At 60.1% G+C, this 56,852-nt stretch carries 55 protein-coding genes and 1 riboswitch (1 of these 56 only partly in view); of the genes, 15 read left to right on the forward strand and 40 right to left on the reverse strand.

Translation table 11 applies throughout. The features are described 5' to 3' along the window. The 7 genes from ACIPY9_RS17820 to mtnA all read right to left on the reverse strand — a co-directional run. A partial coding sequence (locus ACIPY9_RS17820; RefSeq protein WP_400704093.1) for a 30S ribosomal protein S1 occupies window positions 1-1,106 on the reverse strand: 1,106 nt, incomplete at its 3' end. Window positions 1,107-1,229: 123 nt separating this feature from the next. Then, window positions 1,230-1,919, reverse strand: coding sequence for a (d)CMP kinase (gene cmk / locus ACIPY9_RS17825; RefSeq protein ID WP_400704095.1), 690 nt, complete (start codon window positions 1,917-1,919; stop codon window positions 1,230-1,232). Further along, complete coding sequence (locus tag ACIPY9_RS17830) at window positions 1,916-4,123, reverse strand: bifunctional prephenate dehydrogenase/3-phosphoshikimate 1-carboxyvinyltransferase (protein ID WP_400704306.1); 2,208 nt, start codon at window positions 4,121-4,123, stop codon at window positions 1,916-1,918. Before ACIPY9_RS17830 ends, cmk begins: the two co-directional genes overlap by 4 nt. Before the next feature lie 96 nt (window positions 4,124-4,219). Then, window positions 4,220-5,314, reverse strand: coding sequence for a prephenate dehydratase (gene pheA / locus ACIPY9_RS17835; RefSeq protein ID WP_400704098.1), 1,095 nt, complete (start codon window positions 5,312-5,314; stop codon window positions 4,220-4,222). 1 nt (window position 5,315) lies between these two features. Further along, window positions 5,316-6,401 carry a 3-phosphoserine/phosphohydroxythreonine transaminase gene (gene serC, locus ACIPY9_RS17840; protein WP_400704101.1) on the reverse strand — a complete coding sequence of 362 codons (1,086 nt, stop codon included), beginning with the start codon at window positions 6,399-6,401 and terminating at the stop codon, window positions 5,316-5,318. A gap of 196 nt (window positions 6,402-6,597) precedes the next feature. Next, window positions 6,598-9,363 (reverse strand): DNA gyrase subunit A, encoded by a 2,766-nt coding sequence (gyrA, locus tag ACIPY9_RS17845; protein ID WP_400704104.1) that lies wholly within the window; start codon window positions 9,361-9,363, stop codon window positions 6,598-6,600. 302 nt (window positions 9,364-9,665) lie between these two features. Further along, window positions 9,666-10,742: an S-methyl-5-thioribose-1-phosphate isomerase gene (mtnA, locus tag ACIPY9_RS17850; RefSeq protein WP_400704107.1), complete on the reverse strand. Its 1,077-nt coding sequence runs from the start codon at window positions 10,740-10,742 to the stop codon at window positions 9,666-9,668. A gap of 122 nt (window positions 10,743-10,864) precedes the next feature. On the opposite strand from mtnA, the gene ACIPY9_RS17855 reads away from it, so the two are divergent. The 5 genes from ACIPY9_RS17855 to ACIPY9_RS17875 all read left to right on the forward strand — a co-directional run bounded on the left by ACIPY9_RS17855 (window position 10,865) and on the right by ACIPY9_RS17875 (window position 15,591). Beyond that, window positions 10,865-12,196, forward strand: coding sequence for a TRZ/ATZ family hydrolase (locus ACIPY9_RS17855; RefSeq protein ID WP_400704110.1), 1,332 nt, complete (start codon window positions 10,865-10,867; stop codon window positions 12,194-12,196). A gap of 80 nt (window positions 12,197-12,276) precedes the next feature. Continuing rightward, window positions 12,277-12,975 carry a bifunctional 2-polyprenyl-6-hydroxyphenol methylase/3-demethylubiquinol 3-O-methyltransferase UbiG gene (ubiG, locus tag ACIPY9_RS17860; protein WP_400704113.1) on the forward strand — a complete coding sequence of 233 codons (699 nt, stop codon included), beginning with the start codon at window positions 12,277-12,279 and terminating at the stop codon, window positions 12,973-12,975. A 3-nt stretch (window positions 12,976-12,978) separates the two neighbouring features. Then, entirely contained in the window at window positions 12,979-13,650 is a 672-nt protein-coding gene (gene mupP, locus ACIPY9_RS17865; protein WP_400704116.1) for an N-acetylmuramic acid 6-phosphate phosphatase MupP, read from the forward strand. 60 nt (window positions 13,651-13,710) lie between these two features. Then, window positions 13,711-14,451: a YciK family oxidoreductase gene (locus ACIPY9_RS17870; protein WP_400704119.1), complete on the forward strand. Its 741-nt coding sequence runs from the start codon at window positions 13,711-13,713 to the stop codon at window positions 14,449-14,451. Window positions 14,452-14,664: 213 nt separating this feature from the next. Then, entirely contained in the window at window positions 14,665-15,591 is a 927-nt protein-coding gene (locus ACIPY9_RS17875) for a GGDEF domain-containing protein (RefSeq protein ID WP_400704122.1), read from the forward strand. On the opposite strand, the gene ACIPY9_RS17880 is transcribed toward ACIPY9_RS17875, so the two are convergent. The 7 genes from ACIPY9_RS17880 to ACIPY9_RS17910 form a co-directional block, all read right to left on the reverse strand. Continuing rightward, window positions 15,588-16,373: a TenA family transcriptional regulator gene (locus ACIPY9_RS17880; RefSeq protein WP_400704125.1), complete on the reverse strand. Its 786-nt coding sequence runs from the start codon at window positions 16,371-16,373 to the stop codon at window positions 15,588-15,590. The two genes, ACIPY9_RS17875 and ACIPY9_RS17880, sit on opposite strands and share 4 nt — an antisense overlap. Window positions 16,374-16,458: 85 nt before the next feature. Beyond that, window positions 16,459-18,915, reverse strand: coding sequence for an EAL domain-containing protein (locus ACIPY9_RS17885; protein WP_400704128.1), 2,457 nt, complete (start codon window positions 18,913-18,915; stop codon window positions 16,459-16,461). Between the two features lie 144 nt (window positions 18,916-19,059). Continuing rightward, window positions 19,060-20,955, reverse strand: a complete 1,896-nt coding sequence (locus ACIPY9_RS17890; protein ID WP_400704131.1) for an ABC transporter ATP-binding protein — start codon at window positions 20,953-20,955, stop codon at window positions 19,060-19,062. Then, the gene (locus tag ACIPY9_RS17895; RefSeq protein WP_400704134.1) at window positions 20,885-21,517 is read right to left on the reverse strand and encodes a DsbA family protein; all 633 of its coding nucleotides are present in this window, start codon (window positions 21,515-21,517) and stop codon (window positions 20,885-20,887) included. The genes ACIPY9_RS17890 and ACIPY9_RS17895 overlap by 71 nt, the downstream gene beginning before the upstream one ends. 3 nt (window positions 21,518-21,520) lie before the next feature. Next, window positions 21,521-22,474 carry a rhodanese-related sulfurtransferase gene (locus tag ACIPY9_RS17900; protein WP_400704137.1) on the reverse strand — a complete coding sequence of 318 codons (954 nt, stop codon included), beginning with the start codon at window positions 22,472-22,474 and terminating at the stop codon, window positions 21,521-21,523. 185 nt (window positions 22,475-22,659) lie between these two features. Then, window positions 22,660-22,953 carry a BolA family protein gene (locus ACIPY9_RS17905; protein ID WP_400704140.1) on the reverse strand — a complete coding sequence of 98 codons (294 nt, stop codon included), beginning with the start codon at window positions 22,951-22,953 and terminating at the stop codon, window positions 22,660-22,662. Window positions 22,954-22,968: 15 nt separating this feature from the next. Further along, window positions 22,969-23,496, reverse strand: a complete 528-nt coding sequence (locus ACIPY9_RS17910; protein WP_400704143.1) for a DUF2059 domain-containing protein — start codon at window positions 23,494-23,496, stop codon at window positions 22,969-22,971. Between the two features lie 172 nt (window positions 23,497-23,668). Here ACIPY9_RS17910 and ACIPY9_RS17915 point away from each other — a divergent pair, with 172 nt between their 5' ends. Further along, on the forward strand, window positions 23,669-25,063 hold the full coding sequence (locus tag ACIPY9_RS17915) for a class II fumarate hydratase (protein WP_400704146.1): 1,395 nt from the start codon (window positions 23,669-23,671) through the stop codon (window positions 25,061-25,063). Further along, window positions 25,056-25,670: an NAD(P)H-dependent oxidoreductase gene (locus ACIPY9_RS17920; protein WP_400704149.1), complete on the forward strand. Its 615-nt coding sequence runs from the start codon at window positions 25,056-25,058 to the stop codon at window positions 25,668-25,670. The genes ACIPY9_RS17915 and ACIPY9_RS17920 overlap by 8 nt, the downstream gene beginning before the upstream one ends. Window positions 25,671-25,738: 68 nt before the next feature. Here ACIPY9_RS17920 and ACIPY9_RS17925 read toward each other — a convergent pair whose 3' ends face one another. Both ACIPY9_RS17925 and ACIPY9_RS17930 read right to left on the reverse strand, forming a co-directional pair. Next, a complete protein-coding gene (locus ACIPY9_RS17925; protein ID WP_400704152.1) occupies window positions 25,739-26,698 on the reverse strand; it encodes a DMT family transporter in 960 nt (319 codons plus the stop codon). 97 nt (window positions 26,699-26,795) lie between these two features. Further along, entirely contained in the window at window positions 26,796-27,389 is a 594-nt protein-coding gene (locus ACIPY9_RS17930; RefSeq protein WP_400704155.1) for a tRNA-uridine aminocarboxypropyltransferase, read from the reverse strand. Window positions 27,390-27,645: 256 nt separating this feature from the next. Between ACIPY9_RS17930 and ACIPY9_RS17935 the strand changes: the two genes are divergently transcribed. Further along, window positions 27,646-27,903, forward strand: a complete 258-nt coding sequence (locus ACIPY9_RS17935) for a hypothetical protein (protein WP_400704158.1) — start codon at window positions 27,646-27,648, stop codon at window positions 27,901-27,903. A 131-nt stretch (window positions 27,904-28,034) separates the two neighbouring features. On the opposite strand, the gene ACIPY9_RS17940 is transcribed toward ACIPY9_RS17935, so the two are convergent. Then, window positions 28,035-28,157, reverse strand: a complete 123-nt coding sequence (locus tag ACIPY9_RS17940) for a PA1414 family protein (protein ID WP_400704161.1) — start codon at window positions 28,155-28,157, stop codon at window positions 28,035-28,037. A gap of 185 nt (window positions 28,158-28,342) precedes the next feature. Next, window positions 28,343-29,707 carry a DNA recombination protein RmuC gene (gene rmuC, locus ACIPY9_RS17945; protein ID WP_400704309.1) on the reverse strand — a complete coding sequence of 455 codons (1,365 nt, stop codon included), beginning with the start codon at window positions 29,705-29,707 and terminating at the stop codon, window positions 28,343-28,345. 1,027 nt (window positions 29,708-30,734) lie between these two features. Between rmuC and ACIPY9_RS17950 the strand changes: the two genes are divergently transcribed. From ACIPY9_RS17950 to ACIPY9_RS17960, 3 genes are all read left to right on the forward strand, one after another. Beyond that, a complete protein-coding gene (locus ACIPY9_RS17950; protein ID WP_400704164.1) occupies window positions 30,735-30,959 on the forward strand; it encodes a hypothetical protein in 225 nt (74 codons plus the stop codon). 255 nt (window positions 30,960-31,214) lie between these two features. Continuing rightward, on the forward strand, window positions 31,215-31,700 hold the full coding sequence (locus ACIPY9_RS17955) for a hypothetical protein (RefSeq protein ID WP_400704166.1): 486 nt from the start codon (window positions 31,215-31,217) through the stop codon (window positions 31,698-31,700). Between the two features lie 145 nt (window positions 31,701-31,845). Then, window positions 31,846-33,129: an OmpP1/FadL family transporter gene (locus tag ACIPY9_RS17960; RefSeq protein ID WP_400704169.1), complete on the forward strand. Its 1,284-nt coding sequence runs from the start codon at window positions 31,846-31,848 to the stop codon at window positions 33,127-33,129. A gap of 84 nt (window positions 33,130-33,213) precedes the next feature. Here the strand turns inward: ACIPY9_RS17960 and ACIPY9_RS17965 are convergent, their stop codons facing one another. From ACIPY9_RS17965 to ACIPY9_RS18055, 19 genes are all read right to left on the reverse strand, one after another. After that, a complete protein-coding gene (locus ACIPY9_RS17965) occupies window positions 33,214-33,765 on the reverse strand; it encodes a glutathione peroxidase (RefSeq protein ID WP_400704172.1) in 552 nt (183 codons plus the stop codon). Between the two features lie 56 nt (window positions 33,766-33,821). Continuing rightward, a complete protein-coding gene (locus ACIPY9_RS17970) occupies window positions 33,822-33,944 on the reverse strand; it encodes a hypothetical protein (RefSeq protein WP_400704175.1) in 123 nt (40 codons plus the stop codon). Next, complete coding sequence (locus ACIPY9_RS17975; RefSeq protein ID WP_400704178.1) at window positions 33,941-35,149, reverse strand: MFS transporter; 1,209 nt, start codon at window positions 35,147-35,149, stop codon at window positions 33,941-33,943. Before ACIPY9_RS17975 ends, ACIPY9_RS17970 begins: the two co-directional genes overlap by 4 nt. Before the next feature lie 211 nt (window positions 35,150-35,360). After that, window positions 35,361-36,095 carry an adenosylcobinamide-GDP ribazoletransferase gene (locus ACIPY9_RS17980; RefSeq protein WP_400704181.1) on the reverse strand — a complete coding sequence of 245 codons (735 nt, stop codon included), beginning with the start codon at window positions 36,093-36,095 and terminating at the stop codon, window positions 35,361-35,363. A 1-nt stretch (window position 36,096) separates the two neighbouring features. Beyond that, window positions 36,097-36,669, reverse strand: a complete 573-nt coding sequence (gene cobC, locus ACIPY9_RS17985) for an alpha-ribazole phosphatase family protein (RefSeq protein ID WP_400704184.1) — start codon at window positions 36,667-36,669, stop codon at window positions 36,097-36,099. Beyond that, window positions 36,666-37,718 (reverse strand): nicotinate-nucleotide--dimethylbenzimidazole phosphoribosyltransferase, encoded by a 1,053-nt coding sequence (gene cobT, locus ACIPY9_RS17990; protein WP_400704187.1) that lies wholly within the window; start codon window positions 37,716-37,718, stop codon window positions 36,666-36,668. Before cobT ends, cobC begins: the two co-directional genes overlap by 4 nt. After that, the gene (gene cobU, locus ACIPY9_RS17995) at window positions 37,715-38,236 is read right to left on the reverse strand and encodes a bifunctional adenosylcobinamide kinase/adenosylcobinamide-phosphate guanylyltransferase (protein WP_400704190.1); all 522 of its coding nucleotides are present in this window, start codon (window positions 38,234-38,236) and stop codon (window positions 37,715-37,717) included. Before cobU ends, cobT begins: the two co-directional genes overlap by 4 nt. Next, on the reverse strand, window positions 38,237-39,697 hold the full coding sequence (locus tag ACIPY9_RS18000; protein WP_400704193.1) for a cobyric acid synthase: 1,461 nt from the start codon (window positions 39,695-39,697) through the stop codon (window positions 38,237-38,239). Continuing rightward, window positions 39,694-40,695 carry a threonine-phosphate decarboxylase CobD gene (cobD, locus tag ACIPY9_RS18005; protein WP_400704196.1) on the reverse strand — a complete coding sequence of 334 codons (1,002 nt, stop codon included), beginning with the start codon at window positions 40,693-40,695 and terminating at the stop codon, window positions 39,694-39,696. Before cobD ends, ACIPY9_RS18000 begins: the two co-directional genes overlap by 4 nt. Continuing rightward, window positions 40,688-41,596: an adenosylcobinamide-phosphate synthase CbiB gene (gene cbiB, locus ACIPY9_RS18010; protein WP_400704199.1), complete on the reverse strand. Its 909-nt coding sequence runs from the start codon at window positions 41,594-41,596 to the stop codon at window positions 40,688-40,690. The genes cobD and cbiB overlap by 8 nt, the downstream gene beginning before the upstream one ends. Next, on the reverse strand, window positions 41,593-42,243 hold the full coding sequence (gene bluB, locus ACIPY9_RS18015) for a 5,6-dimethylbenzimidazole synthase (protein ID WP_400704202.1): 651 nt from the start codon (window positions 42,241-42,243) through the stop codon (window positions 41,593-41,595). The genes cbiB and bluB overlap by 4 nt, the downstream gene beginning before the upstream one ends. Further along, window positions 42,240-43,535, reverse strand: coding sequence for a cobyrinate a,c-diamide synthase (locus ACIPY9_RS18020; RefSeq protein ID WP_400704205.1), 1,296 nt, complete (start codon window positions 43,533-43,535; stop codon window positions 42,240-42,242). Before ACIPY9_RS18020 ends, bluB begins: the two co-directional genes overlap by 4 nt. 10 nt (window positions 43,536-43,545) lie before the next feature. After that, window positions 43,546-44,157: a cob(I)yrinic acid a,c-diamide adenosyltransferase gene (gene cobO / locus ACIPY9_RS18025; protein ID WP_400704208.1), complete on the reverse strand. Its 612-nt coding sequence runs from the start codon at window positions 44,155-44,157 to the stop codon at window positions 43,546-43,548. A gap of 91 nt (window positions 44,158-44,248) precedes the next feature. Next, window positions 44,249-44,614, reverse strand: a riboswitch (cobalamin riboswitch). Between the two features lie 172 nt (window positions 44,615-44,786). Continuing rightward, window positions 44,787-45,332 (reverse strand): C40 family peptidase, encoded by a 546-nt coding sequence (locus tag ACIPY9_RS18030; protein WP_400704211.1) that lies wholly within the window; start codon window positions 45,330-45,332, stop codon window positions 44,787-44,789. 84 nt (window positions 45,333-45,416) lie between these two features. Further along, the gene (locus ACIPY9_RS18035; protein ID WP_400704214.1) at window positions 45,417-46,103 is read right to left on the reverse strand and encodes a C40 family peptidase; all 687 of its coding nucleotides are present in this window, start codon (window positions 46,101-46,103) and stop codon (window positions 45,417-45,419) included. Window positions 46,104-46,178: 75 nt separating this feature from the next. After that, window positions 46,179-46,922 (reverse strand): NAD-dependent deacylase, encoded by a 744-nt coding sequence (locus ACIPY9_RS18040; RefSeq protein ID WP_400704312.1) that lies wholly within the window; start codon window positions 46,920-46,922, stop codon window positions 46,179-46,181. Between the two features lie 14 nt (window positions 46,923-46,936). Further along, on the reverse strand, window positions 46,937-47,641 hold the full coding sequence (gene hda / locus ACIPY9_RS18045; RefSeq protein ID WP_400704217.1) for a DnaA regulatory inactivator Hda: 705 nt from the start codon (window positions 47,639-47,641) through the stop codon (window positions 46,937-46,939). 205 nt (window positions 47,642-47,846) lie between these two features. Beyond that, window positions 47,847-48,920 carry an AI-2E family transporter gene (locus ACIPY9_RS18050; protein WP_400704220.1) on the reverse strand — a complete coding sequence of 358 codons (1,074 nt, stop codon included), beginning with the start codon at window positions 48,918-48,920 and terminating at the stop codon, window positions 47,847-47,849. Window positions 48,921-48,957: 37 nt separating this feature from the next. Further along, a complete protein-coding gene (locus ACIPY9_RS18055) occupies window positions 48,958-50,037 on the reverse strand; it encodes a DUF2066 domain-containing protein (protein WP_400704223.1) in 1,080 nt (359 codons plus the stop codon). Window positions 50,038-50,366: 329 nt separating this feature from the next. Here ACIPY9_RS18055 and purM point away from each other — a divergent pair, with 329 nt between their 5' ends. The 4 genes from purM (at window position 50,367) to ACIPY9_RS18075 (ending at window position 53,233) form a co-directional block, all read left to right on the forward strand. Further along, window positions 50,367-51,425: a phosphoribosylformylglycinamidine cyclo-ligase gene (gene purM / locus ACIPY9_RS18060; RefSeq protein WP_400704226.1), complete on the forward strand. Its 1,059-nt coding sequence runs from the start codon at window positions 50,367-50,369 to the stop codon at window positions 51,423-51,425. After that, window positions 51,425-52,075: a phosphoribosylglycinamide formyltransferase gene (purN, locus tag ACIPY9_RS18065; RefSeq protein ID WP_400704229.1), complete on the forward strand. Its 651-nt coding sequence runs from the start codon at window positions 51,425-51,427 to the stop codon at window positions 52,073-52,075. Before purM ends, purN begins: the two co-directional genes overlap by 1 nt. Before the next feature lie 8 nt (window positions 52,076-52,083). Then, a complete protein-coding gene (locus tag ACIPY9_RS18070) occupies window positions 52,084-52,797 on the forward strand; it encodes a DUF3108 domain-containing protein (protein WP_400704232.1) in 714 nt (237 codons plus the stop codon). Window positions 52,798-53,053: 256 nt separating this feature from the next. Next, window positions 53,054-53,233, forward strand: a complete 180-nt coding sequence (locus ACIPY9_RS18075; protein WP_400704235.1) for a hypothetical protein — start codon at window positions 53,054-53,056, stop codon at window positions 53,231-53,233. A gap of 58 nt (window positions 53,234-53,291) precedes the next feature. On the opposite strand, the gene ACIPY9_RS18080 is transcribed toward ACIPY9_RS18075, so the two are convergent. The 3 genes from ACIPY9_RS18080 to relA form a co-directional block, all read right to left on the reverse strand. Next, window positions 53,292-53,831: a DUF2058 domain-containing protein gene (locus ACIPY9_RS18080; RefSeq protein ID WP_400704238.1), complete on the reverse strand. Its 540-nt coding sequence runs from the start codon at window positions 53,829-53,831 to the stop codon at window positions 53,292-53,294. Window positions 53,832-53,861: 30 nt separating this feature from the next. Next, on the reverse strand, window positions 53,862-54,695 hold the full coding sequence (gene mazG, locus ACIPY9_RS18085; protein WP_400704241.1) for a nucleoside triphosphate pyrophosphohydrolase: 834 nt from the start codon (window positions 54,693-54,695) through the stop codon (window positions 53,862-53,864). A gap of 96 nt (window positions 54,696-54,791) precedes the next feature. Then, window positions 54,792-56,852, reverse strand: the 3' portion of a protein-coding gene (relA, locus tag ACIPY9_RS18090; protein WP_400704244.1) for a GTP diphosphokinase. The gene runs 180 nt beyond the window's last position; 2,061 of the gene's 2,241 nt are visible here — the last part of the coding sequence; its start codon lies beyond the right edge, outside the window — the gene reads right to left on this strand; it ends in the stop codon at window positions 54,792-54,794.

The following is a 56,852-nucleotide window of genomic DNA, read 5'->3' on the forward strand; positions in this document are numbered from 1 at the left end:
CCGGAGATTTTATCGCCCTTGTTGAACTGGCCAGAGAAATCTTCCCATGGGTTGGATTTGCACTGTTTGATGCCGAGGGAGATACGACGACGCTCTTCGTCGATGTCCAGAACCATGACTTCCACTTCATCGCCAACCTGAACGACTTTGGATGGGTGGATGTTCTTGTTGGTCCAGTCCATTTCGGAAACGTGTACCAGGCCTTCCACGCCTTCTTCCAGCTCTGCGAAGCAGCCGTAGTCGGTCAGGTTGGTTACACGCGCGGTTACGCGAGTGCTTTCCGGGTAGCGAGCCTTGATAGCAACCCATGGGTCTTCGCCCAGTTGCTTCAGGCCCAGGGAAACACGATTGCGCTCGCGATCGTACTTCAGGACTTTTACATCGATCTCATCGCCAACATTGACGATTTCCGATGGATGCTTGATGCGCTTCCAGGCCATGTCGGTGATGTGCAGCAGGCCATCGACGCCACCCAGATCGACGAATGCGCCGTAATCGGTGAGGTTCTTGACGATACCTTTGACTTGCTGGCCTTCCTGCAGGGACTCGAGCAGTGCTTCGCGCTCTGCACTGTTCTCGGCTTCCAGGACACTGCGACGGGAAACGACAACGTTGTTGCGCTTCTGGTCCAGCTTGATGACCTTGAACTCGAGCTCTTTGCCTTCCAGGTGAGTGGTGTCGCGCACTGGGCGGACATCAACCAGAGAACCAGGCAGGAACGCACGGATGCCGTTAACGTCGACAGTGAAGCCGCCTTTAACCTTACCGTTGATAACGCCCTTGACCACTTCTTCAGCTGCGAAAGCCGCTTCCAGAACAATCCAGCACTCGGCGCGCTTGGCTTTTTCGCGGGACAGCTTGGTTTCGCCAAAGCCGTCTTCTACCGCGTCCAGCGCGACGTGAACTTCGTCACCGACCTTGATGGTCAGCTCGCCAGCGTCGTTGTAGAACTGCTCGAGCGGGATGACGCCCTCGGACTTCAGGCCAGCGTGTACGGTTACCCAGTCGCCGTCGATGTCGACAACGATACCGGTAATGATTGCGCCCGGCTGAAGGTTCAGGGTTTTTAGGCTTTCTTCAAAAAGTTCTGCAAAGCTTTCGCTCATTTTAATTCCTGTTGATCAAGGGCGAAGAATACGCCCATCTGCCACGCCCCAGACAACGTGGGTTTCGTTCATATGAAAGGAAGCCTGCAGGACTCTATTCTGGTCGCCCGCACGGCTCCTTGATCATCCGGCGATATCGCGTAATGCGACTTCGCTCAGAATGCGTTCCAGCACCTGCTCGATGGATAATTCCGTGGAATCCAGCTGGATGGCGTCATGCGCCGGTCTCAGCGGGGCTACCGCTCGCTGGGTGTCACGCTCGTCGCGTGCACTTATCTCATCTAGCAGACTCGACAGACTAACATCATCGCCCTTGGCCTTCAACTGCAAGTAACGACGACGTGCACGCTCCTCGGCGCTGGCCGTGAGGAAGATCTTCAGGGGAGCATCCGGGAACACGACGGTTCCCATGTCCCGGCCATCGGCCACAAGGCCCGGCTCTTCCTGAAATGCACGCTGACGCTGCAGCAAGGCATCCCGCACGGCAGGCAGGGAAGCGACCTGGGAAGCACCGCTGCCGATCTGCTCGTTACGGATGGCGTGGGTAACGTCCTCGCCTTCAAGGATGATGCGCTGCCCCTGCCCGCCGGAAGCCGTCTCGAACTGCACGTCGAGGTGTGCCGCCAGCAGCTTGAGCGCTTCTTCGTTGGTCAGATCGACGCCGTGATTGCGCGCGGCGAAGGCCAGCAGGCGATAAAGGGCGCCCGAATCGAGCAGACACCACCCCAGATGCGTGGCCAGCAAGCCGGCAACAGTGCCCTTTCCCGAACCGCTTGGACCGTCGATGGTTATAACGGGTGCTTTGATTTTCACTTTTGATCCTCTTGCGCGACACGCATACCGACTTGAGCGCACAGCGCCAGAAAATTAGGAAACGATGTGGCGACGTTCGCACAATCGTGAATACGAACCGGTGCCGACGAACGCAGCGACGCAACGCTGAATGCCATGGCGATACGGTGATCGCCGCACGCATTGACGTCACCGCCGCCCATGGAACCGCCTTCAATGATAATGCCATCCGGGGTGGGCTCAACCTTGATACCCAACACCCGCAGACCATCGGCCATGGCCTGGATCCGGTCAGACTCCTTGACCCGCAACTCCTGCGCCCCGCGCAGGATCGTACGCCCCCGGGCACAGGCCGCGGCAATGAACAGCACCGGGAACTCGTCGATAGCCAACGGCACCAGGGATTCGGGAATGTCGATCCCCTGGAGTTCAGCCGAACGCACTCGAATGTCCGCCACCGGCTCACCACCGACCTCACGCCGGTTTTCCAGTGTGATATCCCCCCCCATCAGGCGCAGGATATCGATAACTCCCGTCCGCGTCGGATTGATGCCGACATGCTCAAGCAACAGCTCGGCACCCCGGGCGATCGAAGCCGCCACCATGAAAAACGCTGCCGAGGAAATATCGGCCGGTACCTCTATGCGAGTCGCCACCAGCCGGTGCCCGGACTCGACCGAAACCTTGTTGCCCTCGGTCGTCACCGGATAACCGAAACCACACAGCATACGCTCGGTGTGATCGCGCGTGAGTGCCGGCTCGCTGACCACGGTCCCGCCCTCGGCATACAGCCCCGCCAGCAGAAGGCAGGACTTGACCTGAGCACTGGCCATGGGTGTCGCGTACGTCAGGCCGGACAGCTTCCGCCCGCCACGAATGACCAGTGGCGGACGACCGTCGGCCGCCGTCTCGATGACCGCGCCCATCTTGCGCAGCGGCTCGGCCACACGACTCATCGGCCGCCTGGAGAGCGAAGCATCGCCCGTCAGGGTACTGTCGAAATCCTGCGCAGCCAGCAAACCCGACAACAGGCGCATGGAAGTTCCGGAATTACCCAGATAGATCGGACCGGGCGCAGCCTTCAGGCCTCGCATGCCCACACCATGGATCGTCACGCGCCCATGATGCGGCCCTTCGATCACGACCCCCATGTCACGAAACGCCTGCAAGGTCGCCAAGGCATCCTCGCCTTCCAGAAACCCTTCTATCTCGGTGGTCCCTTCAGCCAGAGACCCCAGCATGATCGAACGGTGGGAGATGGATTTGTCTCCCGGCACCCGAATGCTGCCACCGACGCTGCCACCGGGACTGGCGACAAACACCAGATCATCCGCAGTGGGAGCTTCCACATATGCACGGCGCGCCAGAATCTTGCCGAAATGCTCCCTGGCCATACGGGCACGGGTAAACACGCCCAGCAATTGACGTCCATCCCCCGTATCGACCGCGTCGCGCAAGGCGTCGAGGTCACTGCGGAACGCATCCAGCGTCCGCAATACCGCAGAGCGGTTAGCCAGAAAGATGTCGTGCCACATCACCGGATCACTGCCTGCGATCCGGGTGAAATCGCGGAAACCGCCCGCTGCGTACCTGAAGATTTCCAGGTTCTCGTTACGCTTGGCCAGGGAATCCACCAGACCGAAGGCCAGCAGATGAGGCAAATGACTGGTCGCGGCCAACACCTCATCATGACGTTCGACATCCATATGCTCGACATCCGCCCCCAGCACCGACCAGAGACGGTCGACCAGCGCCACGGCATCGGGATCGGTTTCGGCCAGCGGCGTCAGGATCACCTTGTGCCGCCGGAACAGCTCGGCATTAGAGGCCTCGACACCGCTCTGCTCGGAACCGGCAATCGGATGCCCCGGCACAAAACGGGCCGGCAGGCTACCGAACGCAAGACGAGCCGCCCTGACCACATTACCCTTGGCACTGCCAACATCGGTCAGGACCGCATTGCCCAGATCCAGGGGTGCCAGCAGCGCCAGAAGCCTTTCCATCGCCAGGATAGGAACAGCCAGCTGAATGACATCGGCGCCACAACACGCGGCTGCCAGGTCTTCCTCGCAACGATCGACCACTCCCAGCTCGACAGCCAGCTTTCGCGACTGAGGATCAAGATCGACCCCGACCACCTCGCGACACAGGCCACTCTCACGAACGCCCTTGGCAAAGGACCCGCCGATCAATCCCAGACCGACCACCACAAGCCGACCGATCATAGGCCGGGCTGATTGCACTGACATGACATCAACCACGCGCAAGAACCCTGGGTAACGCCGCCAGGGCAAAAAAATCGCTGCTCATCTGTCGCCCCTTCAAAGAACCGCTTTCGGGTAGGAACCCAGCACCTTCAGTGCAACGGCTTCTTGACTGATCTTCTCCAGCACCGCCTTGACCAGCGGGTCCTGGTGATGACCTACGAAATCGATGAAAAACACGTAGGTCCATTTGCCACTGCGCGAAGGACGGGTTTCGATACGAGTCAGGTCAATCCCGTTCTCGTGGAACGGCACCAGCAACTCATGCAGGGCCCCCGGCTTGTTGCTCATCGACACAATGATCGACGTCTTGTCGTCGCCGGTCGGCGGCACTTCCTGGTTACCGATGATCAGGAAGCGCGTGGAATTGTCAGGGCGGTCTTCGATCTTCTCGGCCAGACGCGTCAGGCCATACAGGCCTGCTGCCATATCCCCGGCAATGGCAGCGGAGTTCCACTCGCTCTTGACCCGCTTGGCCGCTTCGGCGTTGCTGGCAACGGCAACACGTTCGACATTCGGGTAATGGGCATCCAGCCACTTGCGGCACTGGGCCAGCGACTGCGCATGGGAATAGATGCGGGTGATGCTTTGGGTCTTGGTGTTTTCACCGACCAGCAAATGGTGGTGAATGCGCAACTCGACCTCACCGCAAATCACCATGTCGTGCTCGAGGAAACTGTCGAGGGTGTGGTTGACCGCACCTTCGGTGGAGTTTTCCACCGGAACGACGCCGAAATTCACGGCACCGGCCACCACTTCACGGAACACTTCATCGATAGCCGCCATGGGCAGGCTGATGACCGCGTGCCCGAAATGCTTCATGGCCGCCGCCTGGGTGAACGTCCCCTCCGGCCCCAGATAGGCGACCTTCAAAGGCTGCTCCAGCGCCAGGCAGGAAGACATGATTTCACGGAACAGCCGTGCCATCTCTTCGTTGCTCAACGGGCCGCGGTTGCGCTCCATGACGCGCTTGAGCACCTGGGCTTCACGCTCCGGGCGATAGAACACAGGCACTTCGCCTTCCGCCAGCGAGGACATTTTCACCCGCGCCACTTCCTGCGCGCAGCGTGCACGCTCACTGATCAGCTCCAGAACCTTTTCGTCCAGGCTGTCGATACGGACTCGCAGCGCCTTGAGTTCCTGCTCGGACATATCAGCCGTGCTCCTTCTCGAAATCTTTCATGTAGGCCACCAGTGCATTGACTGCATGGATGTCGACCGCATTGTAGATGGAAGCACGCATGCCTCCGACCGAACGGTGCCCCTTGAGGTTAAGCAGGCCGTTGGCATCGGCACCCGCCAGGAACGGCTTGTCCAGACGATCGTCGGCCAGACGGAACGGTATGTTCATCCAGGAGCGGTCAGATTTGTTGATCGGGTTGCTGTACAGCTCGCTGGAGTCGATGAAGTCATACAGCGTGCGCTTCTTGACTTCGTTGAGCTTGCCAATGGCCTCGACACCACCCTGCTCCTTGAGCCACTCGAACACCAGACCCGACAGGTACCAGGCCAGGGTCGGCGGCGTGTTGTACATCGAGCCGTTATCGGCGGCGACCTTGTAGTTGAGCATGGTCGGGCACAGCGAACGCGCACGACCGAGCAGGTCTTCGCGAATGATCACGACGACAATGCCGCTCGGGCCGATGTTCTTCTGGGCTCCGGCGTAGATCATGCCGAAACGCGAGATGTCCACCGGACGGGAAAGGATGTCAGAGGACATGTCCGCTACCAGCGGCACATCGCCAGTTTCCGGAATCCAGTTGAACTCGAGACCGCCGATGGTCTCGTTCGGAGCGTAATGGACATAAGCCGCATCTTTCGACAGCTTCCACTCGTTCTGCCCCGGAATGGCGAAGTAATCGTAAGGCTTGGCACTGGCGGCGACATTCACGGTGCCGTAGCGCGAAGCCTCTTCCATCGCCTTCTGCGACCAGATACCGGTGTCGATGTAGTCGGCCTTGCCGTTTTCCGGCAGCAGGTTCAGCGCGATCTGAGCGAACTGCTGGCTGGCACCGCCCTGCAGGAACAACACCTTGTAGTTCGAGGGGATGACCAGCAGGTCGCGCAGGTCCTGCTCGGCCTTGGTGGCGATGGACACGAACTCATCGCTGCGGTGGCTCATTTCCATCACGGACAGGCCCTTGCCATGCCAGTCCAGAAGTTCCGCCTGGGCACGCAGCAGAACAGCTTCAGGAAGCGCAGCAGGACCTGCGCAGAAGTTAAAGGCTCGCTTGCTCATATCCACTCTCATCAAATGCGTTGGGTCTTACGCGCTTCTTTATCGAAGCAGGCCGGCCATGACCCGAAGAATCACAGCCCCTGACCGCTTCTGCAGGAATGCGGGTTCGGTCACCTGACCGAATGTCGCAAGGGCTGGCTGCCTGAGATGCACATGCACACAGACGAGCCAGCCCTTACCGGATTTACGTTACCGCTCAGCCCTGAGATTCGTCTTCGTCCGAGACGGCGTCAACCTGCAGATCGTCAACGGCATCGTCCGCCTCGACAACAGACTCACCGTCAAACTCGTCGCCTTCGACTTCCGATGGCTCCTGGACACGCTCCAGCCCCACCAGCGTTTCGTCAGTGGCAAGCTTGATCAGCGTGACGCCCTGAGTGTTGCGATCCAGACGGGAGACTTCGTCGACCCGGGTGCGCACCAGCGTACCCTGATCGGAAATCAGCATGATTTCCTCGCCTTCCTGAACCTGGACAGCGCCAATCAGCTTGCCGTTGCGCCCCTTGGTGACCATGGCGATAACGCCCTGCCCGCCACGACCGCGACGCGGGAACTTGCTCAGCAGCGTACGCTTGCCGAAACCGCGCTCCGACGCCGTGAGGATCTGCGCACCCGATTCCGGAATCAGCATGGAAATCAGTCGGCCCTTGCCGATCTTCATCCCGCGCACACCGCGAGCACCGCGCCCCATCTGACGAACGTCGCTCTCGGCGAAACGGATGACCTTGCCCGCGTCGGAGAACAGCATGACTTCCTTCGCGCCATCGGTGATCGCAACGGCAATCAGGGTGTCGCCTTCCTTGAGCTTCAGGGCGATCAGACCGCTGGAGCGAGGACGGGAGAACTGTGCCAGAGGCGTCTTCTTGACCGTACCGAAGGCCGTCGCCATGAAGATGTAGGCACCTGTCGGTTCGGCAACCAGCTCCGGCGTATCGCCATCATCCTCGTCGACTTCCTCGGCCTCGACGACTTCACCTTCGATCACCGACTCTTCGGCATCTTCCAGCTCGTCATCGGCACCTGCGCTCTGCTGCAAGGCTTCAAGATCGATCGGCAGCATGGCGGTGATGTATTCACCCTCGTCCAGCGGCAGCAGGTTGACCAGCGGACGGCCACGGGCAGCACGGGATGCTTCCGGAATCTCGTAGGTCTTGAGCCAGTACACCTTGCCCTTGCTGGAGAACATCAGCAGCGTGGTGTGGCTGTTGGCTACCAGCAGGTGAGCGATGTAGTCCTCATCCTTGACGCCGGTGGCCGACTTGCCCTTGCCGCCACGACGCTGCGCCTGATAGACCGCCAATGGCTGGGTCTTGGCATAGCCGCCGTGAGAAATGGTGACCACACGCTCTTCTTCGGTGATCAGGTCACCCAGGGTCAGGTCCAGACGCGCATCGAGAATTTCGGTACGACGCACATCGCCGTATTCGGCACGGATCAGTTCCAGCTCTTCACGGATCACTTCCATCAGGCGCGTTTCGCTGCTGAGGATGCGGATCAGTTCACCGATCTGGTTGAGGATCTCCTGATACTCGGTGAGCAGTTTTTCATGCTCCAGCCCGGTCAGGCGATGCAGACGCAATTCGAGAATCGCCTGGGCCTGTTCGGGCGACAGGAAATACTTGCCATCACGCAGGCCATACTGCGGATCGAGGTTTTCCGGACGGCAGGAGTCAGCCCCTGCACGCTCGACCATCTCGACCACCGCACTGGATTCCCAAGGCGTGTTGATCAGCCCTTCCTTGGCCTCGGCCGGAGACGGCGAAGACTTGATCAGGGCAATGACCGGATCGATGTTCGACAGTGCAACCGCCTGACCTTCGAGAATGTGCCCGCGCTCACGCGCCTTGCGCAGCTCGAAGACAGTACGACGGGTAACCACTTCACGGCGGTGGCGAACGAACGCTTCCAGCAGGTCCTTGAGGTTGAGGATCCGCGGACGACCGTCGATCAGTGCAACGATGTTGATGCCGAAGACGCTCTGCAACTGGGTCTGGGCGTAGAGGTTGTTCAGAACGACCTCGGGAACCTCGCCACGACGCAGCTCGATGACCACGCGCATACCGTCCTTGTCGGACTCGTCGCGCAGCTCGGTGATGCCTTCGAGCTTCTTCTCTTTGACCAGTTCGGCGATCTTCTCGATCAGACGAGCCTTGTTCAGCTGGTACGGCAGCTCGGTAATGACGATCTGCTGGCGACCGCCCACCTTGTCGATGTCTTCAACGGTCGAACGGGCACGCATGTAGATACGGCCACGCCCTGTGCGATAGGCCTCGATGATGCCGGCACGGCCATTGATGACACCTGCGGTCGGGAAGTCCGGACCGGGGATGTATTGCATCAGTTCGTCGACAGACACTTCAGGGTTGTCGATCAGCGCCAGGCAGCCGTCGATGACTTCACCGAGGTTGTGTGGCGGAATGTTGGTCGCCATACCCACGGCAATACCGCTGGAACCGTTGACCAGCAGGTTGGGAATACGGGTCGGCATGACCGCCGGGATCTGCTCGGTACCGTCGTAGTTCGGTACCCAGTCCACGGTTTCCTTGTGCAGGTCGGCCAGCAGCTCGTGAGCCAGCTTGGTCATGCGGACTTCGGTGTATCGCATGGCCGCGGCGTTATCGCCATCGACCGAACCGAAGTTACCCTGACCGTCTACCAGCAGGTAGCGCAGCGAGAATGGCTGAGCCATCCGGACGATGGTGTTGTAGACGGCAGTATCGCCATGCGGGTGGTACTTACCGATGACATCACCCACCACACGAGCGGATTTCTTGTACGGCTTGTTCCAGTCGTTACCCAGTTCGCTCATTGCGTACAACACGCGCCGATGCACGGGCTTCAAGCCGTCGCGCGCATCAGGCAGTGCACGCCCGACGATGACGCTCATCGCGTAGTCGAGGTAGGACTGTTTCAGCTCGTCTTCGATATTGACCGGGAGGATTTCTTTGGCCAGTTCGCCCATGAGAAGCCTGATTCCTTTTTCTGGTGAAACTTCGTCTGCCCATGCGGGGCAGACAAAGCTCGCCGCTGCCGGCACTTGCCAGGCAACGACTTACGACAAATCAACGAGTTATGCCATGGATCTGCGCAATAAGGGCGACTACTGCTAGCGCCGTTGGAAACCGCCGGATGTTATCACAATCACTGTCACGCTCCTATCCTTTGAAAGCGTTGAAAACAGGGCCATTCACTCCATGCAGCCCGAGTCTCGCCTGCCTGCCCGCACGGCCGCCTCGAAGGACGGCCGGCAAGGCGGCAAAAACCTCAATGCAGGTGCTTGCGACTCATGAGCTGGAGCATCTTGGCCGTATCGGGGCGCTCGACGACGCCCTTTTCAGTCACGATGGCATCGATCAGGTCCGCCGGCGTCACATCGAACACCGGATTGAAGGCATCGACCTCCGCCCCCAGGCGATGCCCGCCCACTTCAAGCAGCTCGCGACCGTCACGCTCTTCGATGACGATGTCATCACCACTGGCCATGTCCATGTCGATGGTGGAGCTGGGTGCCACGACCATGAAGCGAACGCCATGATGCATGGCGGCGACGGCCAGTTGATAGGTGCCGATCTTGTTCGCCACATCACCATTGGCGGTAATGCGGTCGGCACCGACGATGACCCAGGTAATGCCTTTGGTGCGCATCAGATACGCAGCCGCCGAATCGGCATTGAGACTGACCGGAATGCCATCATTCACCAGTTCCCAGGCCGTCAGGCGCGAACCCTGCAGCCATGGGCGGGTTTCATCGGCATACACATGTTCGATCATGCCTTCCAGGTGCGCCGCCCGAATGACACCCAGCGCCGTACCGAAACCACCGGTAGCCAGGGCCCCGGTGTTGCAATGGGTCAGGACGGCCTGCAGGTTGCCCTGATGCTTGCGAATGAGGTCGGCCCCCAATTGCGCCATGGTCAGGTTGGCCTCGCGGTCGCTCAAATGAATGGCAACCGCTTCGGCCTCAAGAGCCACCAACGGATCCTCGCCCTCCTTGAGACGCTGCAGTCGGTCGCGCATCCGGTTCAATGCCCAGAACAGGTTCACAGCGGTAGGGCGTGAGTTCGCCAGCACAGAGAAGTCTTCTTCCAGTGCCGCACGCCAGTCGCCACCGGCAGCAAACCGGGCACGCGCGCCCAGCAGCACACCATAGGCCGCACTGATGCCGATGGCTGGCGCACCGCGCACGACCATCGAATGAATCGCTTCGGCCACCGCCGCAGCACTGGTGTAAGCGTGCCAGGTTTCCTCGAAGGGCAGCACACGCTGGTCCAGGAGATACAGAGTGTCATCCCGCCAATCGATGGCCTTTACTTTCTCTGCAGCCAATAGCCGATCGCGCATCGCCCAATCCATTTTCAAAAATCCAAGGCTTCATAATCAAAAGGAGTCGATTATAGCGAGCCGACCACAAAGACGCTCGGGTATACTTCGCCATCACCGCAATAAGCCCTGGAAGCCTTGACATGCCGAACGCCAAAGCCACGCTCGACCTTTTGCTCCTGCCTACCTGGCTGGTGCCGGTCGAGCCCGCCGGGGTGGTGCTCAAGGATCATGGCATTGGCATCCTGGACGGCTGCATCGTCTATATGGGGCCCAGGGCCGAAGCCCTGAAACAGGATGCCCGCCAGATTCAGGAGCTGCCCGGCATGCTGCTCAGCCCGGGGCTGATCAATGCCCACGGCCATGCCGCAATGACCCTGTTCCGCGGCCTGGCCGACGATCTGCCGCTGATGACCTGGTTGCAGGACCATATCTGGCCCGCCGAAGGCAAATGGGTCAGCGAAGACTTTGTGCGCGACGGCACGGACCTGGCCATCGCCGAACAGATCAAGGGTGGCATTACCTGTTTCTCGGACATGTACTTCTACCCCAAGATTGCCGCCGACCGCGCCCACAACAGTGGCATACGCGCTCAGATCACTGTACCGGTGCTGGATTTCCCGATCCCCGGCGCCCGCAATACCGACGAATCCCTGCACATCGGTGTCGAGCTGTTCAACGATCTGGCCCACCACCCGCGGATCAAGATCGCCTTCGGCCCGCACGCCCCCTATACCGTCAGCGACGAAAACCTGGAAAAGATCCGGGTCATCGCCGACGAACTCGACGCCATGGTCCAGATGCACGTGCATGAAACGGCATTCGAGGTGGAACAGGCCCTCGAGCAGCGTCAGGAGCGCCCGCTGGCACGCCTGAACCGGCTTGGCATGCTGGGGCCGCGCTTCCAGGCCGTTCATATGACGCAAATCAGCGATGACGACCTGGCTTTGCTGGTAGAAAGCAACTCCAGCGTGGTCCACTGCCCCGAGTCCAACCTGAAACTGGCCAGTGGCTTCTGTCCGGTGGAGCGCCTGTGGCAGGCGGGTGTGAACGTGGCCGTAGGCACCGACGGCGCAGCCAGCAACAATGACCTGGACCTGCTGGGCGAAACCCGCACGGCCGCTCTGCTGGCCAAGGCTGTCGCCGGTTCGGCAACGGCCCTGGACGCACACCGCGCGCTGCGCATGGCGACACTCAATGGCGCACGCGCCATGGGCATTCAGGCCGAGACAGGCTCACTGGAGATCGGCAAGGCAGCCGACATGGTCGCCTTCGATCTTTCCGGGCTGGAGCAGCAGCCGGTCTATGATCCAGTGTCGCAGCTTATATATGCCACCGGTCGCGACTGCGTGAAGCATGTGTGGGTCGCAGGCAGGCAGTTGCTCGACAACCGCCGCCTGACACGCATGGACGAGCAGGCGCTGCGCGAAACGGCCATTGCCTGGGGTCAGCGCATTTCCGGCAAGGCCGACTGACAGGCGACACGCATACATGACGGTCCGGCCGATGATCGCCTGACCGCTGAAAACGAATTTCAAGTTCAAGAGAGGCACCCATGAGCAACGTAGACCGCGCAGAAATCGCCAAATTCGAGGCACTGGCACATCGTTGGTGGGATCGTGAGAGCGAATTCAAACCGCTGCACGATATCAACCCGCTCCGGGTCAACTGGATCGACGAACGGGTCAATCTGGCCGGCAAGAAAGTGATCGACGTCGGCTGTGGCGGCGGCATTCTCAGCGAAGCCATGGCCCAGCGCGGCGCAACCGTGACCGGTATCGACATGGGCGAAGCCCCGCTGGCCGTGGCCCAGCTGCATCAGCTTGAGTCCGGCGTGAACGTCGAATACCGGCAGATCACGGCCGAAGACATGGCCGAAGAAATGCCCGGCCAGTTCGATGTGGTGACCTGCCTGGAGATGCTTGAACACGTACCGGATCCGTCTTCCGTGATCCGCGCCTGCTACCGCATGGTCAAGCCCGGCGGCCAGGTGTTCTTCTCCACCATCAACCGCAACCCCAAGGCCTATCTGTTCGCCATTGTCGGTGCCGAATACATCATGGGCCTGCTGCCACGCGGCACCCACGACTTCAAGAAATTCATCCGCCCTTCGGAACTGGGGGCCTGGAGCCGCGATGCCGGCCTGCAGGTCAAGGACATCATCGGCCTGACCTACAACCCGCTGACCAAGCACTACAAGCTGGCTTCGGACGTAGACGTCAACTACATGATCCAGACACTCCGGGAGGCATGAGCCATGCGCTTGAGAGCAGTTCTCTTCGACATGGACGGCACCTTGCTCGACACCGCACCCGACTTCATCGCCATTTCCCAGGCAATGCTGGCCGATCGCGGTTTTCCGGCGGTGGCGGACAAACTGATTCGCGACGAGATCTCGGGCGGAGCCAAGGCCATGGTCGCGGCCACCTTCGCCCTGTCACCGAACGACCCGGCCTTCGAGCCGCTGCGCCTGGAATTCCTGGAGCGCTACCAGCGTGACTGTGCGGTCCACAGCAAACTCTTCGACGGCATGGCGGAACTGCTGGCCGATATCGAGAAGTCCGGCCTGATCTGGGGCGTGGTCACCAACAAGCCCGTGCGGTTCGCTCAACCGATCATGGAACAGCTTGGCCTGGACAAGCGCTCGGCGCTGCTGATCTGCCCCGATCACGTGACTTACAGCAAGCCTCACCCCGAGCCTTTGATCCTGGCCTGCAACAAGCTTGATCTGGATCCGGCAAGTGTTCTGTTTGTGGGCGATGATCTTCGTGACATCGAGTCCGGCCGGGATGCCGGCACCCGGACCGCTGCCGTGCGTTATGGCTATATCCACCCCAACGACAACCCCGACCACTGGGGTGCCGATGTCGTGGTGGACCATCCTCTGGACCTGAGAAAGGTACTGGACAACGCACTGTGCAGTTGCTGACAGCCCGGGCCTTGAGCCCTGTCAGCGGTCTTGAGCCCCATTAACTCACTGAGGTTTTCCATGTTCGATTACTCCGCCCGCCCCGAACTGCTCAAGGACCGGGTGATCCTGGTCACCGGCGCAGGTCGCGGCATTGGCGCCGCAGCGGCAAAAACCTACGCCGCCCATGGCGCGACGGTCTTGCTGCTGGGAAAGACCGAAGCCAACCTGACACAGGTCTACGACGACATTGAAGCGGCAGGCCATCCTCAGCCAGTCGTGATCCCGTTCAATCTCGAAACGGCCTTGCCGCACCAGTACGACGAACTGGCAGCGATGATCGAAACCGAGTTCGGGCACCTCGACGGCCTGCTGCACAACGCCTCGATCATCGGCCCGCGCACCCCGCTGGAACAGTTGTCCGGCGAAAACTTCATGCGCGTCATGCACATCAACGTCAATGCGATGTTCATGCTGACCGGCACTCTGCTACCGCTGCTCAAGCTGTCCGCGGACGCCTCCGTGGTGTTCACCTCCAGCAGCGTCGGCCGCAAGGGACGCGCCTACTGGGGAGCCTACGGCGTATCGAAATTCGCCACCGAAGGCCTGATGCAGACACTGGCAGACGAAGTGGACAACGTCGCCCCCGTGCGCGCCAACAGCATCAACCCCGGCGCTACCCGCACCAGCATGCGTGCGCAGGCCTATCCGGGCGAAAACCCGCTGGACAACCCGACACCGGAAGAAATCATGCCGGTCTACCTGTACCTGATGGGTCCTGACAGCACAGGCATCAACGGTCAGGCATTCAACGCGCAATAAGCCCGCGCCCAAGATACCTGCTCCTGCCGAAAAACCGTCACGAGCAGGTGTCACCCCCGGGCAATGAGTCAAAGAACCGGCGAAACATTGACTCACCTTCTGACGATCAAAAAATAATCCATCAAGATCAGTCTGTTACGTGAAGCCTCGTGACATGGCACGACTTTCGCTCTGGCTCTGACAAGCCAGCAAGAGTGTGAGAGGAGTGAAGTCATGAGTTCCCCGAGCCGCCCCCAGACCATTGATTTCGACACGGCAAGATTGCAGCGGCAAGGCTCTCGCAATCGACCTGCGGCCCCTCTTGCCCCTGTAGATCTCCCCCGGCTGAGCCAGCAGCTCAGTCAGCAACTGCAGAGCAGCCTGGAAGCCGAAAAGATCCTAGGGTTCTTCTTCCACGGCGTTCAGCGTCTTATCCCGTTAAGCACAATGGCTTATCAGCATCAGGAAAGTGATCTGTACCTGCAACTGGGCGAAGACTCGCAGCACACGGCCTATTACGCCTTGCGCCATCAGGGCAAAAGCCTGGGTCACCTGGTATTCCAGCGAGCCAGCACCTTCACCGAACAGGAACTGAGCGATCTTGAGACGCTCATGACCTGCCTGGCATTTCCTCTGCAGAATGCACTGCTTTATCGCGTCGCCGTTCAAAACGCACTTCGTGACCCGCTCACCAATACCGGCAATCGCAATGCAATGAATCAGAGCCTGCCGCGGGAAGTGGAAGCTTCACACAGGCACAAGCAACCCCTGTCGCTGCTGATGCTGGATATCGACTTTTTCAAGAACGTGAACGACAGCTACGGCCACGGCACCGGTGATGAAGTGCTGAGGGTCATTGCCCATGTGCTCAAGACACAATTGCGCAACATCGACCGGGTATTCCGGTACGGCGGTGAAGAGTTTGTCATCGTGCTTTCCAACACTGACCGCGATTGCGCGGCGACAATCGGAGAGCGCCTGCGCAGGTCAGTACTGGAACTGGAGTTTCCCGGGCCGAATGCCGCCCTGAACATGAGCATAAGCCTGGGCTGCTCGACGCTGCTGCCGGCGGAGTCCGCCGACAGCCTGCTGCGTAGAGCCGACAATGCCTTGTACATCGCCAAGCGCGAAGGCCGTAACCGCCTGACGATGGCGGGTTAGGCTCCGACCGCCGCGATACGCTCACGCGAAGGCTTGACCTTGTCCTGCTGCATGCAGTTTTCCAGGAACAGGTACATATAGTCATAGCTTTTGATCGTTGCCTGACGCAGCTCGGCCTGCAACTGCACACTCGGATCGTTGCCCACCAGCGTGCAAATGATCTCCAGCGCTTCCCATGGATGGGCATCATCGTACTGGGCGTGCATCTTCAGCCACTTCATGGCCCGCTTGCGGGTTTCGGCCGGGAAGCCTTCGGCGTAGACATCAGACGAGCAGACCACCGCCGCCCACTCCCCTGTCGCCCCCTCGATGGCATAGTTGGTCGCCGCCATGGCCACAGCCAGAGAGTCCGACGAACTGGTCTGCCAGCACCAATGGCTCAAGGCATGCAACTCAGGCGCAACACGCTGGGCATGCAGGTCATCGACACTCACGCCATGGGCCTCACACCAGTTCACCCAGTAGTCGGCGTGGTTGAGTTCGACACGGATATTACGCATCAGCCAGCGACGCGCCATGTCCTCGCCCGGATGGCGACCGAAGCGGGTCTTGGTCAGGTTTTTCGCCATGTAGACGGCGAACTGCTCAACGACAGGCCAGCCACCGATCAGGTAATGGCGCATGATCTGGGGGCTCAGTTGCCCGTCACGCATTCTCTGGTAAAGCTCATGCTCGACCACTCTCGCCTTGGAAGCGCTGCAATCCTTGATCAACTGCTGCGCCCATTTCGGGTAACTGCTGGCTTCCATGAGTGGACCGGTTCTACTGAAAGTATCGATCACTGTGTGGCTCCCTTTTTTATGAGTTGTGCTGAATCAGGCTCGGCACCAAATGTCTGTATTGCACCTGTCTCGTACAGGGCCTGGTTTAATGCCCTTGCACACCGGCCATTAACGACGCCGGGCGCACGGGCCGGGTATAGAGACTCTCGCAAGTCAACAGCTCGGGACGACCGATCAGATAACCTTGTGCAAAATCCACACCTATTTCCTGCAATGCAAACTCGATCTGCGGAGTCTCGACAAACTCGGCGATCGTTTTCTTGCCCATGACATGACCGATATGATTGATGACTTCGACCATGGCGCGGTTGATCGGATTGTCGAGCATGTCCTTTACAAAACTACCATCAATCTTGAGGAAATCGACGGGCAGATGCTTCAGATAGGCAAAGGAAGACATGCCCGCACAAAAGTCGTCAAGAGAGAACAGACAGCCCAGTGCTTTCAACTCATTGATGAATTGAATGGCACTTCCCAGATCGGCAATCGCACTGGTCTCGGTAATCTCGAAACAGATCATGCCCGGTGCCACGCCATATGTCTTGAACTGCAACTTCAGGTAATCAAGAAAGGCCTCATCGCCAATACTGGAGCCTGACAGATTAATGGCACACAACGCCTGCGGAGCCTGATGCCTGACATCATTCGTACACTCTGCGATCACCCTGAATACGTTTTGCACGACCCAGCGATCCAGTGTCGTCATCAAGCCATAGCGCTCGGCAGCCGGTATGAAGCTGTCCGGTGAAACCATGCGGCCGGACTCGTCGCGCAGGCGCAGCAGGATCTCGATATGCCTGACCCCATCGCCAGGCGGCGTGATCGAGGCGATTTCCTGCGTGTACAGGCAAAAGCGGTTTTCATCCAGGGCCATGTGCAGGCGCTGAATCCAGGCCATTTCGCCGGAGCGCAACGACATGCCTGAATCATCGGGGTGGTAGACCTGAACCCGATTGCGGCCCTTTTCCTTGGCCATGTAACAAGCCATATCCGCCGCCCGAAGAGAAGCCTCCAACGTGACAGGAACATCGCCTATATGCACCAGACCGATACTGACGGTCGTCACGAAGGGCCGACCTTTCCAGACGAAGTGCAGGCTTTGCACCATCTGACGCAGGGTCTCGGCCATTTCATGCCCGGTGTAGGGCGGACAGTCGCACAGCAGGATGCCGAACTCATCGCCCCCCAACCGGGCCAGGGTGTCGCCGTCACGGATCCCGTGCTGCAACACCTTGCAAAGATGCCTCAACAACTCGTCGCCGGCCGCATGGCCATTGGTATCGTTGAGCAGCTTGAACTGGTCCAGATCCATGAACATCAGGCAATGACTGCCCGGTTGCGCATCAGAATGACTGAGCACCTGCTCCAGGCGACGCTCGAACTCACTGCGGTTGACCAGCCCGGTCAGGGCGTCATGAGACGCCTGCCATGAGAGATTGGCGATGTACTGGCGCTCCTGGGTCATGTCGCGCAGCACCAGAACGGCCCCGCTGATCACCCCGTCGCTGTAGATCGGCGACCCCACCAGATCGACCGAAACCGTGCTGCCGTCGAGACGCTGGATCGACTTGCCGCTCGCACTGCCACCCCGCAGCTTGCCACCGAGGATATGCTCCATCAGCGTCGAACTGTCCTTGCGGTCATTTTCATCGAGCAGATTGAACAGCGCCGCCAGCGGCAGGCCACAGGCCTGGCTGTTGCCCCAGTGAGTCAGCCCTTCGGCCGCCGGGTTCATGTAGGCGATGATGCCGGCAACGTCCGTGGTAATGACCCCGTCGCCAATCGACTCCAGTGTGATCTGCGCCCGCTCCTTCTCCAGTTGCAACGCATGAGCCATGACATGGCGTTGTGCGAGGAGCTTGTGGACACGCAACTGGGCCAGAAGGATCAGCACAAAGGCCGTAACCAGGTTGAGAATCACCAGCAGCCAGAGAATGAACCGCGAACCTTCCCCCAGCGCATCACTGAAGGCCTTGGCAATCGGCGTGACCCCTTCATTGATGGCGTTGATCTGAACGTGCCACTGCTGGGTCTCCTCCGGGGTCACAGCCCCTGATGCGATACGGCTCTGGATCGTGCGGGCAAGCCCGTCGAGCCGGGCAAGGTAGTCATCGCCCATGCTCCACCACTGAACGGCTTTCTGCATGTAGCTGACATCATGAAAGTTGCGGTACATCCAGATAATGCCGGAGACATCATCCGGATGGTTTCCGCCCTGAAGAATGGCTTTTTTCGCCTCCTCCAGCAGCGGCTCGGGCCTGTTCAGCGCCTCACGCAGGGCATGACCACTTTGCGGAACAGCAATGGCTTGCTGGTATTTCGCGTAATCACGCTCATCATGGCTGTTGGCATACAGCCCCAGATAGTAGATGGCGTCTTTCTGACCCTTGGACCAGAGACTTTCACCGACCACATAACTGCGCACCGCCGACAAGGTGTAGAGACTCACGCACCCCAGCAGCGCCTGAAAAAGCGCAACGGCCACGAAAGGCCACAGAATGCCCAGAAGACGAGGGTTCGGGAGGGACCGCGACTGCTCCATGGGTTCACTTCACCACATGACTGATTTGAAAGCCCTGACCAGAGCCTAGGCTAAATCCATCGACAGGGACGAGTGTTTTCCCGGATTTTGTGCAACACGCATCACTTCGGACAACGCCAGCCAGACAAAGCGCTGACGTCAAAATCAGATCTGTTGCAAATGCCCGTACAGCCTGGCGTAAAGCCCGCCTTCGGCAATCAGTTGCTGATGGTCGCCATCTTCGGCAATGCGCCCGCCATCAAAGACCAGCACCCGATCGGCCTGCTTAACCGCCGACAGGCGATGAGCGATGATCAAAGTCGTGCGGCTGCGCAGAAAACGCGCCAGGGCCTTGTGCAGGTTGTATTCGGTGGCCGCATCCAGAGCCGATGTCGCCTCGTCCAGAATGACCACCTTAGGATCGGACAACACCATTCGGGCAATCGCCAGACGCTGCCGCTGGCCGCCAGACAAGCGCACCCCGGAACGCCCCACGACGCTGTCCAGCCCCTCGGGCAGCAGACGGATGGCCGGCTCGAGCTGGGCGACCTCCAGAGCCTTCCAGCAGTCTTCGTCCGAGCAGTCGCGCCCCATGGTCAGGTTGGCACGCACGGTGTCGTTGAACAGTGCCGGATGCTGCAACACCACCGCCACATGCTCGCGTACCCGCTCCAGACCGATGTCCTGAAGGCTGGAGCCTCCAAAGCGGATCGTCCCGGTCTGCGCGGTATACAACCCCAGCAGCAACTGGACCAGGGTACTTTTGCCACCACCACTGGCACCGACTATGGCCACTTTCTCGCCGGGTGCAATCGACAGGTTCAGTTGATCCAGCACCCGCTCTTCGCCGTAGCCGAAACTCAGCCCACGCACGTCGATACTCACGGTCTCCCGCCCCTTGAACGGATCGACAACACCGGGGTATTGAGGCTCATCGTCGCGGGCCAGCAGCTCGTTGATCCGCGTCAGCGCCCCACCGGCGGCGTAGTAAGCGTATTGCAGGTTCAGCAATTGCTCGACCGGCGCGATCATGAACCACAGGTAACTGAACACCGCGAGCATCTGCCCAATGGAGAGATCCGAGAACAGCACGGTCAGCATCGCCGCGGCACGGAAAATATCGATACCGAACTGGAACAGCAGCCCGCTGGCACGACCGGAAGCATCACTCTTCCACTGCGAGTTCACGGCGTAATCCCGGACTTCCCTGGCCCGTTGCCCAAGACGCCCGAGGAAAAAGCCCTGCCGGTTGCCCGCACGCACTTCCTGGATGGCGTCCAGGGTTTCACTCAAGGCCTGGGTAAAACGCGACGTACTGTCGTTTTCCAGCTTCTTCAGTTGCTTGACCCGCTTGCCCAGCTTCACAGTGGCAAAGATCACCAGCGGATTGAACAGCATGATCAGCAGGGCCAGCTTCCAGTGCATCCACATCAGAATGCCGGCCGTTCCGGCCAGGGTCAGAATCGCCACCAGAAAACGGCTCAGGGTCTCGCCGACGAACTTGTCCAGCGTGTCCAGGTCCGTGACCAGATGCGTGGTGACCATGCCGCTGCCCAGGCTTTCGTATTCACGCAGGGAAATACGCTTGAGACGCTCGATAAGCCGCAGGCGAATGCGGTAGACGATGTCCTTGCCCAGACCGGCAAACAACCGGGCCTGCAGGACATTGAACAACAGTGCGCCACCGCGCAGGACCAGGGTCAGCAGCAGCATCAGGCCAATATAGCCCGCGGCCTTCTGCCCACTCTCGGGCAGGACATGGTCCATGATTCTGAGCGCGGCATCGCCGCGTCCGAGCAGGACCTCATCCACCAGCAGCGGCAACAGCAACGGAATCGGCACACTGCACAAGGTGGCCAGCAATGCGATGCCATTGGCAATCCAGAGCGCCTTTTTATGGCGCAGCGCCAGGCGACGAATTTCGGCCCAGCTCAGTCTGTCGATACCGGTGTCATGCGGCTTGAGGGAGGATTGACTGTCGGTCGGTTCTTCACGCACTGGCCGCACGCTCCAGCCATCGTCCGAGCAAGGGAGCCAGCGCTTCCAGGGGTTGGTAGCCATTGGTCAGCAATGCCAATTGCCCGTTGCGCTCGGCGAGCAGGGTTGGAAACCCGGCAATGCCCAGGCCTTGTACCCAAGCGAAATCGGATTCCGTCTCCGCTCTCAGTCCGGCGCTGTCGAAAGCATCCGCGAACGGCTGGCGGGCCAGCCCGGCCTGCTCGGCCAGTTCGACCAACAGCGGAGCATGGGTCACATCGCGCCCCTGAGTGTAGAACGCCTGTTGAATCAGCTTGACCAGCGCCCAAGCGCCCTGGGGGTCAAGATTGCGTGCCGCCGTCACAGCCCGACAGGCGGGCGTGGTGTCGTAGATGAAACCGTCCGGCAAGGCACCCTCGAAGCGGAATGGCTGGCCCGTGGTGTTCTCCACGGATTGCCAGTGCTCAAGGATGTAACGTCGCGTGGACGCATCCAGCGCCGTCGTACCGGAACGCAGGCCTCCCATGACCAGATGCAGAGGCACACCTCCCGCCTGCGCCTGCTGTACCAGTGCTTCGGCGACCGGGGCAAAACCCCAGCACCACGAACACATCGGGTCCATGACATAGATCAGGCGGGTAGACATGACTCAAGCCTCGGATTGCAGACGGTAGTTATGACCGATCGGATGCGGCTGGTTGCGAGCCTTTGCCAGCTCGATCTGCTTTTGCCGGTCAATCGCGCTGCGGCGGGTCTTTTCGCTAAGGGTGTTCCAGCAATGCGGGCAACTGATGCCGGGCGTGTAATGCTCGCTGGCACGATCTTCGGCGCTGATGGGTGTACGACAGGCATGACACTGATCGTAGTCCCCTTCGCTCAGGTCGTGACGTACCGTGACACGGTTATCGAAGACGAAGCACTCGCCACGCCACTGACTCTCTTCCTGAGGCACTTCCTCAAGGTATTTGAGAATGCCGCCCTTGAGGTGATAGACCTCCTCGAAGCCCTCGCCCAGCATGTAGCTCGATGCCTTTTCGCAGCGAATGCCGCCGGTGCAGAACATCGCGACCTTCTTGTGGACGGCCGGATCGAAGTGCTCCTTGATGTACTCGGGAAACTCGCGGAACGTGGTGGTCTTGGGGTCGATGGCGCCCTCGAAGGTACCGATGGACACCTCGTAATCGTTACGGGTATCGATCAACAGCACTTCAGGGTCGGTGATCAGCGCGTTCCAGTCCTTGGGTTCGACATAGGTGCCGACGCTCTTGTTGGGGTCCACGCCTTCGACGCCCAGGGTCACGATCTCTTTCTTGAGCTTGACCTTGGTGCGATAGAACGGCTGCTCGTCGCAGTACGATTCCTTGTGGTCGATATCGACCAGACGTGCATCGCTGCGCAACCAGGCCAGCAGGCCATCGATGCCTTCGCGACTGCCGGAAACCGTGCCGTTGATGCCTTCTTCAGCGATGAGCAGGGTGCCCTTGATGCCGTTATCGAGCATCGCCTGCAACAGGGGCTCGCGCAGGGCAACGTAATCGCTGAGGGTGACGAATTTGTATAGCGCAGCCACGACGATCGGCTGAGTCATCGGCTCTTGGGTCATGTAGCTCTCCAGGTGGTGACCCTCGCAAAGGGCCTACCGGATCAAAAATGGAAACGAAAACGCACCGGCCAGGCGGCGCGGTGCGGATTCTAGCAAAACAGGTGTCAGTCAGACATCAGGATATTAAGTCGCACAGGGGCGGCCGATGAAAGCCGCCCTTGCGAGTGGAACCGGACGCAATCCAGTCAGTGACCGCCGGCGCAGGTGGGCGAGGCCGGTGCCGCGCCGACCTTTGCCCATTCGTCAGGCGTATAGGTATGCAGCGCCAGTGCATGGAATTCGCCCATGAGGCTGCCCAGGGTTCCGTAGACTTTCTGATGACGCTTGACCGAGTTCAGGCCCTGGAACTGATCGCTGACCAGAATGGCCTTGTAATGCGTCTCCTGCCCCCGGCTGTGCATGTGGCTCTCGTCGATCACTTGCAGATGTTCGGGTTGAAGCAAGGCCAGCGTCGACTCGATTCGTTGTTGCATGGTCATGATGGAGCGGACCTGTCAGGGTTTCTTGGTAGCAGCCGGGGCTGCGGCTTTGGCGGGTTCCAGCTCGGCGGTCATGTCGGCGAGCAGCTTGTTGACCACCGGCACTGCGCTTTCCAGTTTGTTCTGGGTCAGCTGGGCCGATTGCTGAGCCATTTCAGGCATCTTGGTCATCACTTTCTTGCCCAGTGGAGACTGGTAGAACACGATCAGATCCTTCAACTCGCTCTCGGTGAAGTTGGCGGTGTAGAGCTTGATCATGTCCGGCTTGAGCTTGTCCCAGCCGATGGCCTGATTCAGAGCGGTGTTGGCCTTGGCCTGGTAGGTGTCCAGCAAGGGCCTCTTCGACGCGGGTGCCTTGGTTTCGGCGAAACGCTGGGCAAACATCTGCTGAACCTGTGCGTAGACCGGAGTACCCAGCTTGTCAGCATTGGCAAGCTTGAGGAACGTTTCGGCACTGGCATTATGACTGGCGGTGTCGGCGAGAACCTGGCCGCTGGCACAGACCAGGGCTACCGCAGTACAGATGGCACGAAGACGGGTCATCGAATTTCCTTAATCTGACAAACGAGGCATTACCCCAAGGCCGACCATTCTGCGCCCATGTCCGGTTTCGGCTCAACCCCCGGTTCACCCAGTGGTCAAAAACCCGCCAGCACGGGAACCCTGCCCTGCTATAAGTACCTAACCCCTCACGCACCTTGAAGGAGTATGCCCCGTGAGCCGTACCGAAACCGACAGCATTGGTCCGATCGAAGTCCCGGAAGACGCCTACTGGGGTGCGCAAACGCAGCGGTCGCTGATCAACTTTGCCATTGGCGATCAGTCCATGCCGCTGCCCGTGCTGCACGCCCTGACACTGATCAAGAAAGCCGCCGCCCGGGTCAACGACCGCAATGGCGACCTCCCGGCCGATATCGCCCGGCTCATCGAACAGGCCGCCGACGAAGTGCTCGCCGGCCAGCATGACACCCAGTTTCCACTGGTGGTCTGGCAGACCGGCAGCGGCACGCAAAGCAACATGAACGTCAACGAAGTGATTGCCGGTCGCGCCAACGAACTGGCCGGCCAGGGACGTGGCGGCAAGACGCCCGTTCACCCGAACGATCACGTCAACCGTTCGCAAAGCTCCAACGACTGCTTCCCCACCGCCATGCACATCGCGGCGGCACAGGCGATCAAGGAGCAACTGTTGCCCGCCATCGCCGAACTGTCCAACGGGCTCTCCGAGCAGTCAGCCCGGCATATCAGACTGGTGAAGACCGGCCGCACCCACATGATGGATGCCACGCCGATCACCTTCGGCCAGGAACTCTCGGGCTTTGTCGCACAGCTGGACTATGCACAGAAAGCCATCCGTGCCGCCCTGCCCGCCGTGTTCGAGCTGGCTCAGGGGGGAACCGCGGTGGGCACCGGCCTGAACGCTCCCAAAGGTTTTGCCGAGGCGGTGGCGGCAGAGCTGGCGGCCCTGTCCGGCCTGCCCTTCACAACAGCCCCCAATAAATTCGCCGCGCTGGCAGGCCACGAGCCATTGACGGCCTTGTCCGGTGCGCTCAAGACCCTGGCCGTCGCGCTGATGAAGATTGCCAACGACCTGCGCCTGCTGGGTTCCGGTCCCCGCGCCGGCCTGGCGGAAGTCAGGCTGCCCGCCAACGAGCCCGGCAGTTCGATCATGCCGGGCAAGGTCAACCCGACCCAGTGCGAAGCCCTGTCGATGCTGGCCTGCCAGGTCATGGGCAATGATGTGACCATCGGTTTCGCCGCCAGCCAGGGTCATCTGCAATTGAATGTCTACAAACCGGTCATCATCCACAACGTGCTGCAATCGATCCGGTTGCTGGCCGATGGCTGTCGCAATTTCAACGAACACTGCATCTCGGGCATGGAGCCCGACAGCGAGAAAATGGCCGAGCACCTGGAGCGCGGCCTGATGCTGGTGACGGCACTCAACCCGCACATCGGCTACGACAAGTCGGCCCTGATCGCCAAAAAGGCTTACAGCGAAGGGCTGACCCTACGCGAAGCCGCACTGGCACTGGGTTTCCTCACCGACGAACAATTCGACGCCTGGGTGCGACCGGAAAAGATGCTGGAGGCGGGAAGCAATGGCTGACCCCAAAAGTGGCGCAACACCTCTGGAAGGCAGCGGAAAACGAATCCTGATGGTTTACGGAACCCCGAAGACCATCAGCTTCTGCCATGCCCTGGGTGATGCCTACTTGCAGGGGGCACGCAGCGAAGGCCATGTGGTGAGAACACTCAAGCTCAGCGAGCTGACGTTCGACCCGATCCTGCACCATGGTTATGAACAGAGCCAGAACCTGGAGCATGACCTGCTCGAAGCCCAGCGTCAGATTCACTGGGCCGAGCATCTGGTCTTCATCTATCCCGTTTGCTGGGGCGGCCTGCCTGCCCTGCTGAGCGGCTTCTTCGACCGGGCTTTCATGCCCGGTTTTGCGTTCAAGGCCCATGGTCGCCGGCATCCCTCGAACGAACTGCTCAAGGGCAAGACGTCCGAGCTGCTGGTCACCCTGGACACCCCGCCGCGCTACTTTCACTGGATCTACGGCGCACCGGCACATCGGCAGATGACAAGAACGATCCTGGCTTTCTGCGGCATCAAGAACAAACGCCTGACCGAGTTTGCACCGGTCCGCACCTCCACCGAAGAACAGCGCCAGCAATGGATTCGGCAGGCCGTGCAGCTAGGCAAACGCTGAAACCGTAGGAGCGGATTCATCCGCGAAAACGGCATTCAGCCCTGTACCCTTCGCGAATGAATTCGCTCCTACGCTCCGGCCAGTCGCTGCCTACGGGCCTTCAAGCCAGCCATCAACGAGGGACCCAGGGCGGTCAGCGCCGAACCGGTCACCACCAGCACGGCCCCCCCATAGCCCAGCGCATTGATTTCCTCACGCTGTACATAATCCGGCCACAGCCAGGCAGCAACAGCGACCGAGAGCATCGTCACCAGAGGCGTCAACGCCAGGGTTGCACTGACACGCGAGGCTTCCCAATGAACCAGAGCCTCGGCAAAGGCACCATAGGCCACCAGCGTGTTCAGGCAACAGGCCAGTAACAACCACCCCTGCAAGGGACTCAACTGCAAGGCCTGCATCGGATGCGCCCAGGGTGTGATCAACAGCGCGCAGAACAGGTAGATCACCATCATGACCTGCACTGAATTCCACACCGTCAGCAATTGCTTCTGGCTCATGCCATAGAAAGCCCAGGACACCGCCGCCAGAAAAGCGATCAGAACGCCCAGGGTGTAATCGCTCAGGGAAGTGAACAGCTCCACCAGACGGTCATTGAAGAACAGGCCAAAGCCGACCATCAACACCGTCAGGCCCATGCCCTGCCCAAGACTGAATCGCTCCTTGAACAGAAAGATGCTGCCGAACAACAGCAGGATCGGCCCGAACTGAATCATCAACTGAGTGGTGCCCGGCGTCAGCAGCCGCAGCCCGACCAGATACAGCACATAGTTGCCGACCAGCCCGAACACCGCCAGAACCACCAGCATCTTGCCTTTGGTCCCCAGGACCTTGAAGCCCGGCAGACGACGGGTCGCGGCCAGCCATATGAACAGCATGACACCGGAAACCAGCAGCCTGAACCAGGTCACCGTCACCGGGTCCATCACTTGCAACACCTGCTTGAGCTTGACGGGCAGAATGCCCCAGAGAAAGGCGGTCAGCAGCGCAAGAGAGAGGCCATACAACCAGCGGCCGGAGGAAATGTGCATCGGTCGTCCCAGATCAGATAAAACAGAATCGTCAGTCTAGGCACAGATTTGTCGCACTCACAGATACAGCTGCACACATATAACGCCCCAAATTGTGTCATCGACCGTGATTACGCCGATACGTCTCATCCCCCATCGCCTCGATCTGCCCCTCGATCAAGGCATCGAAAGGCCGCAACAGCGCGGAAAACGAACACTCGGGCTCAAGCGCCTGCAAGGCATGGGTAATCGCTTCCAGGGTCGAAAGGGCATCCGGTCCGGGAGCCTTGCGCAAGCGATAGCGCGAAACCGGAACGGCCCCCAACATCACCCTGGGCAAGGTGGTCAGCAACGGATTGAGGTGAAGCAGCTTTCGCGCCTTGCGCCAGGTGCCGTCCGGAACCACCAGTAACGTCGGGACATCCTGACCGGTATAAGGCGTCAGCACCTGCGCCTCCTCTCCCGGAAACAACAGACGCGCCTGATAGCCGGGCGGGTTCAGCAAGGTTTCCAGATCGTCAAACACCTCGCCGACCACCAACTGCGCGTTGACCAGCCCCAACGCCGCCAGCCGTGCCGTATTCAGGGCGTGATTGACCTCACTGGGATGCTGCAACACCAGCACTCGCGTGCGGCTGTCCAATTGTGGAATCAAGGCACACAGACAGTGGTTGCCGGGGCGCAGGCAGCGCTCGCAACGGACACGGGACATGGTTCTCTCCTCAGGACGGATCAGAGCAGTGTCTTGAGCAGATCACGGAAAGTCTGGACAAGGTTTCACGAATAAAAGCGCAACAACGGGACAAACAGGGTGCACAGTCTAGCCGATACCGCCATCTTCCCTGAAGCCGGGCACCCGTCGTCCCGTCCGGAGCATGGATAAACTTGAGCTAGCCTGAGAACGAACAGGGCTGGTCCATACGCGGTTCCCCTGCTTGATCCCGAACAGATTGAGGCTTGGGGTTTTCATGAATCGCGAGGAAATCAACCAGAGGGTACTCGATGCGCTGGGCGTTATCCTGGTGGACAAGTCCCGCCTCGACGACGATGTCACCTTCAAGGCTCTCGTTCTGGACGAAGACGATATCAACGCGCTGTTCGGACGACTGGAGCAAGAGTTCGGCTTCGACTTTCCCGACTTCATAAAGGAGCGCGCAATCCATCGCCCCGAGCATCTTTCATTGCCGATGGTGGTGGATCTGATTGTGCTGATGCAGAAGCCGTAATCAGGAGCGCGCCGAGTAAAATACGGCAGCAAAAGAAGGCTAAGGCAGTTGAATGCAGATAACGGGACGCGGCCTTGCGTCCCGAACAGGTGAGCGCCTGCACTGATGACAGGTCGCGGTCAGTCAGTGACTCACCGACGTGGACGGCGACGCTCATCCTCGGCGCGCACAGGAATCGGTTGCAACTTGGGCCGCTCGATCAACCCCAGTGCAACGCCAAGATCATGGAGCCATTCTTGCAATTTGCTGTTCATATACGCCCCCTTGAGGGAAAAACCAGGCAACCGGCATATGCAGGCCGCTAATACTGATCATAGAAGCAAGTTTTCATTTAGCCGAGTCTCGCGGAAAACATTTTTCCGGATGGCAGCAATGTGACATCTCCGGGCCTTTCCTTCCAGCCTTTGCGACAGACGGTTTTGGCTGACCGTTGAGCCCACTACTCAGGCAGACGCATCAGCCCGTCTTCATCGGTCATCGCACGCTCAAGCAGGTCGGCAGGCAGACTTTTACTGGCACGAGCCCCCAGCAATTTGAGCTGTTCACTGCGACTGACCAGATTACCGCGCCCTTCCGTCAACTTGTTGCGCGCCGAGGCATACGCCTTGTCCAGTTGCTGCAGGCGAGCGCCGATTTCATCCAGATCCTGAATGAACAGCACGAACTTGTCGTACAGCCAACCGGCCCGCTCTGCAATCTCCCGGGCATTCTGGCTCTGGCGTTCCTGCCGCCACAGGCTGTCGATGACCCGCAAGGTGGCCAGCAACGTCGTCGGACTGACAATCACGATATGGCGGTCGAACGCCTCCTGAAACAGATTCGGCTCAGCCTGCAAGGCTGCCGAAAACGCCGCCTCGATGGGCACGAACAGCAGGACGAAATCCAGGCTGTGCAACCCTTCCAGCCGTTTGTAGTCCTTGCCGGACAGGCCTTTGACGTGATTACGCAAGGACAGCACGTGCTGCTTCAAGGCGGCCTGACCGATCACCTCGTCACCTGCCGATACATATTGCTGATAAGCCGTCAGGCTGACCTTGGCATCCACGACCACCTGCTTGTCGCCGGGCAGCATGATCAGCACATCAGGCTGAAAACGCTCACCGTCCGGCCCCTTGAGGCTCACTTGCGTCTGGTATTCACGCCCCTTTTCGAGGCCCGCGTGTTCCAGCACCCGCTCCAGAATCAGCTCCCCCCAGTTACCCTGGGTTTTCTGCCCCTTGAGCGCCCGGGTCAGGTTGGTCGCCTCGTCGCTCAGACGCAGGTTCAACTGCTGCAGGCGCTCCAGCTCCTTGCCCAGGGAAAAACGTTCGCGGGCTTCGTTCTGGTAGCTTTCTTCGACACGCTTCTCGAATGACTGGATGCGTTCCTTCAACGGATCGAGCAATTGCCCGAGCTGCTGCTGGCTGGTTTTGGCAAACCGCTGCTCGCGCTCGTCGAAAATCCTGCCCGCCAATTCGGCAAACTGCGCACGCAACTCGTCACGCGCCCCTTGAAGGTCGTTCAGCCGCTGCTGATGGCTCTCCTGCTGCTCGCGTAACTCGGCGCTCACCGCCGCGCATTGGGCATCGAGACGACGCAGCTCGGCTTCCTTCCCGGCGCGTTCGATATTCCAGGCATGGGCCGCATCGCGGCTGTTATCGCATTCCTGGCGCAACAGCTCCACTTCTCGACGCACAGCGGCCAGATCGGCCTGCCTGGCTGCATTCGCCTGGCTCAGATCACTGATCTCGTCCCGGCTGGCATCCAGTTGAGCGTTCAGACCGTCCTGTGCCAACTGCGCCATGCTCAAGCGCTCGTCCAGCAAAGCCGTGTCCGCTTTCAGACGGCTCATTCGCCGTTGCAATTGCCAGACTAACGCCAGCAGCGGCAATGCCGCCGCACCCAGCCCCAGCAACAGGCTGTTCATGTCCAAGGCCATAACGACTCCATGCATGTCGGCTCATTGCCTGAGGCAGTGCGCACAAAATGTTTACGAAAGACTCTGCAACCGGGATGGCGACTCAAGAAAGGCATGATAGGCATTGCGGGGGAAAATCGGGGGGACATCACTCTACTCTCTTTCTGTGCAAGATAAACCCTGCCCACCGCCGGTCTTGAGAACGGGACAATCCACAGAAGCTGTGGATAACTCAGTGGACAACCCCCCTTTAACCCCCGCAAACGTAGATGGAATGGGGGCTGCGCTTAAACTGACGATTTTTTCACCAATAAAAAAATCGATGTTTTTCATTGACTTAATAATTCACTACAGGAAATCAAACTCTTAGGCTCGTATGTGACAGTGATGTGGCAGCTAGTGCCGCTAATGTGCACAAATGAAGGTACGCCGACAGATTGAAAGCCTCGTCTGCATGGAAATTTATTTGAATATTCCCCTTCCCATTCACCGAATGTTCCATTAGGATGCGCGCCGTTAGTACCAAGCTGAAAATCAATTCCGGTCGACAAACCTATGTAACAGCCCTTTCTTCACATGAAAGCGATGCCGGTTACAAGAAATCGACCATCTCGATGGTTAAAAGCATGCGCTACGCAATACAACCCGGCAGTTGAACGGGCCACGCGTAATCATGATCTGCATTGACCAGCCTGCAATTGATCAGGATCTGCACCCCGAGCGTCGAACCTTTGCTCCCGTTGTGTTGCCTGCCCTCCTGAGTACCTACCTGTCAGCCCAGGCGCCATACGATAAAGTGCGCTTCAACTGACTGCCTTGTTCCAGTCAGGTTCTTCGCTTAGCCACACCTTGAATCCCAAGCCGGCCCGCGTTTACTGGAATCGTTATTGATGCACGGTATTGATCCGTGCCGTTTCAGGAAACACCTTCAATCATGACCACTCACATCCAGACCCGGGATGCCATCCGCACCCTTACCCACGCCTTCGCCCCCATGGACTGCCTGATACTGGCGGCCCGCAAAGGCTCTTTCAGTTTCACCGTCGTCAACGAGCATGGCATCGCCCGCCACAGCGAACGCCTCTATCCCGACCAGTACTCCAGCGCCGCGCCGCTGCAGGCCGTGATCGAGCGAACCCGCCTGGCGTTGAATGCCTGAAGCCCGCCCAACCCCGCCCCTTCAGGGCGGGGCGTCATACCTCTCCACCGTACCTTCCAGACGCACATTAATTGCGAACCGATCTATCGGATCGGGACCATGACCAGAAACGATGTAAAAACATAATTTTACATCCTGAATATGAGACTACACTTCAACTCGAGCGGCTCAGGGCCGCTTCCAGCGGACCCGATCCGATTCACCGCTGCCACGCATTAGGGTTCGCTGGCCATTATTTTGCGAGCTGACTGTCTTATGGGTATTGCAGCCATAGAATTGTGTCGTCACGTCATTCGCCCCACCCTGGTCTACCTGGATCGTCACAACACCTGTGCCGAATCGCTGCTATTGGGGATCGCCGCCAGCCAGTCATCTCTGGGCGATGCACTGGACAGCCGACGCGGACATGGCCTGTATCAAATCCCGGCACTTCGACACCGACAACTCTGGGACACCTATCTGGCACTGGACCCGGAGCTCGCCAGCCGCGTGCGGGGCCTTGCCAGCCAGCATGCCTTCCTGAGCGGCCCCCATCTGGAACTGACCGTCAACCTGCGTTACTCCACGGCCATTGCCTGGCTGATGATCGAAGCCCAGACCAGCACACTTCCCACTGAAGACGATGCACTGGCCATGGCCAGAATCTGGCGGCAGATATTTCAGCCCCAGGGACGCCTGCGGGATTTTGTCACCGCCTGGCATTCGTGCGTCGCGCCTCTTTATTTATCGCAGCAGGCCTGAGCCAGGAAAAATGAACTTCCGGGAAAACCTCTGAACCTGACTGGATTGTCCTACAAAAATAGCTCTAAACCGGCCTCTTCAGGCTATAGCGCACCACTTAAAATGTTGGTAATTTCCCACCCGTGATCAACAAGGAGTTCTAATAATGAGAATAACGACAAAAGCAATCCACAGGACAACACTTGGTCTGGCCATTAGCCTGGCCTCTTCGCAACTTCTCGCCTCCGGCTTCGCCATCAACGAACAAAGCATCAGCGGCATGGGTACCGGCTTCGCGGGCCGCTCCTCTTCTGCCGAAGATGCCAGCACCGTGTTCGGCAACCCGGCCGGCATGTCCCTGCTCAAGCGCGAACAAGTCAGCATTGGCGCAGCAGCCATCATTGCCAAGACCGATATCGATAACGGTCGCAGCACTTTCGGCGGCAGCAATGACGGCGACATGGTGCCTGTGGTCGGCGTACCGATGGGCTACTACGTCAAACCCATCGACGATCACTGGGCCGTGGGCCTGGGCGTCTATGTCCCCTTCGGCCTGGTCACCGACTATGAAAGCGGCTTCTCGGGTCGCTACTGGGCCGACAAGAGCCACGTACAGGTTGTCACCTTCCAGCCAACCGTCAGCTACGCCTTCAACGACAAGGTTTCCATCGGCTTCGGCCCGACCATCAACCGTATCGAAGGTGAACTGACCTCTTCGACCCTGAACGCCGGCTCGCTAGGCACCAACGACGGCAAGGTCAAGATCAAGGGTGACGATACCGCACTGGGCTTCAACGTCGGCATTCTGGTCCAGGCCACCGACACCACTCGCCTGGGCCTGACCTACCACTCGAAGGTCGACTACAAGCTCGAAGGCAAGACCAAGATCGAAGGCACAAGCTTCAGCATCTTCAGCGGCAACAAGTACGACGCCTCGCTGGATATCAGCACTCCTGAGTCGGTGGACTTCTCCATCACTCAGAAACTGGACGAAAACTGGACCGTCTACGCCGGCAGCACCTGGACACGCTGGAGCCGCCTGGAGGACATCACCGTCACCAACAGTGGTGTTCCTACAGCCCTCGGCGGCTCGAACGGGGCCATCGGCCGCATTTCCGAAGAGCAGAACTGGCATGACACCTGGGCTCACGCCATCGGTGCCTCGTACAAGGTCAACAAGGAATGGACCTTGCGCACAGGCTACTCCGTCGATCAGTCGCCGACCAACAACGTGAACCGTTCTCCACGCATTCCGACCGGTGATCGTCAGATCATCAGCTTCGGCGCTGGCTGGAGCCCGAGCGATGCGATCACCATCGATGTCGCCTATTCGTACCTGTGGGAAGACGAAGCCAAGATTCGCAACTTCAGTACCTCCAAAGGTGCCTACAGCGCTGACTACAAGAACAGCGCCCACGGTATCGGTACGTCGCTGACCTATCGCTTCTGATCCCTGTCGGGCACGCTGAAAAGCCTGCCTGACAACCATGAAAAAGCCCGCGCTCAGTGATGAACGCGGGCTTTTTCATATCGGTCATGGCTTTGAAGCGATGGCCTTTTCGATGGCCGCGATCAAGTCGGGATCGTCAGGCTTGGTCATGCTGGAGAAACTGGCGACCACCTTGCCCTGGCGATCGACCACGTATTTATAGAAATTCCAGCGCGGCGGATTGCTCTGCTCGGCCAGCACCTTGAACAGATGAGTGGCGTCATCACCCCGAACCGGCTGCGGCTCGGTCATGGTGAAGGTCACGCCATAGTTCACATAGCAGACCTTGGCCGTTTCTTCGCCATCCCTGGACTCCTGTTTGAAATCATTGGACGGCACGCCGAGCACTTCAAGCCCCTGCGCCTTGTAGCGCTGGTTCAGCTCTTCCAGCCCCTTGAACTGCGGAGCAAAGCCACAAAAGCTCGCGGTGTTGACCACCACCAGCGGTTTACCGGCAAAACGCTGGCAAAGATCGATGTTTTCCTTCGCCCGCAGCTTGGGCAACTCACCCTGTAGCAAAGGTGGACAGTCGGCCGCCATGGCAGCGCTGCCCATGCTGAGCAAGAGAACGGGGACAGACATCCAGAATCGTTTCATCAAGGCATCCCTACTGTGCTTTTCAGGTCACACGCTACTCTTTGCCGAGCCTGCACTCAACAGGCACCCAGCCCCAACTGCAAGGCTGCCAGCCCGACCTGCTGCCAGGCCCACCAGAGCAGCGCCAATACCGACGCCCCCGTCACGATGGCCGCCAACAAAGGCCATGGCCTGTTCACGCCGCCTCTCCTTGAGGTTGCAACCGGGCCACCGGCCGTTCACGCACAGGCCAGTTCAAGGCAGCAGCCATCACGCTAAGCAGGATGGAGATCTGCCAGATCAAGTCGTAGCTCCCGGTGTGGTCATACACGAGCCCGCCCAGCCAGCCGCCGAGAAAGGCACCCAGTTGATGGAACAGGAAAACAATACCGCCCAGCATCGACAGGTTGCGCACCCCGAACAGCGTCGCGACCGTTCCGTTGGTCAAGGGGACTGTCGACAGCCACAGAAGCCCCATCGCCACGCCAAACAGATACGCGGTTGTCTCGCTCAGCGGAGCCCACAGAAACAGCACAATCACCACGCCACGCAACAGATAGAGAGAGCTCAACAGCCTTGGCTTGGACAGCCGACCGCCCAGCCAGCCTGCGGTATAAGTCCCGAAGATATTGAACAGCCCGATCAAGGCCAGCACGGTGGTTCCGACCTTGGCTGGCAGATGCTGGTCCACCAGATAGGCGGGCAAATGAACGCCGATGAACACCACCTGGAAACCACAGACGAAAAAGCCCAGCGCCAGCAGCCAGAACCCGGAGTGCGAACAGGCTTCGTGCAAGGCTTCACGCAGGGTTTGTTCATTGCCCGGAGACGATGCCGGACGGTCCTTGAGCATGCCGACCAGCGGCAGAATCAGCGCGACCATCCCGCCAAGCACCAGCAAGGCACCGGACCAGCCCAGCCCGCCAATCAAACCCAGGGTACCGGGCAACATGGCGAATTGGCCGAACGAACCTGCCGCACTGGCAATCCCCATTCCCATGCTGCGCTTCTCGGCCGGCAAGGCGCGCCCTACAACCCCGAGAATGACCGAGAAGGACGTCCCGGACAGGCCGATACCGATCAGGATCCCGGCACTCAAGGACAGGCTTGCCGGTGAATCGGCCATGCTCATGAACACCAGGCCCACGGCATAAAGCACACCACCGACGAACACCACCTTCGCCGCACCGAAGCGATCCGCCAACGCACCGGCAAACGGCTGCGCCAGCCCCCACATCAGGTTTTGCAGGGCGATGGCAAAGGCGAAGACTTCACGCCCCCAGCCAAAATCAGCACTCATGGGTGCCAGAAACAGGCCGAAGCCATGCCGCGTGCCAAGAGAAAGGGCAAGAATCAACGCACTGCCCAACAGAATCCAGCCACTGGTACGCCATACCGATGTCATTCTTCTTATTCTCCCTGTGGCTCGATGAGCAAGATTTGCGTGGATATGCCCGCAAATAATTGAAACAGGAAATTACGCCTCGCTGGCCGACCCTGTCAATGAAGGAAATACAGAGCCAGCCCTTCTGTAGGAGCGAATTTATTCGCGAGAGGCCCGTTGAAGCTAAAGAAAATCGATAGCCCTCAATGACGTCTCGCGAATGAATTCGCTCCTACAGGGTGATTGCGAACGCCAGCAACACCGCCACTTCCAGCAGTTCCAGCAGCGCTCCGGCCGTGTCGCCGGTCGTGCCGCCCAGTCGGCGCAGCATCAATAGGCGCAGGTAGAAGAAACAGCCTGCGGCCACCATCACGGCAATCAACCCGGCCCACCCGGCCAGCAGCACACAGGCAACAGCACTGAGCAACAGCACGATCCGTGCATCCCGGCGTGGCAAATGGTCAGCCAGCGCCTGCCCCAATCCACCGGCCCGCACATACGGAGTCGTCAGAAACAACCCCAGCATGGCACTGCGCCCGATCACCGGAGCCAGTAACAGCGCAACGCTGTCATGGCTTTCGATCAAGGCCAGGATCGCGGTGAACTTGAGCAACAGGACCAGTACCAGCGTGACCACTGCGATGGGTCCACTGCGCGGGTCTTTCATGATGCTCAGGGTTCGCTCGCGGTCGCCAAAGCCCCCCAGCCAGGCATCGGCACTGTCGGCCAGGCCATCAAGGTGCAATCCACCGCTGAGCAACACCCAGGCCGTCAGCAGCAGCGCCGCATGCAACATGAGCGGCACACCGCCAAGCACGCTATTCAAGGCCATCAGCAATACGCCGAACAGCACGCCCACCAACGGATAGAACAACAGCGAGCGACCCAATGCCGACGGCTCCGGCATGCCGGGCAGACGAATCGGCAGACTGCTGAGAAATTGCAGGGCGATCCAGAACGGCAACATGTCAGGCCTCCGTCAACACGCCGCCGGCGCCGACATTGATACTCAGCAACGCCCCATGGCCGACCACGACCTGCAACAGTTGCTCGCGAGGCAGGCCCCGCGCCTGAGCCAGCAAGAGGCGCATCACGCCCCCATGACTGACCAGCAACACCCGCTCACCGGCATGGCGTTGATACAAACACTCCACGGCTGCCAGCACGCGTGCCGAAAAGTCCACGACCCGCTCGCCATTGGGTGGCGTGAAAGCGTAGGGGTCTTCCCAGAACAACCCCAGACCTTCAGCATCGGTTTCCATCAGCTGTGCGGCGCTGTGACCTTCCCAGTCGCCGAAATGCAGCTCCTGCAGATCAGGCTCCAGATTCATCGGCAGCCCCAACTTGCCAGCCAGCTCTTCGGCGAAGCGGGCACAACGCTGCAAGGGCGAGCTGACGATGCGGGTCCACGGCCCGGCTTGCGCAACCGCCGCCCGCATCTGCTCCCAACCGGCCTCGGTCAAGGCATCGTCCAGACTGCCGCGCATGCCGCCACCCAGTTCGGTTTCGCCATGGCGCAGCAGGTCAAGGCGCAACGTCATGCCGGGCGATCCGCTACGGCGGCTTCGGCAAAGGTCGCCATGCCGTTGTGCAGCTCACAGGCCAGACGCACCAGCGGCACGGCCAGGGCAGCACCACTGCCTTCACCCAGACGCAGCCCCAGATCCAGCAACGGCTCGGCCTGCAAACATTCAAGCAGATGGCGATGCCCCGGCTCGGCCCCACGATGCCCGAACAGCAGCCAGTCGCGGCAAGACGGATTCAAACGCACAGCGACCAAGGCCGCCACGCTGCAAATGAAGCCATCGACCAGAACGGCGATGCCTTCCTGCGCACAGGCCAGATAGGCCCCCACCAATGCCGCGATCTCGAAACCGCCCAGGCAGAACAGGCTTTGCAACGGGTCGCCCGCCTGCTCGGCGTGCAGGGCCAGAGCGCGCTCGATGACCTGAGTCTTGTGCTGGACGCCCTCGGCATTCAGGCCGGTCCCCGGCCCCACCAGCAACTGAGCGGAACATTCCAGCAATGAACACGCAACCGCACTGGCTGCCGTGGTATTGCCGATCCCCATCTCGCCACCGATGAACAGTTCACTGCCCGCAGCCTTGGCGCGCAATACACTGTCGCGTCCTGCCTGCATCGCCGCCAGGCCTTGCTCGACCGTCATGGCCGGACCCTGAGAGAAATTGGCGGTGCCGGCACCGATACGCACATGACGCACGCCGGGAAAGTCCACCGGTGACACAGTGCCCAGGTCCACCACGTCCAGTTGCGCCGATAACTGTCGGGCCAGCACGCTGATCGCAGCACCGCCGTTGACGAAGTTGTGCAGCATCTGCCCGGTCACGGCCTGCGGATAAGCCGACACGCCCTCCGCCACGACACCGTGATCACCGGCAAAAATCGCAATCCACAACTGATCGGCACGCGGCTTGACGCGACCTTGCAGGCCTGCAAGCTGAACGGCCAGACGCTCGAGCTGGGCCAGCGACCCGGCCGGCTTGGTCAGTTGCTGCTGACGAGCCAGCGCAGCTTCGCGCATGGGCACATCAACGGCCCGGGCAGGCGTGAGCCACCAGGAATTACTCATAATGCGGTTCCTTTCAAGGTCAGGGGCAAGCCAGCCACCGTCAGCACGACACGCTGACAACGCTCGGCAATGGCCTGATGCAACAAACCGGCTTCATCGACATAACGACGGGTCAACTCCCCCATCGGTACGACGCCAAGACCGGTTTCATTGCTGACAAAAATGATTTCGCCCGGCAGGTCGCCCAGGCATTCCAGCAGCGTATCGCGCTCCCGGGACAAACGTTCAGGGTCGTCGAGCATCAGCAGGTTGGTCAGCCACAGCGTCAGGCAATCCACCAGCAGACAATGCCCGACCGCAGCGTTTTCCTTCAGCACACGCGCCAGTTCGACCGGCTCCTCGATCAGGCCCCAGGTGTCGGGGCGACGCTGGCGATGGGTGGCCACGCGTTGATTCATCTCGCCGTCCAGCGGCTGGCTGGTAGCGACGTAAATGACATCAAGGTTCGATTCCGTCGCCAGCCGTTCGGCCAGACGGCTTTTACCGGAGCGGGCACCGCCGAGGATCAATTGCCGCATTCAATTCTTCTCCAGACCGCACAGCTCACGCAGCAGCGCACCATCGAGATGCTTTTCCACCAGATCGGCCAGACGCTCGATATCCCGCTCACGCAGGCCGTGATAGTCGACCTGTTGCACATCCTGCAAACCGGCCCAGCGCAACAGAGCGCTGCAAGCCGCTGGCGACTCGAACAGACCGTGCAGGTACGTGCCAAGAACCTGCCCATCCGCGCTCTGTGCGCCGTCACAACGACCATCGTCCAGATGCACCGCGGCACTTTCCAACGCAGTACCACGGGTCACACCCGCATGGATTTCATAGCCACAGACTTCGGCATTCTCCAGTGCCAGACGGCCGCGCACATTACACAATTGCTTCTCGGCTTCCAGCTCGGTGCTCATGTCCAGCAGCCCAAAGCCCGGGCTGGAACCTGCCGCGCCTTCCAGCCCCAATGGGTCATGCACCTGCTGACCCAGCATTTGCAGGCCGCCACAAATACCCAGCAGCTTGCCGCCATAGCGCAGATGCCGGGCAATGGCGGTCTCCCAGCCATTGGCACGCAGATACGCCAGGTCGCTGCGCACGCTTTTCGAGCCCGGCAGGATGATCAGGTCGGCTGGCGGCACAGGCTGGCCGGGGCCGACAAATTGCAGATTGACCTGCGGATGCAGGCGCAACGGGTCGAAATCGGTGTGATTGCTGATGCGCGGCAGCACCGGCACCACCACATTCAGAACCTGCTCGGCCTTGTCAGTCTGGCGTCGGTCCAGCCCATCCTCGGCCTCCAGATGCAAGTCCATGACATAAGGCAAAACCCCCACCACGGGCTTGCCGGTGCGGGCTTCCAGCCAGTCCAGCCCCGGTTGCAGCAAGGCAATATCACCACGAAACCGGTTGATCACAAAACCTTTGACCCGGGCCTGTTCGCTGGGCGACAGCAACTCCAGCGTACCGACCAGATGCGCGAACACCCCGCCGCGATTGATGTCGGCCACCAGCAGCACCGGGCAATCCACGGCCTCGGCAAAGCCCATGTTGGCGATGTCGTTCGCCCGCAGATTGATCTCCGCGGGCGAACCGGCCCCTTCGACCATGATCACCGGATACGTTGCCCCAAGCCGCTGGTGCGACGCCAGCACCGCCTGCATGGCGATTTCCTTGTAGCCGTGATACGCCACGGCATTCATGGTAGTGACGGCACGGCCATGAATGATGACCTGTGCACCGGTATCGCTGTTGGGCTTGAGCAGCACCGGATTCATGTCGGTGTGGGGCTCAAGCCCGCATGCCTGGGCCTGCACCGCCTGGGCACGACCGATTTCCCCACCGTCGGCCGTTACGGCGCTGTTGAGCGCCATGTTCTGCGGTTTGAAGGGCACCACCTTGACACCCTGCCGCGTCAGCCAGCGGCAAAGGGCCGTTACCAGCGTGCTCTTGCCGGCATCGGAAGTCGTGCCTTGCACCATCAACGTGGTCATGGGGTTTCCTTGCGGTATTCAAGCAGTACATGTTCCAGTCGCACCCAATCGGCCTCTTCATGCGGCAAGCCGAAGCGCACACTGGAATCCGGACCGTCGCCGGCAAACAGGCGCAGCAACACACCCCGCCGGGCACAGAATTCATGAAGTGCCTGCGCCTGCTCCGTGACCACCCACTGGAACAGCGCACAGCCACCCCGAGGATTCAGGTCGTACTTGCCCAGCAATGCCAGCAGCCGCTGACTGGCCTGTTCGCAGCGCAGACGCTGACGGGCCTGCCCTTCCAGATCGCTCAGGCATATTTGCCCGAGCATTCTTGTCGGTCCACTGACCGCCCAGGGCCCGATCTCACGCGCCAGCGACTTGAGCAACCCCGGCTCGGCCAGTACAAAGCCCAGCCTCACACCGGCCAGCCCGAAGAACTTGCCGAACGAACGCAGTACGATCAGGCCGATACGCCAGGTTTCAGCCGCCAGACTCAGGGCCGGCGTGTTGTCCATGAAGGCTTCGTCGACCACCAGCCAGCCACCGCGCTCGGCCAGACGGGTATGCCATTCCAGCAGACGCTCTGTCGTCAGGTGCAACCCCGTAGGGTTATTCGGGTTGACGACCACCAACACATCGAGGCTGTCCAGGAAGTATTCCACTTCATGTTCCAGCACCTCTCGCACCAGAAACCCGCTCTTGCGCCAGGCATGGGCATGCTCGGCATAACAGGGCGACAGCACCCCGACCTTGCAGGCGCTGCGCACCCGAGGCAGGGCCTGGATCGCCGCCTGCGAACCCGGCACCGGCAGCACACGAGGTACGCCGTAATAGGCACAGGCGGCCGCTTCCAGACCATCATCGACTTCCGGCAAACGCGCCCAGGCCTGCAAGGGAATCTCGGGAATCGACCATGCCCAGGGCGCGATGCCTGTGGAAAGGTCCAGCCAGTCCGCCCGATCGATACCGTAATGCTGCGCTGCCGCCCGCAGGCGGCCACCGTGCTCAAGCATAGAATTCAGCTCCGACACACAAGACCAGCAACCACAACCAGACCCCTCGTTGCACCAGTTGCCAGCCACGGTCGATCGATCCGGCATCGGCCGGCGTACCTTCACCCAGTGGCGGGCGCTGATGCAGCTCACCGTGATAAATGGCAGCGCCACCCAGCTCGACACCCAGAGCTCCCGCGCCAGCCGCCATCACCGGACCGGCATTGGGGCTGTCCCAGGTCGGCCCCTGCGTGCGCCAGCAGCGCAAGGCCAGTCGGGTCTTGCCCAGAACGGCGTAGGTCAAGGCCACCAGACGAGCAGGAATATAGTTGAGAAGGTCGTCGATTCGCGCCGCTGCCCAGCCGAAACGCTCGAAACGCTCGTTGCGATAACCCCACATGGCATCCAGCGTATTGCTCAACCGGTACAGCACCACGCCGGGCGCGCCCGCCACGGCAAACCAGAACAGAGCGGCAAACACCGCATCACTGCCGTTCTCCAGCACCGACTCGGTGGCAGCCCGCGCCACTTCGGTCTCATCCAGCTCGCTGGTCTGACGGCTGACCAGATAACCGACCCGTCGCCGCGCCTCCTCCAGATCATCCGAGCGCAGGGCCTGAGCGACAGGCTCGACATGCTCCCCCAGGCTGCGCAGACCCAGCGCACAATACAGGGCCAGAATTTCCACCAGCCAGCCGATATACGGCAACCAGCTCAGGATCGTCGCCAACAGGGTCAAGGGCACCACGGCCAGAAACCAGGCCGTCACCCCATGACTGCGCCAGCCACGGCCGCCCGAGTTGAAACGCTGTTCGATGCGGTCCGCCAAACGGCCGAATGCCACCAGCGGATGCGAACGTTTCGGCTCGCCCAGCAGCGCATCCAGCGCCACCCCGGCAACGCTCAACAGCGCCACACTCATTGACTCACTCCCCATTGATTCTCGTACAGCAACTCATTGAGAGGCCGGGCCTGTGCCCAGCCCTCCAGCACCAGCATGGGCGCCGGATAAAATTCCTTGACCGGCCCCAGGCACAGAATCGCCAGCGGCTTGGCCCCGGCAGGCATCCCTAGCAGGCTGGCCAGTTCCACCGGGTCGAACAACGATACCCAGCCCATGCCCAATCCTTCGGCACGCGAGGCCAGCCACAGGTTCTGAATGGCACAGGACAAGGACGCCATGTCCATTTCCGGCAATGTCCGCCTGCCGAAAATATGCTTCTCTCGATCGTCCATCAGCGCCGCCACCAGCACTTCGGCGCAGTCGCTGATGCCTTCGACCTTGAGCTTCATGAATTCATCGGCTCGCTCGCCCAGGGCTTCGGCAGTGCGTATCCGCTCTTCTTCCACCTGCTGCTGCATTTTCGCCCGCAACGCCGGGTCGCTGATGCGAATGAAGCGCCAGGGCTGCATCAGACCGACGCTGGGGGCCTGATGGGCAGCCTCCAGCAAACGCGCCAGCAATTCCGGCGCAACCGTGCCACCGGTGAAGTGGCGCATGTCGCGACGCTCGGCAATCGCACGGTATACCGCTTCCCGCTCCTGAGGGCTGAACGCTTGATCGGTCATGGTGTGAACAGCGCCGCAACCGCTTGAGGATTGGAAGGGAAATAGAAATGCACGTAAGAAGCCGTCAGACGCCCCTCACGGTACACCGCCTCTGCGCCTCGCCCGCCATTGGGGCTGACGCCACGGGCAATGGGTTGCAACGCCGTGCTGGTCAGGGAGTGGTGATAGGTATGACCGCGCAGCAAACCTTCAGGCAGCTCGACCGCCTGCAAGGCCAGCGCCGCCAGACGGCTCTGCATCACAGCCTCACCGCTCAGCAACCCCACAAGCCCAGCACGTTTGCCCTCGACATCGGTCAGGCCGTCGAGCAGGTACAACATGCCGCCGCACTCGGCCAGAATCGGTTTACCCGCCTGATGATGGGCACGAATCGCCGCCAGCATCGGCGCGTTTTCAGCCAGCGCAACATGGTGCAGCTCGGGATAACCACCCGGTAGATACAGGCTGTCGGCTTCGGGCAACCGGCTATCGCGGATCGGCGAAAAAAACGACAGCTGCGCGCCCATGGACCTCAGCAGATCAAGGCTTGCGCCATAGGTAAAGGCAAAGGCTTCGTCACGGGCCACCGCGATACGCACGCCAGCCAGCAAGGGCTCGACCGGCACCGGGTCCGGTGCGTTGAACATCACGGCGGGTGGCAATGCCACTTCGCAGGTGCTGGCCAAGGCATCGGCAGCCGCATCCAGACGCAGGTCCAGATCATTGAGTTCGCTGGCCTGTACCAGCCCCAGGTGGCGACTGGGCAACTCAATACCGGTTTCACGGGAGAGCGCGCCATACCAGCGCAAGCCTTCGGTCAGGCTGCCTTCCAGCAGCTGCGCATGACGCACAGTGCCGACACGATTGGCCAACACGCCGGCAAACGGCAGATCGGGCTGATAACGTGCCAGCCCCAGCGCCATGGCCCCGAACGTCTGAGCCATGGCCTTGCCATCGATCACGCCCAGGACCGGCACACCGAAGTGACGCGCCAGATCGGCACTGGAGGGCGTGCCGTCGAACAGCCCCATTACGCCTTCAATCAGGATCAGGTCCGCTTCGCCAGCCGCTTCCCACAGTAGACGGCGACTTTCATCGGCGCCCACCATCCACAGGTCCAGCTGATACACCGGCGCACCGCTGGCCCGCTCCAGAATCATCGGGTCCAGAAAATCCGGCCCGCACTTGAAGACCCGGACCTTGCGGCCCTGATTGCGGTGCAGGCGTGCCAGCGCTGCGGTGACCGTGGTCTTGCCCTGCCCGGACGCGGGCGCGGCAATCAATACTGCCGGGCAATGACGCGGCGCTCTCATACGGGGTTACTCACAACTCAATGCCTTTCTGCGCACGAATGCCAGCCTGGAAGGCATGTTTGACCACGCCGATTTCGGAAACGGTGTCGGACAGGTCGATCAATTCGGGTTTGGCGCCACGGCCAGTGATCACCACATGTTGCATGGGCGGGCGGGCCTGCAGGTCGGTCAGTACCTGCTCCAGATCCAGATAACCGTGCTTGAGGGCGATATTCAGCTCATCGAGAATCACCAGGCCAATGCTCGGGTCGCGCAGCATTTCACGGGAAACCTCCCAGGCGGCTTCGGCAGCGGCGATATCGCGCTGGCGGTCCTGGGTTTCCCAGGTGAAACCCTCGCCCATCACGTGGTAACGCACCTGCTCGGGAAAACGCCGGAAGAACAGTTCTTCTCCGGTGCTGTTGCGGCCCTTGATGAACTGCACCACGCCACACTGCATGTCATGCCCCATGGCCCGGGCCAGCATACCGAATGCCGAGCTGCTCTTGCCCTTGCCGTTGCCGGTCAGGACCAGCAACAGGCCACATTCATTGGGAGCGCTGGCAATGCGCTCATCCATTACCGCCTTCTTGCGCTGCATGCGCGCCAGATGGCGTTCGTCACGTTCGGGGGATTCGTTCATCTCAGCTCTCCGCTCGAGGGCACGCGAAAGCAGACGGAAGGACAGCACTGGACAGCACGGCAAGGCCCTGCGCAGAGCATCGCCCGCCGTGATGCTGTTGAGTGGATCAGGCCGGTCTCCGGGCTCATGAGCAGGCATCTGCCTTCACTGCGCGCCTTCCCGTGTTGACAGACACAGTGGCATCGAGCGCAGCCTTGACTCATTTACCGTTGCGGGGGCAGCGCCGGGATCGGCGTTAGGTTTTGTACGTAAAGTGGCTGCGCTCGGTCAGGCGGCGTTAAAAACCGGCTCAGAATGCTCATTGACAACCAGTCAACTCCGCTTCCTCGCCGTTTTTTGCCTTGCCTGACCTTCGCTCGCCGACTTTTCGTACAGAACCTAAAGAACGTCCTCACCGGCTTCCCTGTTTCACTTTGCCAATCGAGGATTGCAAAGCACCTGAAACAAACCGCGAAGGGTAGAGGGTTGGGGTGGGAGCGTCAATCGACACGGCAGGATTGAGCCCTCATCGAACAGCACCGTAGAAGCGAATGTATTCGCGAAACGTCATTGAAGGCTATAGATTTTCTTCAGCTTTACGGGCTTCTCGCGAATAAATTCGCTCCTACACAGCCTGGATCCCCGGCAGGTTATTGCAGCTGTGCGTTCTGTGCCAGATTCGAGGGCTGGATGACGCGCTTGGCGTTGAGGTAGGCCTTTTGCCAATACGGCTTGTCCAGGCTGTCCAGCTTCACCGTGCCACCCGTGGCAGGCGCATGGACGAAACGCCCTTCCCCGACATAGATGCCCGCATGGGAAACCTGCGAGCCGCCGGAGGTGGCGAAGAACACCAGATCGCCGGACTGCAATTGCTCGCGCCCGACATTCGGAACGCCCATCACGATCATGTCCCGCGTAGAGCGCGGCAGAGAAATACCGGCCGCATCACGATAGACGTAACCGATCAGGCCACTGCAATCGAACCCCGAGTCAGGCGTATTACCGCCCCAGCGATAAGGCGTACCCACCAGCCCAAGCGCACGGAACAGTACATCTTCAGCGGCCTGAGAAAGAATCTGGGGGGGAGCAGAAAGCACCGGACGTTGAACCACCCGGGGCTGAGGAGACGGCGAGCTGGCACAAGCACCCAGCAACGCGGCAAGAGAGATGACCGCCAGACGTAACGTAATCGACATAACCACAACAACCTGATCTGGATGCGGCCTACGCTGCCGAGAATCGAAAAAGGCAGACAGGCTCATGCCTGTCTGCGTATTGCATTACTTATGGCGCTTGATTGTAGTCGACGTCATTGCAGTGGTCTGGGCAGGTTCCACAGAGGGAGCCATGGCCAGGGCACGCTTGGCTTCGATGAACGTCTTGCTCCAGTAGGCGTCATCGAGGCTGTCGATGCGCACACCACCGCTGCGGCGGCTGCTGGAATGGATGAACTGATCGTCGCCCAGGTAAATGGCAGCATGGCTCACACGACCGCGACCACGGGTGCTGAAGAACAGCAGATCGCCCGGCTTGAGATCGTTGCGCGACACCAGAGGCGCCTTCACGTTGATCATTTCACGGGTGGAGCGCGGCAGGCTCATGCCAGCCTCTTCACGGAACAGATAACCGATGAAGCCGCTGCAATCGAAGCCCGAAGCGGTCGAAGAACCACCGAAACGGTAGCGGGTACCGATCAGGGACTTGCCACGCTCAAGGATGCTGTCGGCCAGAACCGGCAGTTGATAAGGCTTGTTGCCAGCGAAGTCGGACAATTCTTCTTCAGTGGCCAGCTCTTCCTGCAACATGGCGGCGTCTGCGCGGCGGGCGGCAGACTGCGAGGAGCTGATCGAATTCTGGTATTGCGGTTGCGATTGTTGCTCTTGGGAAACCGGTAAATTGGCAGAGCAACCAAACAAAAAAGTAACGAGTGCGAGGGGCACGAGGGGTGCGAAGCGAACTACTTGCATGGGCACGACCGTGGCTGAACTGTTAAGAAGGCGAGACTATGCCCGCTATCGGGATGATTTGCAAATTCAATCGAATCAAATGTGACTTATGAGTTCTTCCATGACATGTGCCGCCCGGCACTTCAGAAAAACGTCCATCTGCGCGCTGTGGTCGGTCGGCGCGGGATTGATTTCCACGGTGAAGCCCCCGGAAACACGGGTGCGCAGCACGGGTTCATGGATGTAGGGGAAGCTGGCGGTCGTGCCGATACTCAGCACGGCATCAAAGCCTTTGGCCATCTCTTCATAGAGTGTTTCCAGCGCCTGCTCCGGCAACATCTCCTGAAAAAGAACGACAGGCGGTCGCAAAACGCCACTACATGTTCGGCACAAAGGCGGTAATGGACGAAGCAGGTGCTCACTTAAATGAGGGTCCTGTTCACCACATGACTGACAGAACAGAGGCGCCATCTGCCCGTGAATCTCGATCAGGCGCTCCGGAGGGCTGCCAGCAGCACGATGGTAGCCATCGACATTCTGGGTCAGGACCCAGCACTCGGGCTTGATCCTCTGCAACTGGGCAATGGCGTAATGCGCAACGTTCGGCTGACCGCCCAGGCAGGCCTTGCCCAGCTCGGCGATGTATTTCCAGCAAAGCTCCGGATCACGACGCAGCATCGGCCCCGACAAGGCCATCTCGATCGGCAGGCCGTCATCGGTCTTGCCGTTGTACAGCCCACCGACGCCACGATAGGTCGGCAGACCCGAATCGGCCGAAAGCCCCGCGCCGGTGATGACCAGAATTCGCTGTGCATGACGCAATGCCGCCGCCGTCTGCATCAGCAAACCCCGATCTACCACCCCAGGGTTTCCTTGAGAAAGGGAATGGTCAGCTTGCGCTTTTCCTGAAGGGATGCCTGATCCAGACGTTCAAGCAGCTCGAACAGGGCATTCATGCTGCGCGTGCCGCGCGTGAGAATGAAATGCCCGACCTCATCGGTCAGGTGCAGACCACGTCGCGAGGCCCGCAGCTGCAGGGCACGCAACTTGTCTTCATCGGACAGAGGGCGCATCTGGAATACCAGCGCCATGGTCAAACGGGACTTGAGGTCCGGCAGCTTGACCGGCAATTCGCGAGGCGACTGGGAAGCCGCGATCAGCAGGCGACGGCCGCTGTCACGCAAACGGTTGAACAGGTGAAACAGGGCTTCTTCCCAATCGGGCTTACCCACCACCGCTTGCAGATCGTCCAGACAGACCAGCTCGTATTGCTCGAGGTGGTCGAACAGCTCGACGCCTTCATCGATGACTTCGGCCAGAGGCAGGTAGACCGCCGGCTCACCTAACTGCTCGAAACGCAGGCAGGCCGCCTGCAACAAATGCGTGCGCCCCACACCATCCTTGCCCCACAGATAGATCAGGCTTTCGGTCCACCCCGCGTCGGCCTCGCACAGTCGCTCGACATAGCCGAGTGCCGCAGCATTGGCGCCGGGATAGTAATTGATGAAAGTGGCGTCATCGCGCAGACGCACACTCAGGGGCAGCTGAATCGGTTTCATGCTGGCTGACACAGTTCAGACGAACCGTTAAGGGCCTCGGTGTAAAGTGCGCAAAGTTTATACCCGTGGCGTCGACCGCACAATGCGGCATACCTCAAGCAAAATCAAAGACTTGCGTTTTGATGATCCAAACCCTCGCGAACGGGGACCATGACCCTCGTTCGCGAAAATTCTCCGGCAACGGATTCGACGGACCTGTAAACCTCTACAGATCAGGGTCTTCCATGCCCCCGTAGACTTCAGAGCCTTTATAGATGTCATGAATATGGCGCACCAGCACCATGATCACCGCCGCCACCGGCAGCGCGAGCAGAATGCCGGTAAATCCGAACAATTCGCCGCCCGCCAGGATCGCAAAGATCACCGCGACCGGGTGCAGGCCTATGCGATCCCCTACCAGCAACGGCGTCAGCACCATGCCTTCGAGCATCTGGCCGATCATGAACACCGCGACAATGCCGAGCAGCGGGTACAAGTCGCCCCCGAACTGGAACAGACCGGCAACCAGTGCCGCGCCGATACCGATCACGAACCCCATATAAGGCACGATGGCCGCAAGACCGGCGATCACGCCGATCAGCAGCCCCAGTTCCAGCCCGACCAGCATCAGGCCCGCAGCGTAAATCACACCCAGACCGACCATCACCAGCAACTGGCCGCGAATGAAGGCTCCCAGCACCTCATGGCATTCACCCGCCAGCTTCACGACCTGAGCCTCACGATGACGAGGCAGCAGACTGCGAGTCTTGCTCATCATCACGTCCCAGTCGCGCAGCAGGTAGAAACACACCACGGGGATCAGGACCAGATTGGTCAGCCAGCCGATCAGTGCAAGGCTCGAGGCCGTTGCCTGCGACAACACAAGGCCCACGATATCGCCCGCCTGCCCCATGTGCTCGGAAAGCGCGGTCTTGAGCCGGTCGAACTTCCAGAACCCGTCAGACAGGCCGAACCGGGACTGAACCCACGGCAAGGCCGTGTGCTGCAACCAGTCAAGGATCTGCGGGGCCAGCTCATAAAGACGGAACAGCTGCTTGGCCAGCATCGGCACCAGAATCAACAGCAACGCCATCAATACCAGTGTGAACAGGCCGAACACGGCGACCACACCCAGGGTTCTCGACATGCCGAGCCGCTCGAGGCGGTCCACCAGCGGGTCGCCCATATAAGCCAGCAACAGCGCGACCAGAAACGGCATCAGGATGGGATGCAGCAGAAAGATGAACGCCGCCAGGAGTACAACCCCGCCCAGCAACCACCAGCGTCTTGTATCAGTCATCAATGATTCGGCCCCTGAATAAGATATGTCGGTCGGACTACCAGCGGAAATACAGTTGCGGTGCCGACACCGGAACGATCGTCGGCGCCCCCGCAGGTGCCTGAGCCGGAGCTGGAGTTGCTGCGGCATCGACAGGCGCTGTCGGCTCTGACGCTGCCGCCTCGGTGGCGGACACTTCCTGCAGTTTTGCCAGGGAGAGCTGCGAGCGAATCTGCTCGGCACTGCCCACGACCTCAACGGTCACACGGTCGCCTTCAACCGACTTGAGCCGGACACCGAACGGGTCCAGCAGGGCCAGTAATTGCGCATAGCGTTCCAGCGTCATGCCTTGCACTTGCAGCACCAGCCCGGTGGATGCGCCTGGCTTGGCGACAAAACGCGGTGCCAGTCGCTGACTGACCGCCAACAGGACAGAATCGGCCAGTGCTTCAGGACTGGCTCCCGAAGCCGTGCCCTGCTCGCGCTGATCGCCCAGCCACAACCGCCACTTGCCCTGCCATTGCCCGGCCTCTTCCCTGGCATGCACGGCAAGAATGGCATCGGCCCCATAACGCTCGGAAGCCTCCTTCAGTGGCGTGGCATCCGTGCCTTCAAGATTTTTGGCAGTCCCGACACCCTGCTCGCCCAGATCGGCCAAAGGCAGGCGCAGCGGCAGACCACGATGCTGAGCGGCACGACGCAGAGGTTCGGCCGCGCCCTGGCCATCGCCGACCAGATTGGAACCTTCAGTGGAATCCAGCAGCCACCAGCCCAGAATCGAAGGACGATTGCTGCCCCACAATGCCAACCCGGCCTGACGCAGGGAACGGTCGGTGGTGGCCGGATCGAAATCGACCAACAGGGTTTCAGGCGGCCCGGCTTCATAACCGTACTGGCTGATGATCTGCTGCGGGTCCTTGCGCAGTTCGGCCAGTGCCGAACCTTGCGCAGCCTTGGCATCGCCGGTCAGACGCACCACCAGGGTTTCCAGGGCCGCCTGGGTGGCGCGGGTACGCTCGTCTGGCGACTGGCCGCTGACCGGCTCGCGCACTTGATACAGGTTGCTCACCGTCTCGGCAAAGCCTGGCAGGCTGAACAGAGACAGGCAGCCAACAAAAAGGAGTCTAGAAAAACGCATGGACAGTTCCCGAACGGAAAAAAACGGCATGAAAAGCCGCATAAAGATGCTCAACATGCCTGAGACAGCAGGTCGTTGCCAATCATTCACACTAAATTACAGCTTAATCGGAAGTGCCTGACTCATGGATTCCGGATTTTATTTTTACGTGATAGCCCCTGCCTGTCGGCCCAAGGATGGCTCCTGCGCGGCAAGCCTGATAAAATCGCGCGCCTTCACAGACTGACAATGGTCGCGACCCGAACGGCATTGCGCGAAAGCGCTGCTTCGGACAGGTCACGCCGCCGCAGTCGATACCCCCGAATCCCCCCTAAAGGCCTGGATTTTTTATGAGCAAGCAACCCTCCCTGAGCTACAAAGACGCCGGTGTAGACATCGACGCCGGTGAAGCATTGGTCGAACGCATCAAGAGCGTCGCCAAGCGCACCAAGCGTCCTGAAGTCATGGGCGGCCTGGGAGGTTTCGGCGCCCTCTGCGAAATCCCGGCCGGCTACAAGCAGCCTGTACTGGTTTCCGGCACCGACGGCGTCGGTACCAAGCTGCGTCTGGCACTGAACCTGAACAAGCACGACAGCATCGGCATCGATCTGGTTGCCATGTGCGTCAACGATCTGGTGGTCTGTGGCGCAGAGCCGCTGTTCTTCCTCGACTACTACGCCACCGGCAAGCTCAATGTCGACACCGCCGCCCAGGTCGTGACCGGCATCGGCGCAGGCTGCGAACTGGCCGGCTGCTCGCTGGTCGGCGGCGAAACCGCTGAAATGCCTGGCATGTACGAAGGCGAAGACTACGACCTGGCCGGCTTCTGCGTCGGTGTCGTGGAAAAGGCCGACATCATCGACGGCTCCAAGGTCGTCGCCGGTGACGCCCTGATCGCCCTGCCGTCTTCCGGCCCGCACTCCAACGGCTACTCGCTGATCCGCAAGATCATCGAAGTCGCCGGTGCCGACATCGAAAACATCCAGCTGGACGGCAAGCCACTGACCGACCTGCTGATGGCGCCAACCCGCATCTACGTCAAGCCACTGCTCAAGCTCATCAAGGAAACCGGCGCAGTCAAGGCCATGGCCCACATCACCGGTGGCGGCCTGCTGGACAACATCCCGCGCGTACTGCCAGAAGGCGCACAAGCCGTGGTCGACGTTGCCAGCTGGCAGCGCCCGGCGGTCTTCGACTGGCTGCAACAGCAGGGCAACGTTGAAGAAAACGAAATGCACCGCGTGCTGAACTGCGGCGTGGGCATGGTGATCTGCGTGGCTCAGGAGCACGTCGATGCTGCCCTGAACGTTCTGCGCGAAGCAGGCGAGCAGCCTTGGGTCATCGGCCAGATCGCCACCGCCGCCGAAGGCGCAGCACAAGTCGAGCTGAAAAACCTCAAGGCGCATTGATGTCAGCCACCTGCGATGTCGTGGTGCTGCTTTCCGGCACCGGTGGCAACCTCCAAGCCATGATCGACAGTTTCAAGGACGGGGCCAGCCCCGTCCGCATCCGGGCCGTCATTTCCAACCGGGACGACGCGTTCGGCCTGCAACGCGCCAGGGACGCAGGTATCGAAGCCTGCGTTCTGGATCACAAGGCATACGAAGGTCGCGAGGCCTTCGATGCTGCCTTGATCGACCTGATCGACACCTTCAATCCGCAACTGGTGGTTCTGGCCGGGTTCATGCGCATCCTGACGGCGGGCTTCGTTCGCCACTATCACGGACGCCTGCTCAACATTCACCCTTCCCTGCTTCCTCGCTACAAAGGCCTCCACACCCATCAACGGGCGCTGGAAGCCGGCGATGCCGAACATGGCTGCAGCGTGCATTTTGTCACCGAGGAACTCGATGGCGGGCCACTGGTCGTACAGGCTGTGATTTCGGTACAGTTGCAGGATTCGCCAGCCACACTTGCGCAACGAGTCCATGTTGAAGAACACCGGATTTACCCGCTGGCCATACGCTGGTTCGCCGAAGGCCGATTGAGCCTTGGCGATGAAGGCTCATTACTGGATGGCGAATTGCTCCCGCCCACCGGCCACTTGATTCGAAACTAGGAGATACCATGCGTCGTGCCTTGCTCTTCGCTTTCGCTCTGCTTGCCTTGCCTGCCGCACAGGCCGCAGACCTTCAGCCATTCTCCGCAAGCTACACCGCCGACTGGAAACAACTGCCCATGAGCGGTACGGCCGAGCGTAGCCTCGAGGCGGGCGCCAACGGCACCTGGACCTTGAATTTCAAGGCGTCGATGATGATCGCCAGCCTGACCGAAGTCAGCACACTGAAAATCGACAAGGACGTGATGCTGCCTCAGACCTACAACTTCGAGCGCAGCGGCCTGGGCAAGTCCAAGAAGGTTGACCTGGCGTTCGACTGGACCTCCAAGTTCGTGACCGGCACCGATCGTGGCGACGCGATCAAACTGCCACTCAATCGCGGCATCCTCGACAAGTCCACCTATCAACTGGCCCTGCAACACGACGTGGCCGCGGGCAAGAAGAGCATGAGCTACCAGGTCGTCGACGGTGACGAAGTGGACACTTATGACTTCCGCGTACTGGGCTCGGAGAAGGTCGAGACCAAGGCCGGCCAGATCGATGCAATCAAGGTCGAGCGCGTACGCGACCCGACACAAAGCAAACGCATCACCGTGCTGTGGTTCGCCAAGGACTGGGACTACCTGCTGGTCCGCCTGCAACAAGTCGAAACCGACGGCAAGGAATACAACATCATGCTGTTGGACGGCACCGTCAACGGCAAGGCTGTCAAAGGTAGCTGACAACCTCTTTTCGCGAATGAATTCGCTCCCACGACGCATGTAGGAGCGAATTCATTCGCGAATCTCCCCAGATGAAGAATCCTTCATCTACCCCCCGAAAAACCTGAAAGCCCCGCCCTTCAAAGCCTCCAGCCACTCAAAAAGTTCCATGGGCCTGTCGCGCCAAAACTACCTGTTTACTTAGCAAGCTAACCGATTCTATAAAAGAACCCTGCGACACGTTGCCGCAGCCTTTCAGAGTCAGGAGCTTATCAAGATGACCGTAAAAGTTACTGAGCGCGACGAAGCCCACCTCTCTCATGAGTCGGTTGCCCATGGCATTCAGATCTGGGATGTCTATCAACAGGATCAACTGGTCGGCATGTTTCACCAGGAATCCGATGCCTATCGCTACAAGGCCGAGCTGGAAGAACTGGAAAGCCAGAGCAGCCATTGAGAATCCGGGGCAAAACAAAACCCGCTCAAGGCGGGTTTTGTTTTGCATCACAGATGCCTTACCACATCAGGTCGTCAGGTACCTGATAAGCCGCATACGGATCATCGGCATCCGGCGCTTCAGTAGGCGTGTTGAGCAGCACGATACGACGTGGGTCGCGCTCCTGAATCTTCAGTGCCGCTTCACGCGGGATGATTTCATAACCGCCGCCATGGTGCACGATGGCCAGCGAGCCGCTGCTCAGCTTGTTACGCATCAGGGCGTTGACCGAGATACGCTTGACCTTCTTGTCATCGACGAAGTTGTAATAGTCCTCAGTGGTCAGCTTGGGCAGACGCGACACCTCGATCAATTGCTTGATCTGAGCGGTACGAGCCTTGGCCTCGGCCTTTTCCTGCTGCTGACGGTTGAGTTCCTGATCGCGCTTGGCCTTCTCGGCCATGGCCTCCTGAGCGGCACGCTTTTGCGAGTCGTCGATCTGGATCTGGCCCTTATGCGCCAGACGCTGTTCTTTCTGCTTGTCTTTGCTGACCTGCTTGGCCTGCTTTTGATTGACCAGTCCTGCCTTGAGCAACTGGTCGCGAAGGGAAAGGCTCATTGTCTACTCGCTTATGCAGATACCACACGCTCAGCCGCAGCCGGGCGTGCTCTTTTCCTGACGTTTGGCTTCGCCCCACAGAGCATCCATGTCATCGAGAGAGCACTCTTCGATAGGACGCCCGGCCTGACGCAATGCCTGTTCAATAAATCGGAAGCGCCTGTCGAACTTGCCGTTGGCCGAGCGTAACGCAGTTTCGGGGTCAACTTTAAGATGCCTGGCGAGATTGACGACCACAAACAGCAAATCGCCCACTTCTTCGGCCATGCCCCGAGCATCATTCTCGGCCATGGCTTCGAGCACTTCATCCAGTTCTTCCCGGACCTTGTCGATCACCGGCAAGGCGTCGGGCCAGTCGAAACCGACCTGGGCGGCGCGCTTTTGCAGCTTGCTGGCCCGGGACAGGGCCGGAAGAGCCACCGGCACATCGTCGAGCAATGAAAGCTGCTCGGGAGCACCGGCCTTCTCGGCGCGCTCCTGAGCCTTGATCTCGTCCCAGCGACGATTGACCTGCTCATCGGTCAGGCGAGGTGTTTCCAGCGGTGCGTACAGCTCGCCGGTCGGAAACACATGGGGATGACGACGCAACAGCTTGCGAACGATGCCGTCGACAACCCCCTCGAACTCGAAACGGCCTTCTTCCTTTGCCAACTGGGCGTAGAACACCACCTGAAACAGCAGATCCCCCAGCTCACCGGGAAGATGCTCGAAATCGCCCTGCTCGATGGCGTCGGCCACCTCATACGCCTCTTCCAGCGTATGAGGCACGATACTGGCGTACGTCTGCTTCAAATCCCACGGGCAGCCGTACTGCGGATCACGCAGCCGGGCCATGAGATTGAGCAGGTCGTTGATTGAGTACATGGGGCTCCTTTCAGTCGCAGTTGCAAGCGGCAAGCTGAAAGCTACAAGACAAAAACGAGCTTGCAGCTTGTAGCTTGAAACTTTCAGCTACGCCGTCTACGGCGTTCTGTTACGCCGCGTCTCGATGATGTTCGGCAACTGGGAAATCCTGCCCAGCAAGCGGCCCAGTGCATCCAGGCCCGGAATCTCGATGGTCAGGGACATGAGTGCCGTGTTGTCCTCCTTGTTCGAGCGGGTGTTGACCGCCAGAACGTTGATCCGCTCGTTGAGCAGGACCTGGGTGACGTCACGCAGCAGCCCGGAACGGTCGTAGGCGCGGATGATGATGTCCACCGGATAGGTGAGCACCGGCACCGGCCCCCAGCTGACCTGGATGATCCGCTCGGGTTCGCGGCTGCTCAGTTGCAGCACCGAGGCACAGTCCTGGCGGTGGATGCTCACGCCGCGTCCCTGGGTGATATAGCCGACAATGGCATCCCCCGGCAGCGGCTGGCAGCAGCCGGCCATTTGCGTCATCAGGTTGCCGACACCCTGGATCTGGATATCGCCACGCTTGCCCGGCTTGTAACCCGTGGCCTTGCGCGGAATCAGCTCCACATCGTTGATGCGTTCCGGCTCGACCTGCTGCTGGGCGAGGTTGACCAGTTGTGCCAGACGCAGATCGCCTGCCCCAAGGGCCGCGAACATGTCTTCGGAGGTCTTGTAGTTGGCCTTTTCCGCCAGTTTCTCGAAATCCACCAGCGACAGCGCCAGGCGGGCCAGTTCACGCTCGAGCAGGGTTCTGCCTGCTGCGACGTTCTGGTCCCGGGCCTGAAGCTTGAACCAGTGAACGATCTTGGCCCGAGCCCGGGACGTGGTGATGTACCCCAGGTTCGAGTTCAGCCAGTCACGGCTTGGCGTCCCGTGCTTGCTGGTGATGATTTCGACCTGCTCGCCGGTCTGCAGGCTGTAGTTGAGCGGCACGATACGGCCGTTGATCTTCGCGCCCCGGCAGTTGTGACCGATTTCGGTGTGCACCCGGTAAGCGAAGTCCAGCGGCGTCGCCCCCTTAGGCAGGTCGATGGCATGACCGTCCGGGGTAAAGACGTAGACACGGTCCGGCTCGATGTCGACCCGAAGCTGCTCGGCCAGCCCCCCGATATCTCCCAGCTCTTCGTGCCACTCAAGCACCTGACGCAGCCAGGAGATTTTCTCTTCGTAGTGGTTGGAGCTGGATTTGACGTCGGTGCCTTTGTAACGCCAGTGCGCACAAACGCCCAACTCGGCCTCTTCATGCATCGAATGCGTACGGATCTGGACTTCCAGCACCTTGCCTTCCGGCCCGATGACTGCCGTGTGCAGCGAGCGATAACCGTTTTCCTTGGGGTTGGCGATGTAATCGTCGAACTCCTTGGGAATGTGTCGCCACAGGGTGTGCACGATCCCCAGCGCGGTGTAGCAATCACGCATTTCCGGAACCAGGACACGCACCGCACGCACGTCGTAGATCTGGCTGAACGCCAGGCCCTTGCGCTGCATTTTGCGCCAGATGGAATAGATGTGCTTGGCACGGCCGCTGATATCGGCCTTGACGCCGGTGGCCAGCAGTTCGTTTTCCAGCTGGGACATCACATCACTGATGAACCGTTCGCGGTCAAGACGGCGCTCATGCAACAGCTTGGCGATCTGCTTGTACTGTTCAGGCTCGAGGTAGCGGAAAGACAGGTCTTCCAGCTCCCACTTGATATGACCGATACCCAGGCGATGAGCCAAAGGCGCATAGATGTCGAAGACCTCACGGGCCACGCGGTTGCGCTTTTCGTCATCGGCATTCTTGACCGCCCGAATCGCACAGGTACGCTCGGCCAGCTTGATGAGGGCCACGCGCACGTCATCGACCATTGCCACCAGCATCTTGCGCAGGTTTTCCACCTGCGCCTGACTGCCCAGCACCAGCGACTGGCGAGGGCTGAGGCTGGCGCTGATCGCCGCCATGCGCAGCACGCCATCGATCAGCTTGGCGACCGTCGGGCCAAAACGCTGCTCGACGTCCGGCAAGGGAATCACCCCTTCGCGCACGCCACGGTAAATGACAGCTGCGATCAGCGAGTCCTGATCGAGCTTGAGGTCAGCCAGGATCTCCGCGATTTCCAGACCGGTCTGGAAACTGGAGGTGCC

It is taken from the genome of Pseudomonas sp. NPDC089734, assembly GCF_044748865.1.
Classification (GTDB): Bacteria; Pseudomonadota; Gammaproteobacteria; order Pseudomonadales; family Pseudomonadaceae; genus Aquipseudomonas.

What these genes read in the sequence shown, in the direction of transcription:
- cobU (WP_400704190.1), bottom strand. Translation starts at nt 38,236, where the DNA reads ATGCGGCAATTGATCCTCGGCGGTGCCCGCTCCGGTAAAAGCCGTCTG.
- ACIPY9_RS18020 (WP_400704205.1), bottom strand. Translation starts at nt 43,535, where the DNA reads ATGAGAGCGCCGCGTCATTGCCCGGCAGTATTGATTGCCGCGCCCGCG.
- cbiB (WP_400704199.1), bottom strand. Translation starts at nt 41,596, where the DNA reads ATGAGTGTGGCGCTGTTGAGCGTTGCCGGGGTGGCGCTGGATGCGCTG.
- cobD (WP_400704196.1), bottom strand. Translation starts at nt 40,695, where the DNA reads ATGCTTGAGCACGGTGGCCGCCTGCGGGCGGCAGCGCAGCATTACGGT.
- ACIPY9_RS17935 (WP_400704158.1), top strand. Translation starts at nt 27,646, where the DNA reads ATGAATCGCGAGGAAATCAACCAGAGGGTACTCGATGCGCTGGGCGTT.
- ACIPY9_RS17930 (WP_400704155.1), bottom strand. Translation starts at nt 27,389, where the DNA reads ATGTCCCGTGTCCGTTGCGAGCGCTGCCTGCGCCCCGGCAACCACTGT.
- ACIPY9_RS17885 (WP_400704128.1), bottom strand. Translation starts at nt 18,915, where the DNA reads ATGGAGCAGTCGCGGTCCCTCCCGAACCCTCGTCTTCTGGGCATTCTG.
- bluB (WP_400704202.1), bottom strand. Translation starts at nt 42,243, where the DNA reads ATGACCGATCAAGCGTTCAGCCCTCAGGAGCGGGAAGCGGTATACCGT.
- purM (WP_400704226.1), top strand. Translation starts at nt 50,367, where the DNA reads ATGAGCAAGCAACCCTCCCTGAGCTACAAAGACGCCGGTGTAGACATC.
- ACIPY9_RS17950 (WP_400704164.1), top strand. Translation starts at nt 30,735, where the DNA reads ATGACCACTCACATCCAGACCCGGGATGCCATCCGCACCCTTACCCAC.
- ACIPY9_RS17875 (WP_400704122.1), top strand. Translation starts at nt 14,665, where the DNA reads ATGAGTTCCCCGAGCCGCCCCCAGACCATTGATTTCGACACGGCAAGA.
- mupP (WP_400704116.1), top strand. Translation starts at nt 12,979, where the DNA reads ATGCGCTTGAGAGCAGTTCTCTTCGACATGGACGGCACCTTGCTCGAC.
- ACIPY9_RS17925 (WP_400704152.1), bottom strand. Translation starts at nt 26,698, where the DNA reads ATGCACATTTCCTCCGGCCGCTGGTTGTATGGCCTCTCTCTTGCGCTG.
- cobT (WP_400704187.1), bottom strand. Translation starts at nt 37,718, where the DNA reads ATGAGTAATTCCTGGTGGCTCACGCCTGCCCGGGCCGTTGATGTGCCC.
- purN (WP_400704229.1), top strand. Translation starts at nt 51,425, where the DNA reads ATGTCAGCCACCTGCGATGTCGTGGTGCTGCTTTCCGGCACCGGTGGC.
- ACIPY9_RS18075 (WP_400704235.1), top strand. Translation starts at nt 53,054, where the DNA reads ATGACCGTAAAAGTTACTGAGCGCGACGAAGCCCACCTCTCTCATGAG.
- ACIPY9_RS18055 (WP_400704223.1), bottom strand. Translation starts at nt 50,037, where the DNA reads ATGCGTTTTTCTAGACTCCTTTTTGTTGGCTGCCTGTCTCTGTTCAGC.
- cobC (WP_400704184.1), bottom strand. Translation starts at nt 36,669, where the DNA reads ATGACGTTGCGCCTTGACCTGCTGCGCCATGGCGAAACCGAACTGGGT.
- ACIPY9_RS18035 (WP_400704214.1), bottom strand. Translation starts at nt 46,103, where the DNA reads ATGCAAGTAGTTCGCTTCGCACCCCTCGTGCCCCTCGCACTCGTTACT.
- ACIPY9_RS17830 (WP_400704306.1), bottom strand. Translation starts at nt 4,123, where the DNA reads ATGATCGGTCGGCTTGTGGTGGTCGGTCTGGGATTGATCGGCGGGTCC.
- ACIPY9_RS17890 (WP_400704131.1), bottom strand. Translation starts at nt 20,955, where the DNA reads ATGGCTACCAACCCCTGGAAGCGCTGGCTCCCTTGCTCGGACGATGGC.
- ubiG (WP_400704113.1), top strand. Translation starts at nt 12,277, where the DNA reads ATGAGCAACGTAGACCGCGCAGAAATCGCCAAATTCGAGGCACTGGCA.
- mtnA (WP_400704107.1), bottom strand. Translation starts at nt 10,742, where the DNA reads ATGCGCGATCGGCTATTGGCTGCAGAGAAAGTAAAGGCCATCGATTGG.
- cobO (WP_400704208.1), bottom strand. Translation starts at nt 44,157, where the DNA reads ATGAACGAATCCCCCGAACGTGACGAACGCCATCTGGCGCGCATGCAG.
- ACIPY9_RS17980 (WP_400704181.1), bottom strand. Translation starts at nt 36,095, where the DNA reads ATGTTGCCGTTCTGGATCGCCCTGCAATTTCTCAGCAGTCTGCCGATT.
- ACIPY9_RS18050 (WP_400704220.1), bottom strand. Translation starts at nt 48,920, where the DNA reads ATGACTGATACAAGACGCTGGTGGTTGCTGGGCGGGGTTGTACTCCTG.
- ACIPY9_RS18000 (WP_400704193.1), bottom strand. Translation starts at nt 39,697, where the DNA reads ATGACCACGTTGATGGTGCAAGGCACGACTTCCGATGCCGGCAAGAGC.
- ACIPY9_RS18070 (WP_400704232.1), top strand. Translation starts at nt 52,084, where the DNA reads ATGCGTCGTGCCTTGCTCTTCGCTTTCGCTCTGCTTGCCTTGCCTGCC.
- ACIPY9_RS17975 (WP_400704178.1), bottom strand. Translation starts at nt 35,149, where the DNA reads ATGACATCGGTATGGCGTACCAGTGGCTGGATTCTGTTGGGCAGTGCG.
- ACIPY9_RS17895 (WP_400704134.1), bottom strand. Translation starts at nt 21,517, where the DNA reads ATGTCTACCCGCCTGATCTATGTCATGGACCCGATGTGTTCGTGGTGC.
- ACIPY9_RS17965 (WP_400704172.1), bottom strand. Translation starts at nt 33,765, where the DNA reads ATGAAACGATTCTGGATGTCTGTCCCCGTTCTCTTGCTCAGCATGGGC.
- serC (WP_400704101.1), bottom strand. Translation starts at nt 6,401, where the DNA reads ATGAGCAAGCGAGCCTTTAACTTCTGCGCAGGTCCTGCTGCGCTTCCT.
- ACIPY9_RS17955 (WP_400704166.1), top strand. Translation starts at nt 31,215, where the DNA reads ATGGGTATTGCAGCCATAGAATTGTGTCGTCACGTCATTCGCCCCACC.
- ACIPY9_RS17900 (WP_400704137.1), bottom strand. Translation starts at nt 22,474, where the DNA reads ATGACCCAAGAGCCGATGACTCAGCCGATCGTCGTGGCTGCGCTATAC.
- mazG (WP_400704241.1), bottom strand. Translation starts at nt 54,695, where the DNA reads ATGTACTCAATCAACGACCTGCTCAATCTCATGGCCCGGCTGCGTGAT.
- pheA (WP_400704098.1), bottom strand. Translation starts at nt 5,314, where the DNA reads ATGTCCGAGCAGGAACTCAAGGCGCTGCGAGTCCGTATCGACAGCCTG.
- ACIPY9_RS18080 (WP_400704238.1), bottom strand. Translation starts at nt 53,831, where the DNA reads ATGAGCCTTTCCCTTCGCGACCAGTTGCTCAAGGCAGGACTGGTCAAT.
- hda (WP_400704217.1), bottom strand. Translation starts at nt 47,641, where the DNA reads ATGAAACCGATTCAGCTGCCCCTGAGTGTGCGTCTGCGCGATGACGCC.
- ACIPY9_RS17870 (WP_400704119.1), top strand. Translation starts at nt 13,711, where the DNA reads ATGTTCGATTACTCCGCCCGCCCCGAACTGCTCAAGGACCGGGTGATC.
- ACIPY9_RS17855 (WP_400704110.1), top strand. Translation starts at nt 10,865, where the DNA reads ATGCCGAACGCCAAAGCCACGCTCGACCTTTTGCTCCTGCCTACCTGG.
- ACIPY9_RS17910 (WP_400704143.1), bottom strand. Translation starts at nt 23,496, where the DNA reads ATGACCCGTCTTCGTGCCATCTGTACTGCGGTAGCCCTGGTCTGTGCC.
- ACIPY9_RS17960 (WP_400704169.1), top strand. Translation starts at nt 31,846, where the DNA reads ATGAGAATAACGACAAAAGCAATCCACAGGACAACACTTGGTCTGGCC.
- ACIPY9_RS18040 (WP_400704312.1), bottom strand. Translation starts at nt 46,922, where the DNA reads ATGCAGACGGCGGCGGCATTGCGTCATGCACAGCGAATTCTGGTCATC.
- ACIPY9_RS17940 (WP_400704161.1), bottom strand. Translation starts at nt 28,157, where the DNA reads ATGAACAGCAAATTGCAAGAATGGCTCCATGATCTTGGCGTTGCACTG.
- ACIPY9_RS17905 (WP_400704140.1), bottom strand. Translation starts at nt 22,953, where the DNA reads ATGACCATGCAACAACGAATCGAGTCGACGCTGGCCTTGCTTCAACCC.
- ACIPY9_RS17920 (WP_400704149.1), top strand. Translation starts at nt 25,056, where the DNA reads ATGGCTGACCCCAAAAGTGGCGCAACACCTCTGGAAGGCAGCGGAAAA.
- ACIPY9_RS18030 (WP_400704211.1), bottom strand. Translation starts at nt 45,332, where the DNA reads ATGTCGATTACGTTACGTCTGGCGGTCATCTCTCTTGCCGCGTTGCTG.
- gyrA (WP_400704104.1), bottom strand. Translation starts at nt 9,363, where the DNA reads ATGGGCGAACTGGCCAAAGAAATCCTCCCGGTCAATATCGAAGACGAG.